Annotated in this window: 45 protein-coding genes (1 of these 45 only partly in view); 28 read left to right on the top strand and 17 right to left on the bottom strand. The window is 46.9% G+C overall.

What is annotated here, in order from left to right:
• Positions 1-968, top strand: partial view of a PhoX family protein gene (locus GZ78_RS14995; RefSeq protein ID WP_152558754.1) — the 3' end only. The gene continues 1,033 nt to the left of window position 1, outside the view; only the last 968 of its 2,001 coding nucleotides appear in the window; its start codon lies beyond the left edge, outside the window; its stop codon occupies positions 966-968.
• Positions 969-1,023: 55 nt separating this feature from the next.
• Here GZ78_RS14995 and GZ78_RS31005 read toward each other — a convergent pair whose 3' ends face one another.
• Positions 1,024-1,359, bottom strand: a complete 336-nt coding sequence (locus GZ78_RS31005) for a pepsin-like aspartyl protease (protein WP_407919788.1) — start codon at positions 1,357-1,359, stop codon at positions 1,024-1,026.
• A 380-nt stretch (positions 1,360-1,739) separates the two neighbouring features.
• On the opposite strand from GZ78_RS31005, the gene GZ78_RS14990 reads away from it, so the two are divergent.
• Genes GZ78_RS14990 through GZ78_RS14980 form a run of 3 tightly spaced genes read left to right on the top strand, consistent with a single transcriptional unit; the run spans position 1,740 to position 4,266 of the window.
• Positions 1,740-2,549 (top strand): transporter substrate-binding domain-containing protein, encoded by an 810-nt coding sequence (locus GZ78_RS14990; protein WP_034837574.1) that lies wholly within the window; start codon positions 1,740-1,742, stop codon positions 2,547-2,549.
• The gene (locus GZ78_RS14985; RefSeq protein ID WP_236631582.1) at positions 2,550-3,539 is read left to right on the top strand and encodes an amino acid ABC transporter permease; all 990 of its coding nucleotides are present in this window, start codon (positions 2,550-2,552) and stop codon (positions 3,537-3,539) included.
• On the top strand, positions 3,523-4,266 hold the full coding sequence (locus GZ78_RS14980) for an amino acid ABC transporter ATP-binding protein (RefSeq protein ID WP_034837572.1): 744 nt from the start codon (positions 3,523-3,525) through the stop codon (positions 4,264-4,266). The genes GZ78_RS14985 and GZ78_RS14980 overlap by 17 nt, the downstream gene beginning before the upstream one ends.
• Positions 4,267-4,716: 450 nt before the next feature.
• Here the strand turns inward: GZ78_RS14980 and GZ78_RS29855 are convergent, their stop codons facing one another.
• A complete protein-coding gene (locus GZ78_RS29855) occupies positions 4,717-4,878 on the bottom strand; it encodes a hypothetical protein (RefSeq protein WP_169741421.1) in 162 nt (53 codons plus the stop codon).
• A 171-nt stretch (positions 4,879-5,049) separates the two neighbouring features.
• Between GZ78_RS29855 and GZ78_RS14970 the strand changes: the two genes are divergently transcribed.
• Positions 5,050-9,603, top strand: coding sequence for a PEP/pyruvate-binding domain-containing protein (locus GZ78_RS14970; RefSeq protein ID WP_034837569.1), 4,554 nt, complete (start codon positions 5,050-5,052; stop codon positions 9,601-9,603).
• Positions 9,604-9,933: 330 nt separating this feature from the next.
• On the opposite strand, the gene GZ78_RS14965 is transcribed toward GZ78_RS14970, so the two are convergent.
• Both GZ78_RS14965 and GZ78_RS14955 read right to left on the bottom strand, forming a co-directional pair.
• Positions 9,934-11,283 (bottom strand): hypothetical protein, encoded by a 1,350-nt coding sequence (locus GZ78_RS14965; protein WP_152558753.1) that lies wholly within the window; start codon positions 11,281-11,283, stop codon positions 9,934-9,936.
• Between the two features lie 430 nt (positions 11,284-11,713).
• A complete protein-coding gene (locus tag GZ78_RS14955; RefSeq protein ID WP_034837561.1) occupies positions 11,714-12,847 on the bottom strand; it encodes a M14 family metallopeptidase in 1,134 nt (377 codons plus the stop codon).
• Between the two features lie 202 nt (positions 12,848-13,049).
• On the opposite strand from GZ78_RS14955, the gene GZ78_RS14950 reads away from it, so the two are divergent.
• Both GZ78_RS14950 and GZ78_RS14945 read left to right on the top strand, forming a co-directional pair.
• Positions 13,050-13,301, top strand: coding sequence for a YkgJ family cysteine cluster protein (locus GZ78_RS14950; RefSeq protein ID WP_034837559.1), 252 nt, complete (start codon positions 13,050-13,052; stop codon positions 13,299-13,301).
• Positions 13,302-13,364: 63 nt separating this feature from the next.
• Positions 13,365-14,975, top strand: coding sequence for a hypothetical protein (locus GZ78_RS14945; RefSeq protein WP_152558752.1), 1,611 nt, complete (start codon positions 13,365-13,367; stop codon positions 14,973-14,975).
• A gap of 165 nt (positions 14,976-15,140) precedes the next feature.
• Here the strand turns inward: GZ78_RS14945 and GZ78_RS14940 are convergent, their stop codons facing one another.
• The 4 genes from GZ78_RS14940 to GZ78_RS14930 all read right to left on the bottom strand — a co-directional run bounded on the left by GZ78_RS14940 (position 15,141) and on the right by GZ78_RS14930 (position 18,683).
• The gene (locus GZ78_RS14940; protein ID WP_051786213.1) at positions 15,141-16,277 is read right to left on the bottom strand and encodes a serine hydrolase domain-containing protein; all 1,137 of its coding nucleotides are present in this window, start codon (positions 16,275-16,277) and stop codon (positions 15,141-15,143) included.
• A 24-nt stretch (positions 16,278-16,301) separates the two neighbouring features.
• Positions 16,302-16,460, bottom strand: coding sequence for a hypothetical protein (locus tag GZ78_RS29515; protein ID WP_161787399.1), 159 nt, complete (start codon positions 16,458-16,460; stop codon positions 16,302-16,304).
• A 594-nt stretch (positions 16,461-17,054) separates the two neighbouring features.
• A complete protein-coding gene (locus GZ78_RS14935; protein WP_034837554.1) occupies positions 17,055-17,537 on the bottom strand; it encodes a MaoC family dehydratase in 483 nt (160 codons plus the stop codon).
• A gap of 174 nt (positions 17,538-17,711) precedes the next feature.
• Positions 17,712-18,683 carry an alpha/beta hydrolase gene (locus GZ78_RS14930; protein ID WP_081869874.1) on the bottom strand — a complete coding sequence of 324 codons (972 nt, stop codon included), beginning with the start codon at positions 18,681-18,683 and terminating at the stop codon, positions 17,712-17,714.
• A gap of 403 nt (positions 18,684-19,086) precedes the next feature.
• Between GZ78_RS14930 and GZ78_RS14925 the strand changes: the two genes are divergently transcribed.
• Both GZ78_RS14925 and GZ78_RS14920 read left to right on the top strand, forming a co-directional pair.
• Complete coding sequence (locus GZ78_RS14925) at positions 19,087-20,772, top strand: AMP-binding protein (RefSeq protein WP_330217613.1); 1,686 nt, start codon at positions 19,087-19,089, stop codon at positions 20,770-20,772.
• 183 nt (positions 20,773-20,955) lie between these two features.
• Positions 20,956-21,837, top strand: a complete 882-nt coding sequence (locus GZ78_RS14920) for a hypothetical protein (protein WP_034837551.1) — start codon at positions 20,956-20,958, stop codon at positions 21,835-21,837.
• A 43-nt stretch (positions 21,838-21,880) separates the two neighbouring features.
• Here the strand turns inward: GZ78_RS14920 and GZ78_RS14915 are convergent, their stop codons facing one another.
• A complete protein-coding gene (locus GZ78_RS14915; protein WP_034837548.1) occupies positions 21,881-22,690 on the bottom strand; it encodes a hypothetical protein in 810 nt (269 codons plus the stop codon).
• A 638-nt stretch (positions 22,691-23,328) separates the two neighbouring features.
• Between GZ78_RS14915 and hrpA the strand changes: the two genes are divergently transcribed.
• From hrpA to GZ78_RS14900, 3 genes are all read left to right on the top strand, one after another.
• Positions 23,329-27,435: an ATP-dependent RNA helicase HrpA gene (gene hrpA / locus GZ78_RS14910; RefSeq protein ID WP_269078771.1), complete on the top strand. Its 4,107-nt coding sequence runs from the start codon at positions 23,329-23,331 to the stop codon at positions 27,433-27,435.
• Positions 27,436-27,559: 124 nt separating this feature from the next.
• The gene (locus GZ78_RS14905) at positions 27,560-27,817 is read left to right on the top strand and encodes a hypothetical protein (protein ID WP_152558751.1); all 258 of its coding nucleotides are present in this window, start codon (positions 27,560-27,562) and stop codon (positions 27,815-27,817) included.
• Positions 27,818-28,056: 239 nt separating this feature from the next.
• Positions 28,057-29,283, top strand: coding sequence for an OprO/OprP family phosphate-selective porin (locus GZ78_RS14900; protein ID WP_034837543.1), 1,227 nt, complete (start codon positions 28,057-28,059; stop codon positions 29,281-29,283).
• A 685-nt stretch (positions 29,284-29,968) separates the two neighbouring features.
• On the opposite strand, the gene GZ78_RS14895 is transcribed toward GZ78_RS14900, so the two are convergent.
• From GZ78_RS14895 to GZ78_RS29510, 3 genes are all read right to left on the bottom strand, one after another.
• Positions 29,969-31,171 (bottom strand): DNA-processing protein DprA, encoded by a 1,203-nt coding sequence (locus tag GZ78_RS14895; RefSeq protein WP_201772719.1) that lies wholly within the window; start codon positions 31,169-31,171, stop codon positions 29,969-29,971.
• Positions 31,172-31,251: 80 nt separating this feature from the next.
• Complete coding sequence (locus GZ78_RS14890) at positions 31,252-33,345, bottom strand: RecQ family ATP-dependent DNA helicase (RefSeq protein WP_034837539.1); 2,094 nt, start codon at positions 33,343-33,345, stop codon at positions 31,252-31,254.
• A 196-nt stretch (positions 33,346-33,541) separates the two neighbouring features.
• Positions 33,542-33,682, bottom strand: a complete 141-nt coding sequence (locus GZ78_RS29510; protein WP_161787398.1) for a hypothetical protein — start codon at positions 33,680-33,682, stop codon at positions 33,542-33,544.
• An 846-nt stretch (positions 33,683-34,528) separates the two neighbouring features.
• Between GZ78_RS29510 and GZ78_RS14875 the strand changes: the two genes are divergently transcribed.
• The 4 genes from GZ78_RS14875 to GZ78_RS14860 all read left to right on the top strand — a co-directional run bounded on the left by GZ78_RS14875 (position 34,529) and on the right by GZ78_RS14860 (position 39,292).
• Positions 34,529-35,986, top strand: coding sequence for a sigma-54 dependent transcriptional regulator (locus tag GZ78_RS14875; protein WP_034837532.1), 1,458 nt, complete (start codon positions 34,529-34,531; stop codon positions 35,984-35,986).
• A gap of 936 nt (positions 35,987-36,922) precedes the next feature.
• Positions 36,923-37,732, top strand: a complete 810-nt coding sequence (locus GZ78_RS14870; protein ID WP_034837529.1) for a MinD/ParA family ATP-binding protein — start codon at positions 36,923-36,925, stop codon at positions 37,730-37,732.
• 2 nt (positions 37,733-37,734) lie between these two features.
• On the top strand, positions 37,735-38,481 hold the full coding sequence (locus GZ78_RS14865; RefSeq protein ID WP_081869873.1) for an RNA polymerase sigma factor FliA: 747 nt from the start codon (positions 37,735-37,737) through the stop codon (positions 38,479-38,481).
• Between the two features lie 295 nt (positions 38,482-38,776).
• The gene (locus tag GZ78_RS14860; protein ID WP_051786210.1) at positions 38,777-39,292 is read left to right on the top strand and encodes a rhodanese-like domain-containing protein; all 516 of its coding nucleotides are present in this window, start codon (positions 38,777-38,779) and stop codon (positions 39,290-39,292) included.
• A gap of 57 nt (positions 39,293-39,349) precedes the next feature.
• Here GZ78_RS14860 and GZ78_RS14855 read toward each other — a convergent pair whose 3' ends face one another.
• The 5 genes from GZ78_RS14855 to napF all read right to left on the bottom strand — a co-directional run bounded on the left by GZ78_RS14855 (position 39,350) and on the right by napF (position 43,953).
• Entirely contained in the window at positions 39,350-39,937 is a 588-nt protein-coding gene (locus GZ78_RS14855) for a NapC/NirT family cytochrome c (protein WP_034837527.1), read from the bottom strand.
• Between the two features lie 19 nt (positions 39,938-39,956).
• Positions 39,957-40,409, bottom strand: a complete 453-nt coding sequence (locus tag GZ78_RS14850) for a nitrate reductase cytochrome c-type subunit (RefSeq protein WP_034837524.1) — start codon at positions 40,407-40,409, stop codon at positions 39,957-39,959.
• A gap of 145 nt (positions 40,410-40,554) precedes the next feature.
• Positions 40,555-43,059, bottom strand: coding sequence for a nitrate reductase catalytic subunit NapA (gene napA, locus GZ78_RS14845; RefSeq protein WP_034837522.1), 2,505 nt, complete (start codon positions 43,057-43,059; stop codon positions 40,555-40,557).
• 65 nt (positions 43,060-43,124) lie between these two features.
• Positions 43,125-43,394: a chaperone NapD gene (locus tag GZ78_RS14840; protein ID WP_081869872.1), complete on the bottom strand. Its 270-nt coding sequence runs from the start codon at positions 43,392-43,394 to the stop codon at positions 43,125-43,127.
• Entirely contained in the window at positions 43,366-43,953 is a 588-nt protein-coding gene (gene napF, locus GZ78_RS14835) for a ferredoxin-type protein NapF (RefSeq protein WP_081869871.1), read from the bottom strand. Before napF ends, GZ78_RS14840 begins: the two co-directional genes overlap by 29 nt.
• Before the next feature lie 331 nt (positions 43,954-44,284).
• Between napF and GZ78_RS14830 the strand changes: the two genes are divergently transcribed.
• The 12 genes from GZ78_RS14830 to GZ78_RS14775 all read left to right on the top strand — a co-directional run bounded on the left by GZ78_RS14830 (position 44,285) and on the right by GZ78_RS14775 (position 57,488).
• Positions 44,285-46,051, top strand: a complete 1,767-nt coding sequence (locus GZ78_RS14830) for a histidine kinase (protein WP_034837520.1) — start codon at positions 44,285-44,287, stop codon at positions 46,049-46,051.
• A gap of 8 nt (positions 46,052-46,059) precedes the next feature.
• Positions 46,060-46,701 carry a two-component system response regulator NarL gene (narL, locus tag GZ78_RS14825; protein WP_034838376.1) on the top strand — a complete coding sequence of 214 codons (642 nt, stop codon included), beginning with the start codon at positions 46,060-46,062 and terminating at the stop codon, positions 46,699-46,701.
• A 336-nt stretch (positions 46,702-47,037) separates the two neighbouring features.
• Positions 47,038-47,706, top strand: a complete 669-nt coding sequence (gene ccmA, locus GZ78_RS14820) for a cytochrome c biogenesis heme-transporting ATPase CcmA (RefSeq protein WP_051786209.1) — start codon at positions 47,038-47,040, stop codon at positions 47,704-47,706.
• Positions 47,703-48,395, top strand: coding sequence for a heme exporter protein CcmB (gene ccmB / locus GZ78_RS14815; protein ID WP_051786208.1), 693 nt, complete (start codon positions 47,703-47,705; stop codon positions 48,393-48,395). The genes ccmA and ccmB overlap by 4 nt, the downstream gene beginning before the upstream one ends.
• Positions 48,396-48,469: 74 nt before the next feature.
• Positions 48,470-49,219 (top strand): heme ABC transporter permease, encoded by a 750-nt coding sequence (locus tag GZ78_RS14810; RefSeq protein ID WP_034837518.1) that lies wholly within the window; start codon positions 48,470-48,472, stop codon positions 49,217-49,219.
• 5 nt (positions 49,220-49,224) lie between these two features.
• Entirely contained in the window at positions 49,225-49,530 is a 306-nt protein-coding gene (gene ccmD / locus GZ78_RS14805) for a heme exporter protein CcmD (RefSeq protein ID WP_034837516.1), read from the top strand.
• Positions 49,527-50,072, top strand: coding sequence for a cytochrome c maturation protein CcmE (gene ccmE / locus GZ78_RS14800; RefSeq protein WP_051786207.1), 546 nt, complete (start codon positions 49,527-49,529; stop codon positions 50,070-50,072). Before ccmD ends, ccmE begins: the two co-directional genes overlap by 4 nt.
• Positions 50,072-52,108: a heme lyase CcmF/NrfE family subunit gene (locus GZ78_RS14795; protein WP_051786206.1), complete on the top strand. Its 2,037-nt coding sequence runs from the start codon at positions 50,072-50,074 to the stop codon at positions 52,106-52,108. The genes ccmE and GZ78_RS14795 overlap by 1 nt, the downstream gene beginning before the upstream one ends.
• Positions 52,105-52,647 (top strand): DsbE family thiol:disulfide interchange protein, encoded by a 543-nt coding sequence (locus GZ78_RS14790; protein WP_034837514.1) that lies wholly within the window; start codon positions 52,105-52,107, stop codon positions 52,645-52,647. Before GZ78_RS14795 ends, GZ78_RS14790 begins: the two co-directional genes overlap by 4 nt.
• A complete protein-coding gene (locus tag GZ78_RS14785) occupies positions 52,644-53,219 on the top strand; it encodes a cytochrome c-type biogenesis protein (protein ID WP_236631581.1) in 576 nt (191 codons plus the stop codon). Before GZ78_RS14790 ends, GZ78_RS14785 begins: the two co-directional genes overlap by 4 nt.
• A complete protein-coding gene (gene ccmI / locus GZ78_RS14780; RefSeq protein ID WP_034837512.1) occupies positions 53,216-54,388 on the top strand; it encodes a c-type cytochrome biogenesis protein CcmI in 1,173 nt (390 codons plus the stop codon). Before GZ78_RS14785 ends, ccmI begins: the two co-directional genes overlap by 4 nt.
• A 574-nt stretch (positions 54,389-54,962) precedes the next feature.
• The gene (locus GZ78_RS14775; RefSeq protein ID WP_034837509.1) at positions 54,963-57,488 is read left to right on the top strand and encodes an autotransporter outer membrane beta-barrel domain-containing protein; all 2,526 of its coding nucleotides are present in this window, start codon (positions 54,963-54,965) and stop codon (positions 57,486-57,488) included.
• The last annotated feature ends 183 nt before the right edge of the window (positions 57,489-57,671 follow it).

The raw sequence follows: 57,671 nt of genomic DNA, 5'->3' as shown, positions 1-57,671 counted from the left end.
CAAAAAGTACCCCTAAAAAGCGGACAGCCATGGGGCGTCTGGTCAGGGAATGTTCGACGTTGTCTCTGGGTGACAGCGGTCAGATGGCTTTCTATTTTGGTGATGATACCCGGGGTGAATACGTTTATAAGTTTGTGCCTGACAAGGTTTATGATCCCAAGCGTCTCACATCTAATACCGACATTCTGGACAGCGGTACCCTCTATGCGGCGATCTTCCATGACGACGGTAAAGGTGAGTGGAAACCTCTGGTCTTTGGTCAGGGTGGACTGACTCGTCGTAATGGCTTTTTCAGTCAGGCAGATGTGCTGATCAATGCCCGCCGTGCTGCGGATATTGTGGGAGCCACGACCATGGACAGACCCGAATGGGTGGCCGTACATCCAACGACCAGAGAAGTGTATGTGACTCTGACCAATAACAAGCACCGGGGAAAAAAGGACGATCAGTCTACCAACGCTGCAAACCCAAGAGAAGATAATCGACACGGGCAGATTGTACGATTTACTGAAGCTCAGTCTGACCCAACGGCTATAACATTTGACTGGGAAGTTTTTCTGCTGGCAGGTGATCGCCCCGGCGCGACTTTAGCTGATAACAGTAAAGTGCCTGAGAACCTTATTGGTAACATCAAGGGTGATATCTTCTCATCTCCCGACGGTATCTGGTTTGATTTCCAGGGGCGCCTGTGGATTCAGACAGATTACGGTGATGACAGCGAGCGGAACTACAACATGGGTACAAACCAGATGTTGTGCTGTGACCCTGTCACGGCAGAAGTGAAGCGGTTCATGGTGGGGCCCAGAGGGTGTGAAATTACAGGGGTAACGACGACGCCTGATGGTAAAACCATGTGGGTGAACATCCAGCATCCCGAAATCAGCTTCCCGGCCAGTGATGGTAAAACCCGACCTCGTTCTACTACAGTCATGATCACCAAAGATGATGGTGGTGTGATCGGGAGTTGATAGGCTCGGATAGGGCAGCCGAGAGGTTGCCCTGTATTCTCAACCTTAAAAAGTACTATTCCTGGATGTATTCATACTCTTTCAAGGTCAATTTTTGAGTCAGTCTGGCAAACCCGCCCCGTGTTCCCTTGAGGTCATAAATGGATAGCTGGGAGCGTAAAAAGGTATCGCCCAAGATCCAGCTAATGTCGTCTATTGCATCAATGCCGAGTTGGCAGTGAAGTTGGTTTTGTTCATCGGGAACCTTGATAACGTAAAAAGCGGGTATCAGATTATCGCTGAATTGAGATAGCTGGATCTTGATAGTGGGTAGTTTGTCCGGGTCTGAGCCGTTTTCCTTCGCATGTATGCTTTGTTGAAATTGTGCCAGGACTGCCTTGGGAACAATCAGCTGTGAAGTGTCTCGGTTCCATATTGCAACTGAAATGCCTTGTCAGTCGTCCCAAACGTCTGACTGCTGGTGGGGGCGTATTGATGTTTACGAATTGTACTAAAGTGCTTTTCAAATCCCGCTGTATAGGTAAAATACGCAAGTCTTGTCTGCATGAAACCTTCGAAGAAAGGGTGGATAAAAAACGACAAAAAGAGAGATATTGTGCTGCTTCCCAACGAACAGCCGTGTTTCAAAAAGCTTGAGTGAAAGTAACAATCTTTCATTGAGATGGGCGCGGTCTTATCCCGATCAGCCTCCAGACACTGGCAGATTTTTCACATTATAAAAACTGGAAGTAACTGAGTTCCGGCTGAACCGGAACCGTGGAGTGGAACATAATGAAAAAAATAGTGGCATTTCTGACGTTTATGCTGGCTTTTAGCAGCAGCCTTTTTGCTTCTGACAATACACTTTGGCAGAAGTCTACCCTGAACGAAATTATTGAGCGTGGCACTCTACGTGTGGGTATGGAAGCGGGTTACATGCCCTTCGAAATGACCAATAAGCGTGGTGATATTGTAGGTTTTGACGTGGATATTGCCCGTCAGATGGCTAAAGCGATGGGTGTTAAGCTGGAGCTGGTGAACACCGCCTGGGATGGAATTATTCCTGCGCTGCTGACCGGTAAATTCGATATTATCATGTCAGGTATGACCCTGACGCCACAGCGTAATCTGCAAATTAATTTTGCCCAGCCTTACATTGTCGTAGGCCAGACTATTTTGCTGCGCAAAGGATTGGAAGGTGAAATCAAGAGTTACAAGGATCTCAACAATAAGAAGTACACCGTAGCGACCAAACTGGGTACTACCGGTGAACAGGCTACCAAGCGTTACCTGAGCAAATCCGACATCCGCCTGTTTGAAACAGAAGCCGACGGTGCTCTGGAAGTAGCCAATGGCAAGGCAGATGCTTTCGTATATGACCTGCCTTTCAATGCGATCTATTCCAGCCAGAACCCTGGCAAGCTGACTCACCTGGATACTGCTTTCACTCATGAGCCTCTGGCCTGGGGTATCCGCAAGGGTGATCCGGATTTTGAAAACTGGCTGAACAACTTCATGCGCCAGATCCGGGGTGATGGCACCTATGACAAGATCTATGGCAAGTGGTTCGAAAGCTCCGACTGGCAGAAGACTCTGAACTAAGTGCTGGGCAGTAAACCCATAGGCGTCCGTCCGTTGCAAATGGAGAAACAACCAAACCAGGTTTTATGGAATCTGGTTTTTGGTGTGTTATTGCTGCTGATGGGCGTGGGTATCTACAAATCCAGTCAGTCGATCGACTACATCTGGCGCTGGGAGCGCATTCCACAGTACGTTTTTTACAAGGCAGAAAATCCACTCAGGGCTGAATACGACGGTACGGTTTCAGCGAACGACAGTGGGCAGCTGGTTCTGGTTAATGATTTTGATGACTCAGAACAGACCGTTATCGAGGGCTTTACCGACGTTCAGGTTTATGAAAATGACCTGGTTTTTGAAGGGGATTTGCTAGCCGTCAGTTATGAATGGAAAGCCGGACCCATTGCCAATGGTTTGGTCATGACGATCAAACTGTCTCTGGTATCTATTGTTTTTGCCATTTTACTCGGTGTTATTTCAGGGCTGGCAAGAATATCGCCTAATCCGGCATTGCGAAATCTTTCGATTCTCTATATCGAATTGATTCGAGGCACACCATTGCTGGTGCAGATTTTTATTGTCTATTTCTTTATTGGCACGGTTTTTCATTTAGATCGATTTACTGCCGGTGTTGCTGCACTGTCGATTTTTACCGGTGCCTATATTGCTGAGATTATTCGAGCAGGCATTGAGTCTGTTAATAAAGGCCAAATGGAAGCTGGGCGCAGTCTGGGAATGAGCCGGGGGGCAACCATGCGCTATATCATTCTGCCCCAGGCCTTTAAGCAGGTACTGCCGCCACTGGCCGGACAGTTTATCAACTTGATTAAAGACTCTTCACTGGTGTCGGTTATCTCCCTGACAGACCTGACTAAAGCTGGCAGGGAAACGGTCAGCAGTACTTTCAGTCCGTTTGAAGTTTGGTTTACTGTTGCTCTGCTTTACCTGGTGTTGACCGGTATTCTGTCGTTTGTTGTCAGAAGAATGGAGGTGAAGTATGCCGCAAGAAGCTGATGCCATTATTACCGTGACAGACATTCACAAGGTATACCCTAACGGTGTTCATGCCCTGAAGAATGTCAGTCAAACCATCAAGGAAGGCGAAGTGGTGGTGGTTGTCGGGCCCAGTGGTTCCGGTAAGTCCACTTTTTTGCGAACGCTGAATCAGTTGGAGACCATTAACACCGGTGAAATTGTTGTTGATGGCATTTCTCTCACTACACCGGGTGATGTCAATAAGCTGAGGGAAGAGGTCGGTATGGTCTTTCAGTCCTTCAACCTGTTTCCTCATCTGAGTGTTCTGGACAACATCTGTCTGGCACCGATGAAGGTTCGAGGCATTTCCCGAAGTGACGCTGAAGACAGAGGTGTTGAGTTGCTCGTGAAAGTTGGCCTTTCAGACAAAGCCGGGAGTTTTCCTCCCCAGTTGTCGGGTGGTCAGCAACAGCGTGTTGCTATTGCCAGGGCTCTGGCCATGCAACCGAAAATTATGCTGTTTGACGAGCCAACTTCGGCACTGGATCCTGAAATGGTCGGTGAGGTGCTGGAGGTTATGAAACAGCTGGCCCGTTCAGGTATGACTATGGTGGTAGTGACTCATGAAATGGGTTTTGCTCGTGAGGTGGCTGACCGAGTGATATTCATGGAGTCTGGTGAGTTGCTGGAAGACAGTGATCCAGAGCACTTCTTTGATGAGCCGGAAAGCGAACGCTTACAGACTTTTCTCAGTCAGGTGATCTAGGAGCCTGACCGAGAATAGACAGCCCGCCCTAAAATCCAGAAAGAACGGCCATCTTTTTCACTGAATTTGCTTAAATAGGTCAACTATTCGCACAAATTCAGTGAAAAAGCTGACTCGTTCTACTGAATTTTATGCTCGGACGCTATTCTCGGTCAGCCACCTAGATTATTTTGAGTCTGCGAGCGGGTATTTCGCAGACTCAAAATTCCAGCAATTCCCTGTCTGGCTCATGCTGCAAATCATGGGAAGCATATTGGCTCCCTGATCTGAATGATGAGGCAATTCCGGGGCCGGTTTACGACACCAATGAGCTATTGTCAGTGCATTGGGTGGTAGATCGATTGTCATAGGTTTTTTACTGCTCATATAAGCCATTGCGGCTGACCTTCATGATCAAACACAGTCTGGACGCAGGGTAGACCTCCTTCTCTTGCCGGATAAACTCGTATCTTACAGAGTTTCTATTGCGAAGAAGGCCGCTGCTTTTTTTAATATTTTCTTATCCATTTTTAGCCATTTTATCTGGGCCTTGAGCTCCTCAATCTCTTGTTGTTCAGAGCTTAAAGCTTGTTTACCGTTACCTTGAAATGCCCAGGTCTTGCTGCCACTCATAATAAATAACCCCTAAATCACGCGAAAGTGATTTTGTTATCTGGCTGGATAGCCCGGTATCACAGGGGTTTTATGAAGAAAGGGAATGACTGGCATAGGCCTTAAATAAACTTGGGGGTAAACCCGCCGAATGTATTTGGGATAATCCTGAAATCCAAACCGTGAGCCATCATGTTGAATGACCGCCTTAATGGAATGTCAGTAGAAACCCTGGCGCAAACCATCAGAGAGCTTCCCTCCTGCTTCTCTATAAATGAACAATCCGTGAAATTTATGGGGCGAGAGGTGGCTCTGGCTGAGGGTAAAATATTGATTCCGGGCGAAGGCAAGCTTGAGGGCCGTTCAGGTAAAACCCTTCGAAACCGAGTGGTTGATGCAAGCCCAAATATTGAAAGCAGCTTACCTTCGGAGCAGCATCAGGCACTGGAAAAAGAGATTGAACGCTTTAGTCAGAAAAAAGGCGTTGACATTACATTGTCAAAGAAACACTCAAGCGAGGTGAAACAGGTCGCTTTATCTCTGGCAGGCAGCAACCCTCCCGCCCTGCTGGCCTGCATAGGGCAGCTCGATTTTTTAGACGCCGAAGATAAGTACGAAATATTAAGCGCCCTGCAAAAAAACACGGGGCGTAACATAAACCAGATATCGGTAGATCAGATCGACCTCCGGGACCTCAACCTTAAGTTTCGTCTGGTCTCTGAAGGCATGTTACTTGAGAAAAGCTCTGTTCCTGTAACCTTTGATTCGATGACAGAGCTTTGTAAAAACCGTGTGCGCAGGTATTCGAATAAATTCTGCACGATCGTTGATCCAGGGGGAGAGATCAGTAACAATTTTTTTGATGAACTCTATAACATTGCTTATAAAATCCAAACAGACTTGATAGCCAGAGGGGAAGAAACATTTTCAAAAGAGTGCAAACAAAAAGCGGATGCAGCTGGTGCAACGCTTTTACGCTTTGCTGCTGCCGCTATACATACCTCCAACTCTGGCTCCGGAGCAAAGACTGCAAGACTAGTGAATGCCGCCCAACGAATAGCGTATTACCCTGAAGATGACTACCAGGAAGAAATAGACGAGATTCTCACTGACAAGCACTCAATCGACGAAAGTGAACTGCCTGCTCCCAGCTACCCAAGCGCAATCTACTCATTATCGCCATTTTTGCCATTAGCAAAAGAATTGCAGTCTCTAGCCATTCCGAAAGAGGGTTCCCGAATAGAGGATCATGGTTCTATAAAAGGTTGCCTTCAGGCTGCCCGGAAAATAATTTTAGCTCAGGTGCCTGCCCATTCCAGCCCATTAATAGAGGAAATCGATAAACTTGAGCTCAAATACAGCCACATTCTTGAAGACAGCCAATTACCAGAGGAAGAGAAAGAGAGTTTTGAATGGGCGGTTCATCGTCTTATGCTGGTGACCACAGCCCTGATGCTGGGCAAAATGACAGTGGATGATGCCACCTTGGCACCTGCAATCAAAGGCGCACTCTCTGATAGCAGCAGTAAGAAAGATGTGATGCGCTCTATCAGTGACCTGGCCTGCCTGGTTAAAAGCCCGGCAGACGTTCAGTCAAAAGTGTGCCACTTGATAAACAGCAGTGAACAGGTATACCGGACAGCACTGGCTATTCCAAGAGTGCTCCAGTGTCACCGGTTAAATGGAGAGGCAGCCGTGCAGGCGTGTGACAGACTGGTTACCCTGTCTCCTAATAAGCAGGATTTAGAAGAAGGTAGGTTTTTCCATGACTACCTGAGAGAATTCCAGTTTTTTAATGAAGAAGACAAGTTCAGGTTGCTAACACATTATCAGGAACGCCTTGGCATTCCTGTAGGTCAACAGTTACCGGGCGCCATTGGGCTAAACGATGTTTTACTCAGAAAGGTTCTGGCGCGTCAGAGGCTGAATTTGAAAGCCTCTCCAAACCCTGTGGAAGCTCACCCGGATACTGTCAGGCCAGATTTACCAGACGCAACATCAGTAATAAATACTGATAACCCTGATGTTCAAAGCAGAAAGCGTACGACAAATAACAAAATTCGACATCGCATCGGAGGCAAAGGTTTTTTTCTCACAACCATGCAACAGGCAGGCATTCCCGTACCAGCCTTTCAATGCGTGGATACTGATATTGGCAGGAATATTGAAAAACAGGTAATTGCGCCGGAGCTGGTTCGAGCATACTTCCCTGAATCACAGGCGACCTGTATTGAAGACATTAAGCAGGCGCTTTCTGAACAGGAACCTGAAACCCGGCAGAAAGGGTTTGAGCAATTAGCCCGCTTGCTGACCAGCGACGGATTTTATCAAACCATTGCTGCAACAGGAGAAGCCAGTGCCATCCGGTCGTTTTACCAACAACTGCAAAAAGAAAACAAAGGCATCGACACACCTGTGATTGCCCGCAGCTCAGGCGTGGCCGAAGACAGTTACGGCGATGCACAGGCGGGAAAATATGATTCAAAAGTCAAAGGGCAGGAAGATATAGTACAAACCTATCTTCAGGTTATTGCATCGGGCTATCGTAATGCCTCGGTTAACGAGCCCGTTCCGCCCATCATGCCGGTCATATTGCAGCAGTGTATTGCGTGTCAAACGGGTGGTGTTGCCATGAGCTACTCGACTCTGGGCGATAATACCATCCAAATTAATTCTGCCCCCGGCCAGCCTCGCACCGCCGTGGGTGGCGACAATGGTATTACGCCTGACCTGCATTCGGTGAACCGGAGCGCACCTGAACCTGTTATCACCGCTACGCCCGGCAGCATTGACTCAACCTACGCTCTGGTTAAAACAAAAGAAGGTGGTTATGAAGAGCAAAAGGTCAGCACTGAATCCATGGGTGCCAAAAAGTTAACAACACAACAGATTAATGAACTGACATCACATATAAAAACTCTTGAAAAACGCTTGTTATGCCCGGTAGATGTGGAGTTTGGCATTGATAAAGCAGGTCAGTTTTTTATTCTCCAGGTCAGGCCAATCACTCGCCTGCCCGGCGCCATGCGCTTCAATGCCCGGCCTGAGGCACCTGAAGCCCTGACAGGAACAGTGGTCAGCGAAGGATTTTGTCGTGGGGTACTGTATCATGCCGATGGGCCAAGCAGTGCGCTGGAGGAAGGAAATATTGTAGTGGCAGAACATTTTCATCCGGGCATGCTGGAGCCTGAATTTCTCGCTAAGGCCAGTGGCTTTATTTTCAGACATGGCGGACTGAATGATCATGTGGCGATTACCTTAAGGCAGGCAGGAAAACCCTACTTTATTGCCGGTGAGTCTGCGACCTTTCCGGAAAGGGAGCATGACAGCCCTCAAAAAACGTATACCATGGCCTGCGGGCACTTTGGCGAACATCAGGAAGGAGTGTTATGGCAGGGAGACCATGTTGATTTCTTGCAGAAGAAAATGACCTCTGTCGTAAATAGCATCCCCCCCAGAGCTTCGGGTAAGCGACGAGAGCCACCTTCTCATTTTGATGACCCCGGTAAAGCCTTCACCTGGCTCAACAAGCAAAATACTCACCTGTTACAATATTTCTCCCCTAATGGCGTATTTCCCCAGTGTCTGGAACCCAAGGCGGTGGTCTCCTTGGCTATGTCTACCGATAGGCAACAGTTTATTACTGCACTGGAACAGGAAACAAATAACTTCTTAAAGGATACACAGGCTTTTATTGATGGCTATGACAAACTGCTTGCATTAAGTACAGAAGAAAACAGCGCTGAACTGACCAAAAGAAAAGATGCAATTGCAACCCTTAAATATCGGTATGCCAATTTAAACAAAAATATACAGGCACACCTTCAGGCCATTAAACAACCCTTTAAGGATAATGGTGAACTGCCTGAGGCCTCAGAAGAATTTTCGACCTGGCAGCAGCACTTTACTGAACTCCAGAAAGCCTTGCAGCAGCTCACGCCACCAAAAGAGCCGAAAGCGGTTCAAAGCTGTCATGATATTATTTTTATGCTGCACAAGGAGTTTATAGATGCATTACCTCATGTCTGCCAGTCTTCCGGCAAAGGCGAAGTAACAAACCTTTTCGGGCAGCGGGAAAAATCCGTGATCGATTTTACAACACCGCAGTGCCAGGTTGGCCTCAGTGGATTAGTACTTATGGCGCTCGGGGACGCCATTTGCAATGACACACGGGTTGTAAACACTGATGATGCATTGGTGATCACCGCGGATCTCGGCCTCCATAAATGCGTCATTGAAAGCCTGGCTCAGGGAGATGGAGGGAAAGGGCGGATGTTAAGAGTCAGATTTTCTGACGATATATCCATATCCGGTGATGGGCAAGTTAGCGTTTACGGAAAGCGTCCGAGAATGCTGTTGGTTGCCCTTCTCTTTGAGGCTATGAATCAAAAAACTATCGTTAAACATTTTGACCCGGATAATAGTGAGTTAATTATTGAGCAGACACACTTGCAAAAACCCAGAGAACAAGAAGAGAGCCTGTTAAAGGCCATTTCTATTTTATTCTCATTGTCAGATATCGATTTAGATTACTGTAGGAAAAAATCATCTCAATCGAAATTAGAACTGCAAGTTCTGTCTGATAGAATCGCGGAAGGCCTCAAGCAACCTGAAAATGACGCCATGTTAAAATCTTTCTTGGTGGAACAAAATAAGTCTTCCAGTAATCTCAACAAGGGCAATAAAGAGTGGTGTAACTATTTGACGGACACCTATGCTCCTTTTATGGTCTCAGGGAAAAACTGATGCATTTAATTTAACGTCAGCTCGATCGAAAAAATGACATGAGAACCAACTGGTAGCTGTATTGTGTTTGCCAAGACAACGTCCAGTACCCGTCGAGTCTCTCATGTCCTTGGGGAGTTTATTCTGTGAAGTCGATGATTTCTGCTTAAACTCCGGGGTCGCATCTTGAATCGTGAATTTATTATGATTAAGCCAATTGAAATTTAAGATGTGACCCCGAAATGTTTAAGATATGACCCTGAAACCTTCTCGAGCGTTCGTGTCTTTAGAGCTCTAAACCTGAGTTCCTTATGGCTTTTTATATTCTATGATTAGCTTCTTTCCGAACGTCTAAAACTTCGGGTCTTTAATGGTCACAACCATTATTTTTCCGCGATCTCCTAACCTGATTGTCAAGTCACCATTTTCATCCGTTATATCAATAATTTCCGCCTTAAATATCGCTGACGGAATATTGTTCGCCAGAGCAAAATCGAACTGATTGATAAACCCTTTACCGTCGCCAAACATAATCGCTACCGGGTTGCTAATGCTGCTATAAGCAGGTTCATTATATACGGCAATTACACTATTATAAAAGGTTTCGCCCAGCTGGAAATATTCTAATCCTACATGCGATGCTCTGTTAAAAATGCTTAAGTGAAGTTCATTATTACTCGCCTGCAGATCTCTATTATCAATCGGATAATCCTGATCAATACTCACTGCCAGAATCTCTTGCGTATCTTCATTCGCCAAATAAATTTTATTACCATCGACCCCTAAAGCAAGACCGGTATAAGGATAATAGCTTTCCAGAAACGTCGAATTATTTTCTTTTCGAGAGAGAATGATAACCCGATAATCAAATTCCCGAGTCCCTTGGTCAGGAGAATCTGCATCAAAAGCGGAACGCTTTGGTACTAGATTGAAGACCACCTGACTTAAATCATCATTCGAGTAAACAGGCTGATAGCCTAAATCCTGAGTCTCTATTTGTTCTTCAATTTGGGAGAACTGATCTATATTCTTCTGAACATAATCCCCTTTCGAATCGGCACTCCAGTTGACCAGTTTATTAGCGTAGAAACCAACAATTCGACTGCCATCATCAGTCGCTACAATAGGGGTCGAATGCCATCCTTCAGTGTGATTAGCATATTGATCTGTTAACCTTTCCCATTGAGTTGAGCTTGCATTCCTAAACAGCGGGTTGATTGCATCAGCCTGAGGATCTTTATCTTCAGATCCGCCTCCATACCCAACTATAACACCTTTTTTCCCTACGTTAGTTACTCTGTAGTTCTGGAAATTCAGATGAATCTGATGCGTTTTTGATATTTGATTGATGATATCTTCTTTCGCATCAAACCACTTACCATTAACATCTGGCTCATCCATTAGAAATTGATATTTTTTATTTTTCACATCATAAAGAATGGGAAATACATTCATTGGATTACCCGCCTCAAAAGACACATGCGAAACATAATAATCGGTTCCATTGGCATTATAGGCGCCAATATGAGCCTTATATCTTTGTTTCGGGAGAACTTCCACTGGAGCAAAATAGGTACCATTGGGAGCCTGATACTCCACAGAGGATACCTCCATAGCCAAAGCACTTTCAGGAATAGGTGCTACAAGCATAAATGGTACGAGCATAAATGGTACGAGCGGATAATAGCGTAAGGATTTCATTGTTCAACCTGTTCTTTCTATAACTGACTTCATTAAAGGTAGATTGAAACTTTTTTTTCTCAACAAGATTCGGGGCTTTCGCAGGTTCGCTGATGAAAAGTGAGGGGTTGCGACAGAAATAGCCTACAGGGGAAGATTGATTTGAAAGGGTCAAAACTTCTGAAGGGTCAGATATTAGCCTTTCAAGATGCTACGTTGTTGCCAGCGTTCGCTCACCCTGATCACCTACTACTTGTAGGCGCACAGGGCTTCGCTCACTTGTCGCCTAGGAGGCTGACCGAGAATAGCGTCCGAGCATAAAATTCAGTGGAAAAGATGGCCGTTCTTTCTGGATTTTAGGCCGGGCTGTCTATTCTCGGTCAGCCTCCTAGTAGCATCTTGAAATCCAATGGGTACTTATGCCCCTGTCTTCCTGTGTAGTGTTTAATAATCAGCGAAGCTGATCAATGACTGAGTAAATGGCATTCAGGTTTGCAGCGCCCAAAGCCTGACTTCTTTCCGGGCTCCAGCCCTGATACTCATCCGGTGAATCCACCGTGTCCTTGAAAGGCATTTCCAGGGTCATGGACAGACAGTCAAAGCGTTCTGCCAGTGCGGCGGTGCAAACCGTCATGTTGGCTTTACCGGGCTCGTCTTTTGGATAGCCAAACTCTGTCTGGAAATCAGGGCTGGCCTGTACCAGAGCTTGTAGATAGTTTTCGGTCAGAGTATTCAGTCTGTCGGTCCAGGATGGGATACCTTCAGCTGCTGCAATAAAGTTATAAGGCAGTGCTTCATCACCATGGACATCCAGCGCGAAATCGACGCCGGTTTCATCCATTTTATTTCTGACCAGAAGGACTTCCGGGCTTCTTTCAGAAGAAGGCTCAGCCCATTCACGGTTCAGGTTGGCACCACAGGCATTGCTGCGCAGATGACCACGACGACTGCCGTCTGGATTCATGTTGGGTACCACGTAGAAAACAGCTTTTTTAAGCAGTTCACGAGCTACCGGGCAGGCAGGGTCCAGAAGGCGCTGGAGGAAACCTTCCATCCACCATTCTGCCATGGTTTCACCCGGGTGCTGACGGGCGATAACCCAGCATTTGTGTTTGCCTTCCCCACCACCAATCTTAAGCAGATCCATGGGTTGCCCATCCAGAGTGTCACCCAGCGTTTCTGTCTGAACTATGGCTGATTGTTGAGCCCAGGCCACCAGGTCGTGGTGACGCTCCATAGAATAGGGCGCAAAATAGGCGTAATAAACTGTGTTGCACTCGGGGGTGTGCTGGATAATCAGCTTTTCACCGTCGTAGTCGCTGTCAACACGGAACCAGTGTTCTCTGTCGTAAGAGGCGACGGCCCGGTAGTCGATCCAGCCTTCAGCATAGGAGGAGCCCGATGCATTATTCAGGTGCATGGTCAGCGGCTGCCCCTCTGAGCCACTGACACGATAGTAAAACCACTGATAAAAGCCGGACTCAACGTCTTTGTTGATGTCCAGCTGAATATGCTCCGGGTTGTCCTTGTTGATGACTTTGATATTGCCACCATCAAACTGGCTGGAGATATGGAGTGATGTCATGAACTCTGTTCACTTCTTTCAATGATTCGTCGCTAAGCTATCGTATCGGAGATGAAAAATACACTTTCTGAGATCCGTATTTATACAGTACGACAATTCCCGATTTCTATCTGATCATCGAATCAATAAAATGCCTGCGTTTTTGGCCTTGGTGACTTATCCGGCGCCAATGCTGGTTTATTTAGGTAGCAGGGTTTGTTTTATGGAATGTCGTTTGGGTTGTGGTGCCTGTTGTATTGCACCTTCAATATCTTCTCCTATACCGGGAATGCCAGAAGGCAAACCTGCCGGAGTTCGATGTATACAACTCAATGACAATAACCTCTGTAATCTCTTTGGCCAGTCTGATCGTCCTGATGTTTGCTCTGGTTTCAAGGCAGACAGTGTTGTGTGTGGACAGGAAAATGCTATTGCGTTAACGAATCTGATAGAACTGGAAATGCTGACGGGCTGAGGGAACTCTCCAGCCGTATTGGAGTCAAAATCTTATGGTCAGGGAATACCAGGATGATGCAGTATGGATGCGACTACCGCCCGTTTAACCTTTCCCGGGTACCAAGACCCGGTAACGCCATTTCAACCAGCACCACTCTATGAGTGTGGGTGCGCCAGCAAGTCTATCGACAGGACGCCTTCAGCCGTCACTCAAAAGCCTATTACAGGGCGGAATGTCTGTTTGTATGACAGGGAAACACAGAAAGCTTTAGTCAATGGCTATAACCTGCCTTTGGCCGAACTGATTGTGCCGTCTACTCACACACCTAAATTGCCAGAAGACCCTGATGTTATTCTGGAAAAAATTGTCGATGAAAGGATGGTTGAAACAGAAGCATCGATAAAAGACAAACCTCTGTCTTCCTATTTTTACGCGAATAGGAATCGAATCAGGAAACTCTACACTTCTCTTCTGGATTATAAACAGTATTTGAAAGCCTTCACTGTCATTGGCCAACAGCTGTTCAATGAATGTCCCGAGTTTAGCTTGTCAGAAAAGGGTGAGCGAGTGGTCAGAAAGATTCCTTTTGAGCGATTAAGAAGCAGTATCGGAAGACAGGCTGTTAAGGGGGGGAATGAAGGGTTTGATGAGTTACTTTATGAGTGCGCGGAACAGACGGATTATGAATATCTGACTTCTAATCGATCAGGTTCTAGTGAATCTTCCGGAGCCAGCTCTGTGCTACGAAAGATAGTCAGTGCTCAGCTTAACAGAGCGGCTCATGGGGATAACCTTCTTGGCACACAGTCAGACTCCTGTGTAAAAGCTAAGCTTCGCCATTTTCTGCTATGGGGAACGGGAGGTTATGCAAGAAATGTTGAGTTTGTTGGTTTCATGCCTTATCTGACAGGTGATTATCTCGCTTCCAGGTTGCCCTATTATGAAGATCCCACCAATCTTGATTTTCTTTTGACTCATGGTGTTCACTCTCATGTTCTTTCAGAGTATGTAGCCGCCCATGCTGGAATACTTGACGCAGATTTATTGTCTTTTTTGATAGTGGGTGATGAGTGGGATAGTACATTGGATCGTTATTCAATCGAAGACCCTTTTTGTCATAAATTAAGTGATGACTTGCTCCTGGCTAACTGGCCTGTACCGGTATCACCCACCTATTTGAATCGCTTTCTATTACTGGGACAGTTCTCTGAAGTGATTAATGACGTATTGTCAGAAGGTTGTGAGGAACGAATTCGAAAGCTGGCAGAGATTCTGGGTTGTAAAGGTGATCATGAAGCACAGGTGGCCTGCCTGAAAAACTCAAAAGACGCTTTAAGATGCCTTGAGATAACTATTTTTGAACAACAACAGAAGCACCTGAGCAGACAGGCAAAACAATACGGTATCGATGTTGATCAGGCTCATCAGGTAACGGCCACTGAACCTGACAGAACCTATTCCAGCTTGTCGGGTGGTTGTTACGATCAGAAGTCAGTTCGTTTGGATCGGGTAGAGAAAGCTCTGGCGAAAGGGTATCAGGTTATTGGAGTAAAAATAGACAATGACAATGTCCGTGGGCCTTGTAATCTATTCAGTATCAAACCCGATGCCCCCCCTGAAACGCTGGCTGACTTCAAAGCTTTTGCTATTGTGAGAGGCTCCGCTATAGAATTTCCGGATTACATTTATTGATTCTGGAGCGTCGACTTTCATGACAACGCTCACAGTTCTTACTCAGAGAGCAGCCAAACGTTAATTACCATACAGACCAAGTTCATCCTGAGCCTGTCGAAGGATACTGGTAATGCACTTCGACAGGCTCAGTGCGTACGGTAAGGGGTATAACGGCTGTTTGCGCTAGTTCGTCATCGCTGCAGCGACTTCACGATACACTTCGTTAATGATTTCCGGCCCATCCACTTTGGTATGACCCTGTCGTACAATGATCAGGTTTTCAGACGGTGACACAATCACTACCTGACCGTTATTGCCTGAAGCGGCATAAAGGTCAGCAGGCGCATCCGGAAAAATTACGCCCGTTTTTGCAGCGTGATTATTAATGGCAGGGTGGCGCCAGGTGTCATTGGGGCCGGTGTTCAACCACCACAGGTAGCCGTATGCCGCATTCAGTGATGAACCCGGTGAGGTGGCAGCAGTTACGTAGCTTTGTGGCACAATCTGCTGGCCATTCCAGTGTCCACCATTGAGGAACAGATAGCCCAGTCGGGCCATATCTCTGGCAGTGGTTCTGAGGTGAGAGGGCATAATCATTTGGCCACTGTTGTCAGTAAATGCAGTGGTGTTCAGCATGCCCAGAGGGTTAATCAGTTCGCTGGTAGCGTATGAGGCAGTATCTATTCCGGTTGCGACGCTCAAAACCCGGTCCAGTGTCTGTATGGCCAGGTTGTTGTATCTCCAGACCGATCCGGGTGTGTTCTGTTGTGATCGACCTATGGCGTAACCGGTCATATCACTTTTGCCTACAGAGCCCTCTTTCCTGAAATGCCAGTTGTCCCAGAAAATACTGTGGTGTCGACCGGAGGTATTGGCGAGAAGTTGTCGAACCGTTACGGAGTCACTGGAACCTCCCTGCCATTGGGATATATAGTTCGATGCCTTGTCATTAAGGCTCAGATGCCCCTGATCCTGGGCAATTCCAACCAGTATTGCTGTGAAAGACTTAGTAACAGACCAGACATTCTTTTGTGGCGAATTTTGTCCCAGACCGTTCCAGTATTCCTCCCAGATAACGTGACCGTTTCTGATGATCAGGAGGCTGTCTGAATTGATGGATTGTGCATAGGCAGAGGTGTTTTGTAGCAGTGTGGAATCAAATCCATGGTGTTCAGGTGAGTCTGTAGGCCAGTTGGGTACTGGAAAGGCAGGGGTTTGTGAGAAGGATAAGGTACTAAAGGTACAAGCGATAGAAACAGCAATAACAGGCTTTATTATACGGCCGCTTTTTTTGAACAACAGCTCTTTTAGTGATGACATAGCTATTTTAGCTCCAGTCATTATTCACCATTCACAGGACTTTTTGGCTTTCTCGAAGAAAGCGCCCGGTTTCTGGACTTCAGGTGATTTATTTTTATTATTTGCGGTCTCATCTTTTTCTTTTGCCTGTTTACTGGTGCCATAAACAGACTGAAGATGAAACTGCTCTGTTGTGCTATTCACATCTTTGAATGCATTCTATTTTTTGGAGGAAACGACAGTAGACATATACATTCAGATCAATAAGCACTCACTTTCAAATGAGACTTGCACTGATGTAGTGCAATTTTGAAAGTGTCATATAAATGAAACAAAACAGTTAAATTCATTCAATCGTTTGACTTAATTTTTGTAAAGAAGATGATACCTGATTAAAAAAGTGTGCGCTGGTTCAACAAAAGTGAGGACTTTTCAAGACAGGAGAGGGGTCACAATGGTAATCCGCTATTTATGGATTTGGAGTTTTCTGTAGTTAGCTTCCCTGTTCAAGCCTTCTCAAGGCCCGTTCGGGCTGAGCCTGTCGAAGCCTAATAGCACAACCTTTCGACAAGCTTCAGGGTGAACGGCATCTCATCGAGAAGTTTATTCAGGAGTATTCCATAGAGGTTTTTGTTCAAACAATATTAAGCAGATTTAAGTGAGTGACGCCCAATTTTGGTGAGATGATTCACCATTGTCGTGCGCTAAATTGTCCAAAAGGGTGCAACTGATAAGAGGCTGTTTTGATGGGGCCGGGCAGGAAAAAAAGCCGGATTTTTCCGGCTTTTCAGAAGGTAGTCAGGCTCTGCTGATCAGCTCGACATCAGGTAAGGGGTACTCATCTACCACCACTTTTTCAACGGCTGGCATCACTTCAGCCTTGCCTTTTACGACGGTCTTGCCATTTTGGTTGATGACATTGGTAGAGACGGTTGCGCGCTTTCGACGCTCATTGATTTCTACTACTTCCAGTTCAACTGTTACGGTGTCACCAATTTTTACAGGGCGCATGAACTTCACTTCCTGTGACAGGTAAATACCGCCCGGTCCTGGCAATTTTGTTGCCAGAGCACATGAGATCAGAGAGGAAGTCCACATTCCGTGGGCAATGCGTCCTTCAAACTGGGTGGTAGACGCAAAATCCTTGTCCAGGTGAACCGGGTTGGTATCGCCAGACACCTTGGCGAACAGCAGAAGGTCCTGTTCGTTAAGCGTGCGGGTCAGTGTTTCTTTATCCCCGATTTTAAGCTCGTTGAAAGGGGTGTTTTCCAGTTTACGCATTATCATTGGCCCTTGAAGGCAAAACAACAAAGAAAGGGCGACGGTAATCACCGCCGGCTGACAATTCCACAAAATGCCCATAGCGAAAGAAAAACATTCTACCCACTCTCGATCATGAAAAGTGATAAGAAAATTGTTTTCCGTGGTAAACAGTGAGTATGAAAATGCTGCTGTTCAGGATTCTGTGACCACCGGTGTGGTATATTCCGCTGGGCAGCACTCCCGGCTCATAGCTGTTTGATTAATCCATTGTAACAGGCGATTTATCACTTGCTGAGAATTCATTTCGTTCAGCATTTCGTGACGGCCCTCAGGATATAAGCTCAGTGTGACATTTTTTAAGCCGGCTTTCCGTAATGCTTTGGTAAGTTTCTGTTGTCCGTTCGGAGCGCTGACGGGGTCTTTTTCCCCTCCCATGACCAAAACAGGCAGTTCTGGCTCTATTCTCTTCAGGTTGCTGATAGTACCGATATGAAGTAAACCCTTGAAGAGGTCATGCCACAGTTGATTACTGCAGGGGAAGCCACAAAGTGTATCGGAGATATAATCATCAACGGCCTGAGGGTTTCTGCTCAGCCAGTCAAATTCAGTGCGGTTTGGCTTGAACTGGCGATTATAACTGGAGAAGGTTAATTGCTTGATCAGGGGACTTATGCCTTTCTTGCCTTGTCTGAGGCATTCCGCTTTGGCTACCAGCAGGCCGGCTTCCAGTAAGAATCTGGGGGCATAGTTTGAGCCAGAAAGTACCGTACCCGCCAGTCGGGGAGAGTGGTGGATCAGGTAACTCTGAAGAATATAGCTACCCATACTGTGACCCATGAGTATCAGAGGGCAGCTGGGAAATTTTTTCTGGATAAACTCAACCACAACCGCCAGGTCATCGACGACTTTATGCCAGCCGCGTTGCCCGGAGAAATAACCTTCACCATTTTGCTCAATACAGGCGCCATGGCCTCTATGATCATGAGTAAAGGCAATATAACCTGCCTGGTTCAGTTCTGTGGCAAAAGAACTGTAACGCTGTCCATATTCCGCCATACCGTGACTGATGTGAACAATCCCTTTGCGCTCCACACCTTCTGGAAGGTCATTCCAGCAATAGAGAGGAATGGTATGGTCGTCGCTTTTCAGTGTATAGGTTTTCATGCCGTGGAGCTGCTCTCTTTATTGTTGATCTTCTGCTCTCTAGGAGCCTGTTGGGCTTAAGCTTTCGAGCGTCCGACAGACTTCTGGCCATGGGCATTGGATAAGTCCCTTTTTTGATATGCGGGCGAGGGGTACTCAAAGATTGCATATTCAATGAACTCTTTATGGCAAAACTAAAACAGTTAGTAAACGATTTCCGGATTTTTTCTAAAGACTCTCTATCCGGAAAACCTTAAAACTGGTAATCTCCGACACCCCCGATTCGGGTGTTAAAATGCCTTGCTCAAAGAGAGGAGGCAGGCTGATTTAGTTGTGACAGATTAGTGGTAACTGACTTAGTGATGTTTTTGGCGACTTTAGGGCAAAATAAACCGGGCTCTCTCGTGCAGTGGAGGTGGTCTCTGTGATTCGCAGTGATTTCTGGAAAGACAAGTACCCTGAAGGCGTGCCATCAGAAATTGATACAGGGCAGTACCGTTCTATTTTGGATGTGCTGGATTACTCTGCCCGCAGATACGCGGACAAGCCAGTATTCAGTAATCTGGGTAAAAGTATCACTTACTCTGAGCTGCATGAGCTCAGTGGTCACTTTTGCAGCTATTTGCAGAATGAAACGGATCTTAGACCCGGTGACCGTATAGCCATCATGCTGCCAAATCTGCTGCAGTTTCCCATTGCCGTCTACGGTGCACTCAGAGCCGGCCTGGTGGTCGTGAACACCAACCCGCTTTATACCGAACGGGAAATGGAACACCAATTCTGTGACTCTGGCGCCAAGGCTCTGGTTGTTCTGGCCAATATGGCGCATATGGCAGAAAAGGTCGTTTCAAAAACATCGATTGAAACGGTAGTGATCACTGAAGTGGGGGACATGCTGCCGCCACTGAAGAAAACAGTGGTCAACCTGGCGGTAAAGTATGTTAAGAAAATGGTACCTGACTACCATGTCAAAGGTTCAGTCCGCTTTAGTAAAGCTATGAAGCTGGGCACCCGCCATACGCCCCATGATGCCCGTAAGGAGGAAGACGAAGTAGCGGTTCTTCAATACACGGGTGGTACGACCGGTGTTGCCAAGGGGGCAATGCTGACTCATCGCAATATTCTCAGCAACATGTTTCAGGTGAAGGCTATGGTGGCCCGTAATCTGGAAGATGGTAAAGAACTTCTGATTGCACCTCTGCCGCTTTATCACATTTTTGCTTTCACGGTTCACTGCATGGTAGGCATGCTGGTGGGCGCTCATAATATGCTGATCACTAATCCCCGTGATATGAAAACCTTTATGAAGGATATCAAGGGACAGCCATTCAGCATGTTTGTAGGCTTGAATACTCTGTTTGTAGGCCTGATGAATAATCCTGAATTTCGCAAGATGGATTTTAGTCATCTGAAAAATACGGTCTCGGGTGGGATGGCGTTGCAGATGGATACGGCGGAACGTTGGGAGAACCTGACCGGCTGCAAGATCTGTGAAGGTTATGGCATGACAGAAACTTCACCTGTCGTGACTATTAATCCTCTGGACCGAATCAAACTCGGCTCTATAGGTATTCCGGTGCCTTCTTGTGAGTTGAAAGTGATTGACGACGATGGCAATGATCTGGGGCTCAACGCAGTGGGTGAACTGTGTGTTAAAGGTCCACAGGTGATGAAAGGCTATTGGGATAATGTTGACGCAACTGATGAAACTATTGATGAAAAAGGTTGGCTGAAAACCGGTGACATTGCCCGCATCGATGATGAAGGTTATGTCACGATTGTCGATCGTAAAAAGGACATGATTTGTATTTCTGGCTTCAATGTTTACCCGAATGAGCTGGAAGAAGTCATGGCGATGCATCCGGATGTCGATCAATGTGCCGCTATAGGTGTGCCACACGAAAAAACCGGTGAAGCCATCAAAATGTTTTTGGTGAGTTCTAATCCGACCATGAACGAAGAGCATGTGACCAAACACCTGCGCAAACATGTGACTGGCTATAAAGTCCCCAAACAGATCGAGTTCCGCGACGAACTGCCTACTACTAATGTCGGTAAGATTCTTCGTCGTGAATTACGGGATGAAGAGCTGAAAAAGCGGGGTCTATAGTTCCTCCTGTTCTGGCAGCGCTGATTGACCGTTGGCTGCCAGATTGTCTCTTGATAGCCAGCCTTTCCCTATTCTCTAATACCTTGGTCGAACACGTCAGTATGGCTGACCGTCCTGTCATAACTATCTCGGCCAGTCCTCTTCATAATGTCAGTCTGGAATCAATAGCAAGAGGACGCTGACATGGACTTATCGATCAATTCACCAAGTATGCTTAACTTTCATGCATCGCCCAATGGGCAGGTGCCTGTTGATGAAAGCAGTGCAACACTGGGGCAGTTCTCTGTGGGGTCTCATGGATCGGAGAAGTCGCTTACTTCTAAGAAGGACGGTCTTGAAAGTGAATTAACGGCTAAACGCTCTCTCTGTGCCCGTATTGCTCATCCACTGACTTCTACTGTTCGTGGTATCTACAACAAGACTGTAACTACGGCTTTGCATGCAGAGACTACAGGTTACGAGAAGGGCGGCTTCCTGTTGGGTAAGCCTATGAAGATCATTGGTGGTCTCTGTGGTTTGGGCTATGGCGTTTTGACCAGCCTTCCCATGTTTGCACAGGGTATTGCCAGAGCTTATCAGGGCAATTTTGAAAAGTATGAGGGTTCACTTAAAGACACGGGGAAAAGGCAGAACTTTTATCGCAAGGAGACAGCTATCAGTCAGCTGAATGCGACCAAACCTTTGTGGTTCAAGGGTTCCATTGGTAACGCCATCGAGAAAATGAGCGTTCTGAAGGATAATGATGGATTGCGTGTGGTGGATGGTATTACCAAATTAGACTTCATGCTTAACTTCTATCTGCTCTGCTCTAGGGGAGGTTTGGATCTGAATGATATTGTTGGGGAGCACCCTGAGTTAAGAGAGCCTTTAATGGTACTTTTGAAAGCTGTTGAAGATGAGTCCCAGGTATATCAGCTAATTAATGACTGCTATCTGACGGGAGAGCCCGATGTACAGAATCGGAACGATCATAGGCAGTATGTGGCAGATGTTTACGCAGGACGAATTAATCTCGATAGTGAAAGTAAGATTCGTGAGCTAAGGCAAAGTTTGAAACAAAATTAAAACTCTTTTGAATGGTTAAAATAGAGCCGGGCTAATGACCCGGCTATTCTATGCCAGTCATGGGATATCTATTATCCTGGGGCGTGATATGTGTGAGCTCAATTCTGTTGAGAAAGAACTCAATAGAAGACGATGAGTGTGGATCCAGTAGCAGGAAATCTGGAAACTCAGTCTCATGCAAAGAGCTGACGACGCGTGAGTACCTGTCCAGATCTGCTTCACTTCTTCCTTCATTAATCATGAGTATCAGGTGGCAGAAAGCTTTTGAGTAAGCACGATTGGCTTCAAGTCTGGAAGACTGATCCTTAACTAATGCACGAGCCAATCGTTGAAAGTAGGGCAACTGTTCTTTTCTGATCTTCAGGCTATGGACTGATTCACTCAGCGTGTCCATGTGTCCGAGAAGGTTGGTGGCGAGATGTGGATCGGTGAGAGCCATTTCTGCAAAGTCATTGGCGGACAGCTGTTTTCTTTCAATCGCAAGGCTTAGTGAGTTCCTTTCATAAATCATTACAGGAATCATGGCCCGGCTTAAGCTATTGAAGGGGAGTGAAGTTAACTGGCAGAGTTCCGGGTAACCTTCGAGCAGCATAGAGAATTCTACTTTGGCAATGAGGGTTTTGTCCAAGGCCTCTTGCCAGAAAATATTAGGTATGGTGCCATTGATTATTTGTGGGGGCGCTTTGTGCTTTGCCAATGTATCAGATAGGTAAATCTCGAAGGTTCGGATCCAGTATCGTTCAAAGTCACTGATGGAACATGAGGTTTTGGCCAGAGCATTAAGAGCAGTGGCACTGATCAGAAAACCAGCCAAGAGCACTCTTAGTCGGTGGCAGGTTCTGGCAGTATTCATATTATGCCTGCGTCATGATGGGTTAGGGCAGTAACTATAGGTCAGGCGAACCTTTCTGCAATAGAAAGAGTGGAAATAGAGGCAGTTCTTAATGCTGATTGATCAAATCAGTCGTCATTGTGTTCTTGTCCATCAAGTATTCTGACGGCCTATCGATCCTCTGCCGGAGATAGCGTAAAGGTATTAATAAGGCCTGTTTTACAAGGCCTGTTTTACAAGGCCTGTTTTACAAGGCCTGTTTTACAAGGCCTGTGCAATGCCTTCATACCCCCAGGGGCCTTCACCCAGCCAGGATGGTTCAGGGGCAGCCTCTAATCGGTTGATATGGGCGCTGCCCACATTTCTTTAGGCTTCACGCTGTTTGGCGCACCATTCCTGCGGTCTTTCTTTTGAAGACAGTTCCTGTACGGGCAGGCTTCTCAGCATAGTCATAAAGTCATCAATGGTGGGTTCTGGCAGGTCAGTGCCGTCTTCCCAGGCTAATAACAGTGTCAGGCCGGAATTCCATTCTTTTTGGTATGAATATCCCTGACATAAAGCCTGAGCAGGCCTCCGAATAGAAAAGAAAAACGCATATAAGAGTTCAGACCGAGTATAATTGCGCGTTTTGATTGCAACGCATTTTCCGGGAGATTTGAGTGTCCGGCCACAGCCCTGAGCCAAACAGCCCTGAGCCAAACAGCCCTGAGCCAAACAGCCCTGAGCCAAACAGCCCTGAGCCAAACAGCCCTGAGCCAAATAGTAGCCCTGACTCCATCCAGCGGCATAAGAGGTCTTCGCCCAGCAAACATTCTTCGGGAAACGACCGTGAAAAGGGCCGTCATCTTCAGAAGAAAGCGCTGTACGAAGCTCTGGATCAATGCATGATCAGGGATCGTTTTCCTTTACGCAGGCAGATACAACGACTGCAGGCCAGCGATAATGTCGCTGTGGAAAAGCTGCAGAGCAGGATAGACCGGTCCTCTGTCAGGGTTCAGAAAAGGCAGCAGGCTATTCCTGGTATTGATTATGATGAGGCTTTGCCTGTTGTTGCTCGTCGTGATGAGATCAGACAAGCCATAGAACAGCATCAGGTTGTGGTGATTGCGGGAGAAACCGGGTCGGGTAAAACCACCCAGATTCCGAAAATCTGCCTGGAAGCAGGTCGCGGAATTTATGGTCAGATTGGCCACACTCAACCAAGAAGGCTGGCGGCTCGATCCGTAGCCAACCGAATTGCCGAAGAGCTGAAAGTGCCCATGGGGGAGCAGGTAGGCTATCAGGTTCGATTCACCGATCATGGTAATGAGAATACCCTGGTCAAGCTGATGACCGACGGTATTCTGCTGGCTGAAGTTCAGAATGATCGCTTTTTGAATCGTTACGATACCCTTATTATTGATGAAGCCCATGAGCGCAGCCTTAATATTGATTTTCTGTTGGGCTATCTCAAGATTCTTCTGCCTAAACGACCTGATCTGAAGTTAATCATCACCTCCGCAACGATTGATGTAGAACGTTTTTCAAAGCATTTTGACAATGCCCCTGTTATTGAGGTTTCTGGCCGTACCTATCCCGTGGATGTCAATTATCGTCCCATGGAAGATCTGGAGTTGGAAGGCCGGGATGCCGACCAGAGAGTCCAGCAAAGTATATTGTCCTGTCTGAGAGAAATAGAAGGTCAGGAGCGCTCCGGCAAAGGTGGGCGTTTGGGCGATGTACTGGTTTTTCTAAGCGGTGAGCGGGAAATCCGGGAAACCAATAAATTTCTCAAAGATGCACGCTTGGCTCATACAGAGATTCTTCCTCTTTATGCCCGGCTTTCTGCAGCTGAGCAGAACCGCATCTTCCAACCCTATTCATTGGCTACTGGCAGTCGCGGGCGAAGGATTATTCTGTCGACTAACGTGGCAGAAACGTCACTGACGGTTCCGGGTATTCGCTATGTTATTGATCCTGGAACAGCAAGAATCAGCCGGTACAGTGTTCGTTCAAAAGTGCAACGATTGCCCATTGAACCGGTATCTCAGGCATCTGCTAATCAGCGTAAAGGTCGATGTGGCCGAGTCGCTGAGGGTGTTTGCTACCGACTTTATTCTGAAGAAGATTTTCTGGGGCGCCCTGAGTTTACCGATGCTGAAATCTTAAGAACCAATCTGGCTGCGGTTATTTTGCAGATGCTCAGACTGGGGTTAGGGGATATCGCTGCCTTTCCTTTTGTTGATGCTCCTGACTCAAAAGCGATCAATGATGGTTTCAAACTCTTGCAGGAGTTGGGTGCGGTCAGTGATCAGCGTCGTATGACCCGCATGGGTCAGCAGATTTGCAGATTGCCGGTTGATCCCCGAATGGCGAGGATGCTGGTAGAAGCGGATAAAAACCGCTCACTCAGTGAATTGCTGGTTATTACCAGTGCTCTGGCTATCCAGGATCCAAGAGAGCGTCCGGCAGAGAAGAAACAGGCTGCAGATCAGCGACACCGTGAGCATTATCACGATGACTCGGACTTTATGAGTCTGGTTCAACTCTGGAATGCTTATGAAGAACAGCGTCAGGAACTTTCCCAGAATCAGTTGCGTAAATACTGCAAACAGCAGTTTCTGTCGTTTATGAGAATGCGTGAGTGGCGGGATTTGCATCGTCAGCTATCTCTGGCTTGTAAAGATGTGGGCCTGAAAGCCAATGAAGACGAGGCGAACTACGCAGATATCCATAAATCTCTGCTGGCCGGTTTGCTTTCTCACCTGGGTAACAAGGATGACGACGCTGATTATATGGGAGCACGCAACCGTCGTTTTTATATCTTCCCGTCATCAACACTGTATAAGCGCAAACCCAAGTGGGTGATGACAGCTGAACTGGTTGAGACATCAAGACTGTTTGCCCGCACTAATGCCAAAGTGGAACCTCAGTGGATTGAGCCGCTGGCGGGGCATCTGGTCAAAAGAAATTATTTTGAACCCCACTGGGAAAAGAAGCGAGCCCAGGTAGTGGCCTATGAGCAGGTCACTTTGTACGGTCTGATTATTGTTGGCCGACGCCGGATAGGTTATGGCTCGATTGATCCGGTCGTATCCCGCGAAATATTCATCAGGGAAGCGTTGGTAGAGGGCCATTATCATTCACAGGGTAAGTTCCAGTCACATAACCTGGCGCTGATTCAGGAAGTGGATGAATTGGAATCCAAGTCCCGGCGCAGGGACATTCTGGTCGATCCGGAAACCCTCTATCAGTTCTACGATGAAAAGCTGCCAGCCGATATTCACAACGGTGCCGGTTTTGAGAAGTGGCGTAAAGTTTCCGAAAAAGAAGACGCCCGACTTCTGTATCTCACCAAAGAATACTTGATGAGGCATGATGCCGGTGAGGTGACCGAAAATAAATACCCTGACCGGTTCCGTTGGGAAGGGTTAGAACTTCCGCTGACGTATCATTTCGAACCGGGTGCTCAGGATGATGGGGTGACACTGACACTGCCGGTACAGGCTTTGAGGTTGTTGCCTAAACATCGTCTGGAATGGCTGGTACCGGGCATGCTTTACGACAAGTGTGTTGCATTGGTCAGGGCCCTGCCTAAAGCGACGCGCAAAAATTTTGTGCCTGTGCCGGATTACGTTCGTGGCGCCATGGACTCCATGTCTACCTGCGATGAGCCACTGACGGATATTTTGGGGCACCATCTGCATCGCATGTCCGGTGTTCGCATCCTTGAAGAGCAATGGGATACGAGTGACCTGTCGGATCACCTGAAGATGAACTTCCGGCTGATTGACGAGAATGGCAAAGTGTTGGGGCAGGGCCGGAATCTGATCAAACTGAAAGAAAAGTTTGGTCGTGAATCGGAAGACAGTATGCGCAGGCTGACGGACAGCTCACTGGAGCAGGAAGGTCTGAAAGACTGGAGTTGTGGTGAGCTTCCAGAAGAAATTACCCGTAATGTGGGCGGTCTGGTTCTGAAAACCTACCCGGCTCTGGTCGATCAGAGCAGCTCTGTGGCTGTTAAGCTGTTTGAAGATAAAGCCATGGCGGAAGCTACTCACCGCATGGGTTTGACTCGTCTGCTTCAGTTCAAGCTGTCCAATCAGCTGAAGTTTGCTCTGTCAAAGATGAAGCATCTCAAGCAGGTGAAACTGCTGACTACTGGCATTATGCAGGCCAGGGCTCTGGAAGAAGATCTTCAGGCATTTTTGATCTCAGAAGTCTTTGTTCGTGATTCTGCCCTGTTGTCAGGCAATAAGGGACCAAGAAACGAGGCTTCATTTAAAGCGCTGGTTGAGGAGAGGAAGGGGCATTTGGTGCCTTTTGCTGAAGAGATTGATGGCCTGCTGTTCGAGATATTCCAGAAGGCTCACAACGTCAGCAAGCAGCTAAAGGGCAAAATATCCTTTGATCGGGCTTTTTCACTTTCAGATATCAAACAGCATCTGGTTCAGCTGATCTATCCAGGCTTTCTCTGTGATGCGGGTATTGAGTGGCTGAGGCACTACCCAAGGTTCCTGGAAGGCATTGAGGTCAGACAGGAGAAGCTGGCTGCCCAGGTCAATAAAGACAGAGCCTGGACAGAGGAGTTATCCAACCTTTATAAGTCCTGGGAAAAGCGTAAGGAAGTTCATGAAAAGCACAAAATTGTGGACGAAAACCTGATGCTTTACCGTTGGATGCTGGAAGAGTATCGAGTTTCACTCTTTGCCCAGAAACTGGGGACTCGTTTTCCGGTTTCTGAAAAACGACTCAGGAAGCTCTGGCAAGAGGTTCAGGAAGTCTGAAAAAAGTCGTTAAGGATTAGAGGCTGCCTGGAAAGTAATGGATCGGTTGAAAATCCAGAAAGAACGGCTAAATTATCCAGGCAGCCTCTTAAAGAATGACACGGTTTGGCAGGGAGGCCATATCATGAAAAAGCTATTAACAGGTTTCGTTTTTATCTTGGCTGTACTGGGCTTAGGCCTTACCGTTGCCAATGAAATGGATCTTTTTGACGAGCAGGATGAGCCTGAATCCAGGCAGTATGATTCTGACGATCTCTACCAGAATGAAACGGCTTCTTATCCGGGGCAGTACTCTGAATCTGATGAGTATGAAGAGGATGAGGACGACGATTATGATGACGACGAATACGATGATGATTCTGATCAGGATGACCTTCAATAAAAGGGCATGGTTTTGATTTATTCAGTGCCCGTTTTTACTGGGTATTTTCGATAAAATGCCCAATAAAACCAATACTCATACTCCCTCTTCAAAGTGTGATCCAGATTTAAATATTCTGACCATTTAGTAAGTAATGTAATAAAACTTTCTCTCTCTCGTCACTTCCAAGAAATATTTCCGTTTCAATATACCCATCCGAAGTTAATAAAAAAAAACACAAATCACAAGGAGTGTTTTTAATGAAACTCAAGCCTGTTTCCCTGGCTGTAGCCGCTGTTGCTGCGGGTCTGACCCTGTCTTCTGCTCATGCAGGTGTTGTGAAGACTGAAGGTGAAGATATTATCGTCAGCACCAAAAATGGTGGTCTTCAGCTGAAAACAGAAGACGGCGCTTTTTCTTTCAAGGTCAGCGGTAAGCTTCAGTGGGATTACGCTAACCTGGACGAGTTTATTGCCGGTGGTAAAGATCAGGACTTTGGTTATCTCCGTCGTGGCAAGCTGGGCATCAGTGGTAAGGCCTACTCTGACTGGAAATATAAACTGGTTCTGGAATCTGACGACAATGACATCGTTCTGGATGAAGCCAATATCACTTATGCTGGATTCAAGCCTGCCAACATCAAAATCGGTCGTTGGGGCAATGAGTTTGGTCTGGAAGACTCTGTAAGCTCTTCCTGGATCATGGCGATTGAGCGCCCACACATTTACGAAGCGCTCCGTGCTGATGGCAACAATGATTATGGTGTTCAGGTGTTTGCTGCAGACACAAACTATCTGCTCCGTGCGGGTGTTGAATACATCGGTCTGGACAAGACAACTGACAGCGAACAAAAGCAACAGTTTGCTTACCAGATGCGTGCTGCTTATGCCCCCATCATGGAAGATGAAATGCTGTTGCACGTTGGCTTCTCTTACTACAATGCCAACCCTGACAGAGAAACCGATGCGGCCAAGAGCTCCATCAGATTTGCGAAGAAAGGCACCAAAGTCAAGCTGTTCAATGGTACTGGCATGAACGTCAAGGACGATGCCGAGTATGCGTTTGAACTGGCCGGTCAGTTCCAGTCACTGCAGCTGCAGGGCGAATACTTTATTCGTGACATCAAGTCTGACAATGCTAACAGCGACGTAAAAGTAACCGGCTACTATGGTCAGGTTTCTTACATGCTGGACGGTGGCAAGCGCACCTACAAGAAAGGTGAATTCAGCAAGCCTAAAGGTGGTAAGTGGGAAGCTTTCGCCCGTTACACTGCAACCACTACCGATGCCGACAGCGCTGTTACCCTGGGTACCAGTGGGGATGATGTAGAAACCGCTTCCTACACTCTGGGTCTGAACTACTACCCCACCAAGAATATTCGCGGCATGTTGAATTATGTTCACGGTGAAGTGAAAAACCATACTTCTTACGTGAATGAGAAAGACGATGGCAACGCTATCGTAGCTAGAGTGCAGTACGTGTTCTGATTCCCTTCAGTTCCTTTGTGTGTGAGTTTGGCCCTGCTATGCAGGGCCTTTTTGATGGAAAGTATGCTTGATCGGTTCTTACCCCGTCTTTTCTGATGGCGAAGGACTAGGAGGCTGACCGAGAATAGACAGCCCGGCCTAAAATCCAGAAAGAACGGCCATCTTTTCCACTGAATTTGCTTAAATAGGTCAACTATTCGCACAAATTCAGTGAAAAAGCTGACTCGTTCTACTGAATTTTATGCTCGAACGCTATTCTCGGTCAGCCTCCTAGGCAAAGGTTTCGCCAGTGCCGGTATCCAGTTAGCCAGTTTTTTCCCAGAGTGACCCGGAAAATAAATTCCAGATTCAGCCACCGGGACTGTGGGTAGCTGAAATCAGATAACTCTCTGAGTGCGTGAGCATTGGACTTAGCTTCTATTCGAGAATTTATTGAAGAAGAGCAGCGAGAAAGTGTGCAGTATCAGGGCAATTTTGATAGTTCTGGTACTAAAGATGTCGCACTTTTACACTCTAAGACTGGAACCACGGGGTTTTCTGGAGATGTCTCTGATGAATTAAAAAGAACCTAAAAAAGCTTCGTGAGCTCATGACTGCGAATTTGCAGAATGATCACTCACCAGTGGTAGCAAGAACTGACGCTTACAGGCCGTTTGTATCGCCAAGTCAGAGTTTTCGGAGCAGCCTACCCCGGGTTATTCCATTGATAACGAACAGGTTGTGTTTTCTTGACTAAAACGCCATCCTCTACTGCACGAATCAGCCATTCTTTGACCTGGCTCTTATGCAGTCCCAGAGACTGGGATATGTCATCAGATGCGATAGGGGTTTTGCACAAAGGTTGCAAGTGTTTTAGAAAAAAAGCATAAAGAGACTCTAAATGTTGTTCTTTATGTTCTGCCTTCTGTTCGAGCAGGCTCGGCTGGCTTCCCCTGATTTCACTGCTTACAGTAGCGACAGAAGAATATGACTCTGACCCTTTGTCTTGTGACGCAGACGGTTCTTCAGCTCCCCACAAGTCCAGAGTTGGTACCTGAGACGGCTGTTTGATAAACAGGTCAGCTACCACCATCTTATCAATACTGTTGTGACACCAGTGAGCGCCCTGATTAACGATGTCTTCATTCCCTGCAGCTCGGTCTTCAGTCGGCTTGACCCATAATGGCACCCAGTCTTTTTTCAGATTCTCCAGCGCGCCATTCCATGTACCACCTTTAGTACCGGAATGCACGATCAATGCCCCATCAGCCATGCAATAGACATACTTATTGCGAGCCATGGCATTACCGGCGTTAAAGCCGGCTTCAGGATAAAATGGAGAGATCAGAACAAGGTTGTTACTGGCAAGATGGCTGCGCCATTTTTTAGCCATTGCAGCTTTCAGCAAGCTGTCTGCCATAACACCGATTGAAGTTCCCTCTGCGTTCACTGCTCCCAGCATTGAGGTTTCATCAACACCCCGAGCCCCACCGGAAACAATACAGATTCCATTGGAAGCGCTCTTCGCTCCAATAGCATCGGTAAACACCAAATCAACGGGAGAAGCATTTCTGGAACCCACTACAGCCAGCCCGCCCTGATTGAGAAGGTCTTTATTGCCCACACCAAAAAATACGGGAGGAGCCAAAGTGCCCAGCCGTGCTTTTAACCGCTTCGGATAGCATTCGTCTGAGCGAGTGATCACCCAGACCCCCGCTCTCTGCCATTTCTCCAAAGCCAGAGCCATGGCATTACCACGTTCAAGCAATGCTTTGATGCGGTCAAAGGTAATGTTTTTGTCCTGCCAGCCTGCCAGCAGTTCAGAGAAGTTCTTTTGTAAGAGTTGGGCAGGTGAGAGTTTCTGATCTTTCAGCCATAACGCAAAGCGCCCCCACTCCGTGGGGGTCAAAGGTTTTGCTGCTCCTCTCTCAGGCTTTGAGAAGTATGTGTTGAGCAACAAAATTGCTTGTGTATTTCCTGAAAAACTCATTAGTCACCTGTTGAGGTGGAAGCCAGTGCGACTGGATATACTTTTCCACTGCCTGCCTGTTGTAACAAGGCTGCTGCAACAGTGGAAGTCCAGCCAGAGTCCACAATATCATCAACCAGCAAAACAGGACCTGAATAGCATTCAGTGACTGTAAAAGCGCCGTCCAGATTACGACAGCGCTGATATCGGTTTTGCTGCAGCTTTTGGAGACTATTGTCTCTGTTTTTTGTGATGGCGTCGACAAAGGGGAGTTTCAGTGCATCGGCCAGTCGCTGTGCAAAGCTTGGAACCAGCTCCGGATGGTTACGTGAAGGAATACAGCAAACCCATGTCGGGAGCTCTTCTGGGTTCCAGCGTTCACGAATCATTTCAGCTGTAGCGGTTACCAACTCATCCCTGAAGTGACCATTGTGCTTATCTTCAGCCACCATATAGCCCCAGCCTGCATCGCCCCAGCGAGACAGTACCCTGCCAACTTGCGCTTGCAGTGCGAGTGGAATATTCGTTCTGAAGTCGTACTGCACAAAGGCATCTTTCGCGGCTTGCTTGTTGGGTTTAATTGGGGCTTCAGCCTGCCTCAGAAATACAGCCGCCTGATGAGCAATATCAGATTCGATTTCTGTAGCAATGATATTCTGCTCCAGGCAATTAGCGCAGCAATCACAGGACTCACGATTACCATCATCTAATGCCTTTCTGAGAAAGGTCATCAAACATACGTCCGTAGACATATAGTCCTGAACCTCCTGCCATTCACTTTCTCTTTGCTGAGTAAGATGAGCAATACGATCATGATCCATTGAGAACGGGTTTGCTGTACGCTTCCAGACTCGACCATCCTTGAAGATCGGCGCAGGGTTTTCAATGCTCAGCATTTTCAAAACTTTTTCGATCTGTCCATTGCTGACATTGGAATGCTCTTCCAGCTGTCTGGCCGTTAAGCCATCAGAATTATCCAGCGCATTCAGAATCTGATTCACTTCATCTTCCGTGGGAAATACGGAGCCACGGAAGTACTCGTGAATATCCCGATCTTCCCGGCCACTGAGCAGCACACCAGTAGATGAAGCAATACCACGACCAGCCCGGCCAACCTGCTGGTAATAGGCAACAATAGAGCCCGGAGCCTGGTAATGAATAACAAAAGCCAGATCAGGCTTGTCGTAGCCCATGCCTAAAGCAGTGGTAGCGACCAATACATCAAGACGATTGTTCAACAGCTGGTCTTCAAGATGCTGACGATAACCATCACTGGTTTCAAAAGCCGGGTCAGTGACGCCACTGTAATAGGCTTTGGCATCAATACCCTGCTCAACCAGCCAGTCAGCTACCTGATCAGCATCCCGCTTGGTCAGCACGTAAACAATACCAGTGCCGTTCAGTTGTGGAATCGTCTGAGCAAGCCAGGCCAGCCGTGAAGCCTGATCGGGTAGTTCCAGTGTTTGCAGGCTCAAGCCGTCTCGAATCAATGGACCACGCTGAACCACAATATCACCGAGCTGACTCTTAATATCATCGACCACACGGTTGTTTGCAGTGGCTGTAGTGCCTAATACCGGTGTGTTGGCAGGAAGACGCTGAAGAATGTTAATAATACGGCGGTAGTCTGGACGGAAGTCATGCCCCCAGTCAGAAATACAGTGCGCTTCATCAACCACCATCAAGCTTATGTTTTCAGAGACGGGCATCAGGACATGGTTGATAAAGTCATCATTAGCCAGTCGTTCAGGGGAGATCAGCAGGCAGTCAACCTGATTGGCCAGAATACGGTTTTTAATGGTTTCCCATTCATCCTGATTGGTTGAGTTCAGGGTGACGGCTTCTACTCCCAGCCTTGCTGCGGAGTCAATCTGGTTACGCATCAGAGCCAGCAGCGGTGAGATAATAATGGTGACACCTCGCCCACGGTCACGGAAGATTTTGGTGCTGATAAAGTAGACTGAGCTTTTACCCCAGCCAGTACGCTGAACAACCAGCAGTTTCTGCCGCTGGTTGACCAGAGCGTCTATTGCTTCCCACTGTCCATCTCTGAACTCAGCCTCCGGATTGTCGAGTGATGTTCTGAGCAGCTCCTGAGCCTGATCGTATTCCATACTGCCTCCAATAAGGGAGATTGGTTTCTATACATGTGAGGGTTTTTAATCCTGCCATTTAAGGTTCTGGCAAAACTGAAAATATTTTTGATCCGATGATAAAGGGTTTTCAATTTTTCCGACTGAACTTATGCCGCAAATAAAACTGCAGGATAGTTAACTCCGTATCAATTGGCATTCAGGTTAATCCATGTCTTTAAGCCCATGTTTCAATCATTTCCAGAACCAAGCTTTCCAGAGACGTCGACATTTCTTTCTTACATACCAAGCTCAGGAATGTTGTTGCACGGGTAGCTCCTACATAAAGGAACTTTTCAAAAAGATCTGTTTTTTTCATCAGTCAGTGTATCCACTCTCAGGAAAAACATAGTTTCAAACTCCAACCCCTTGGTGTGCTGGATGTCTAAAACACGGACAGAGCTGCCTTCTCCAATGCTTTTACCATTTAAGCAAGTCTCAGACTGAAGGTTTATGTCTAACAGATGCTGGTTGATCTGCTCATTAAAACTGGCCGTCTCTGAAGGTGATATGGGGTGAATATAGCTATTTGTAAATGGTGTATACCCATCGCCTTTCAAGGTGCTACGTTGTTGTCAGCGTTCACTCATCGGAACGCCAGACCACCCGTTCACCTACTACCCATAAGCTCACGGTGCTTCGCTCACTTGACATTTGGTAATATCTGGAAATTCAATGGGTCTATGTCAAAGGTTAGAGCGAGCAGAGGAGCTAAGAGTGGGCTTTTTCGCATGATAAATCCTATCAAGTGGGCCTGTCTGGTGACCCTCAGCTTTGTGCACTCATAATGTGATTAAGGCTTGGGGGTTACCTGATCGGAGAGATCTTGGAAGGATTTCCTGGAGTAGGTTCGTGGGCTGATGAGAAATATATGAAAGGAGTTTTGCCCAGATGGGTTATCAAGTTGTCACAGAAGGTACGGTAAAACCCGAGGCCCCTGTCAGAATGGGTTTAAAACTTCTGGGTTTTCCAGTAAATGAAGAGAGGAGGTGGTTATTTCACGTCATATTTTATAAAAAAAACCAAAAAAGAATTAAAGTGACGGAGAAATTTGACGAAATAGGATTTTAGACCTTAACTGAATTAATAAGAGCTAGCTTATTGCAGTTCATATTATTTCAGGCTGTCTATTTTCATTGCTTTGATGACAAGGAAAGTCGTTACAATGGATGCAGCAGATCAGGTATTGATCATTGAAGACTCTCAACAGCGCCGACATGATCTAAGTACCATTATTGAATTCATGGGGTATCGTACCAGAGCCGTTAGTTCAGCTTACTGGGAAGATGCCATCAAGGAATCCGACAAAGGCGGTTTCTGTGCACTTTTTCTTGGGGATTTTCTCCAGGCAGAAAGCTCAATGCAGGGCATGATTGCTCGCATACAGAACTGGAGTGGCGGGGTTCCCGTCATCCGCATAGCCGATCCTCTTCCGGAAAACCTTCAATCCTCACTCCGCAGACAAATTATTGCCCGCATTGACTGGCCATGTAATCGCTCGCAGCTGTTATCTTGCTTGCATTATGGTCAGGTATATCGTGAGCAGTGGCGTCAGCTGCACCAGACTGGTATGAATCAGCAGGTGGAACTGTTCCGGGGGCTGGTGGGTAAGAGTGACAAAGTCCGCAAAGTTCGAGCTTCTATGGCTCAAGTAGCTAACCGGGATGTCAATGTCATGGTGACCGGCGAGTCTGGAACAGGTAAAGAGCTGGTGGCCAGAAATCTGCATGACCACTCTCATCGTCGGGATTTGCCTTTTGTGCCAGTCAATTGTGGCGCCATTCCCAATGATTTGCTGGAAAGCGAACTGTTTGGGCATGAAAAAGGTGCTTTTACCGGAGCCGTTAATTCCAGAAAAGGACGATTTGAACTGGCTCATGGTGGGACGCTGTTTCTGGACGAAATTGGTGACATGCCACTGCATATGCAGGTTAAGTTGCTGAGGGTCTTGCAGGAGCGCACCATTGAGAGAGTAGGAGGCTCTGAACAGATTGCTGTTGATGTCAGAATCATTGCAGCCACTCACAAAAATCTGTCAGAAATGATTGAATCGGGTGAGTTCAGGGAAGATCTGTACTACCGGTTGAATGTATTCCCCATTGAAATGCCTGCCCTGAGAGATCGTCCGGAAGATATTCCGCTGATTCTCAATGAACTGGTCAGTGCCATGGAAAAACAGAGCAGAGGCTCAATTCGATTGAGTTCTGCTGCCATTATGTCTCTATGCCGTCATGACTGGCCTGGTAATGTCAGGGAAATGTCGAATCTGTTGGAAAGATTAGCCATTATGTACCCTTACGGTGTTGTCGGTGTTCAGGATTTGCCACAGAATTTCCGTCATATGGAAGCGATGGCTGATGATGACGGTGTCGCTGAGTTATTCCCTGACAGCATCCTGCCAGCAGGATCAGGAAAAGTCGACGATTTGGCCATTCTTCCTGTAGGTGGACTGAATCTTAAGGAATTTTTGACCCGGTTGGAAAAAAGTCTGATCCAGCAAGCCTTGAGTGACTGTAATAGTGTTGTCGCCAGAGCTGCAGACAAATTACAGATTCGTCGTACTACCCTGGTTGAGAAAATGAGAAAGTATGGCCTTCATCGTTATGAAGAAACCATGCGCTGAGAGATAGGTGGATTTTTTGGTCGCCAGTGGCGACCAAAAAATCACAATAAAAAAAATGGCTATCAGTGATAACTGATAGCCATTTTTTTTGTCTGATGATTCTCTTTTTCTGAGTTAATCCTGGCTAGGAGCCTGCCGGATTTAAGCTTTCGAGTATGAAATTCAGTAGAGCGAGTCAGCTTTTTCGTTGGATTTGTGCGAAGAGTTGACCTATTTAAGCAAACTCAACGAAAAAGATGGCCGCTCTTTCTGGATTTTAGGCCGGGCTGTCTATTCTCGGTCAGCCTCCTAAATAAGGCCCTTCGTTTTTTTAAAAAAAGTAAACGATGGTTTGTTTGTATTCATATAAAGCTCAAATCAATTTTTAAACGTTTCTTCATCCCTTATAAAATCTAAAGTCATTTTCTCGTCGTCCATTCTTTAAAAGACTTTAATTTATCTGACGGTTTTTTATCGTCAAATAAAGTGTATTTTTGGGTTTTATAAAACTGCCTTTATTTTGTCGTTTGTCTTATTGACTGAATTTTTTATTTATTGGGTCAATAATTTAGCGCTTTTATTCTTCTTGAAAATTTTCATACGACAGCAATTCGTCACTTTAAAATGACAGTGTCAAATAATTATCTTTGTACTTTTCAATGAAACGACAATTGATGTCTTATTACTGACAGTGATTCTGACTCTGTCAAAAAAGTATCATGACGGGAATTCGGCTTGCTTTGAAAAATATTAATAAAAACAATGATTTATAATTCTTTTGGGGAGTTGGGTCAAAATGATGTCACGTCAATAGAGTGGCTATGCCTGAAAAACAGGTATTTTTAAAAATTGGCACGGCTCTTGTTACTAATAAGGTATGGCGAAGTAAAAAGATAAACATGATGTTCTTATATTCCTAATCACTTTTTTATAACCACTGGATAGAAACTGAAAACCATGAACTCAACAACCAAACAAATTATTGCAGTTGCGGGGTGTAAAGGTGGAGTAGGTAAAACACTGGTGGCAGTAAATCTCGCACTGGCACTTTCAAACAACAGAAGACGTGTAGTACTCATGGATGGCAATCTCGCTGTACCAGATGTAGGTATCAGTCTTGGATTGGAGAAGAAGCTGGATGTAGCTGATTTCAATTCTGACGAAGAGAACTCAAGTTTCATGCAGGATGGTCCTTCAGGTCTCAAGGTTCTGACCCCCAGAGGAGAACCTATCTGGAGAGAAACAGTAGAAACCGGTCAAGCTGTCAGAATGATCGAGAGTCTTGAGTCTCTCGCACCCACACTGGATACACTGGTGATAGATACGGCTCCTGGATTAGCTCCGGATAATGTCGCACTTATTCAGGCTGCAGGAGAAATTCTTGTAGTGATTAACCAGGAGATCGTGTCATTACTTGATGCCGTAAGAATGATTCGTGTGCTCTATAGAATATATGGTGTACGTCGTTTTGGTGTGATTGTGAATGCGGTGAATAATCGCCGGTATGGTTCTAACCAGTTCGAAAGATTGCAATCTCATCTCAGTGATGAAGTAGAAATTATTCTCCGCTACATGGGGGCGATTCCATTCGACAAGGCTGTCGCAGAATCGTTAACCCGCCAACAAGCGCTGCTCGAAGCCAGCCCGGATTGTCGGGCATCAAAAGCTATTTCGCGTATTGCTCATCAGGTGATGGCGATACCCGTGACACCACCAAGAGGCCGTATTGAATTCTTTTTACCAACAAGAATAAAAGAGAGGGTATAAGCATGGATGCTACAGCACAGGGACTGCAGGCAACTAACGCCAGTCAGGAAAAGAGTAAGAAACTGTTTCAGACAGAGATGGTTGAAACCCATAAAGGGTTGGTAAAAAGAATTGCAAATCACCTGGCGGCAAGAATGCCGGCCAGTGTTCAGATTGATGATCTGGTTCAATCAGGAATGATTGGTCTGCTGGAAGCCGCTTCGAAGTACGATGCCACTAAAGGCGCCAGTTTTGAAACATTTGCCGGTATTCGTATACGTGGTGCCATGCTGGATGAGATCCGTAAGGGTGACTGGGGGCCAAGATCAGTTTATCGCAACAGTCGTAAAGTCACTGAAGCGATTCAGAAGGTTGAAGCCCGTTTGGGAAGGGATGCCCGTGATTTTGAAGTCGCTGAGGAACTGGAAGTCAATCTGGATGAGTTTTATACCATTCTGAGTGACCTTCGCGGATGCAGACTGTTCAGTTTTGAAGAACTGTTCGACAGTGAAGAGTCCAGAATGCAGGCACGTTCTGGAGATCGTGGACCATCAGCCGATATTCAGGAAGAGAAGTTCAAGTTTGCCCTGGTAGAAGCTATTGAGAAGTTGCCCGAGCGGGAAAAACTGGTCCTGATGCTCTATTACGATGAGGAAATGAATCTCAAGGAAATTGGCAAGGTTCTGGGTGTCAGTGAGTCCAGAGTCAGCCAGATTCACTCTCAGGCAGCCGTCAGATTAAGGGCCAAGCTCCATAACTGGTTGGGGTAGGTGCCGGTCGAGCAATCTCTTCTCGGTCAGGCTCCAGTCATCAGTGTATCCACAGGGACCCTCGATTATAGGGTCCCCGGGCTTTCAAATAAGTACTTTTGTTTCTATCCAGGGTCATTGTTTCTCCAAATCCTGTGGCTGGAATGAACGATTTGTAGAGTAAGCGGCAATTTTTCATTCATTATGCTCTGTTGCTGTGAGCAGAATGCTTTTTTGCTTCCTATTGTTCCAAGTACGCAGGTCCATACTCCATATACTTTTTTATTAAGTAGTTTTATAACGGACCTGTATTAATATGAAATGGAATTCTTACCTTGCAGGGTGCTTTCTGGCCCTGGCCTCCTGTTTCCTGTCTGCTCAGGAAGCCCCCGTCAATATCAAAAACGTCGTAACGATTAATACTCATCAAGCCAAGCGTCTCCATGAGCTGGGTGCACTGTTTATTGATGTAAGGCCTTATCAACAGTGGGGCTGGGGACGTATTGACCGGTCTCACAGCCTGGATCTCAGGTCTGGCTTCAGACAGTTGTTTATGCCGGGTACCCTGGATAAGAAGACTCCGATCGTCATCTATGGCAACAGTACTTATCATATGAGGGGCGCTATAGCGAGTTACCTTGCGGCACTCTGGGGTTATAAACGAGTTTTCTTTTTCAGGGATGGATACTTTTCCTGGCTTGCATTGGATTACCCCGTGACCTTGCATTCGGATCAGGGGCCAGAGGAAGAGGTTATCAGCTGGAAGCCTGAGCAAGAAAAAATTGAAGAGTTGCATGACATGCAGATATTTTCAGCTATGCAAAAGCCGTGATTGTTTTTACCCCATAAAAAAGGCGTCGATTGACGCCTTTTTTATGGGGGGGAATGACTACCAGCCTGGTACACCAGTCATGTCGGGTAGCTTATGAGCAATCCCCTTGTGACACTGGATGCAGGTTTCACCATTTTTCTCTGCAGCCGTATGATTTTTAACGGCTAACAACGACTGTTCAGACAGTTCCATGGATTCCTGGGTATGACAGTTCCGGCACTCCTGAGAGTCATTGGCTTCCATTCTGGCCCATTCACGTTCAGCCATTTCCCTTCGATGAGCATTAAACTTCTCCGGGGTATCCACCTTACCGGTAAAGTGTGCAAAAACTTCCCTGCTGGCCTGAATCTTACGAGTCATCTTTGGTACAAATTCCTTGGGTAGATGACAGCTGGCACAGTCTGCCTGAACGCCAGATGCGTTGCTGAAGTGGACACTTTCCTGATATTCCGGAACAACATCATTGGTATGGCAGCTGGAGCAGAATTCAAGGGTACTGGTGTATTCCATGGTAGCGCTATAGGTGCCATGTAAAACCAGAGCGGCGATGAAGCCCACAATCAGTAACAGACCTGCAGACAGCTTGGCACTTGGGTGGCATAGAAACTGCCAACTCTTTTTAACAAGTAAAAGCACCTTGTTCATAATCGCTATTTTCCTTAAATCAGTGCTTCTTCAGAGACTCAACAGGTTCGAAGGTATTTTCCTTCAGAGGTTTGGCATCTTTTTGGGGGACGTGGCAGATCAGACAGAAATATCGGTTGGGGGCCACATCAGCCAGCTGCTGACCATCGCGATTTTTGTAATGGGAAACAGCAATCTTGGTTGCACCCCATTTATCTGCATTTTTCATGCTGTGGCAGCGAAGACAGCTGTTGGCATTTTTATCCACCTGATAGCGATCAACGGAATGAGGAATCAGTGGCGGCATATCCACAAAGTCACGTCCCATTGCCGGGCCTTCCTGATCCTGTTTCATATATTCCGCCTGAGGTTCAGTGCTGACTTCTTCTTTTCTCAGAGAATCCAGTCCACCGGTCTCATTGGTGTTCACCATTTCCGCGAAGGCAGGCAAGCTGATGGCTAATGCCAGTAAAACATTTATTATTTTGTTCATGAGGGGTATTCCATTTTTTGATCAATGCAGCCGCCATCATGCGTACTGGGGCTGCATTTCTGATTCATGGCTAGTTATCAGCTCAAGGCTGTTGGGTTCCAGAGGGAGTGTCCGGCATAGGCCGGACACTCCCTGCATTCCGGTCTCAGACTTTGGAAACCTTGACAGCGGTTTTCTTGTAATCAGTCTCTTTGGAGAGAGGGTCGGTAGCATCCAGTACCAGTTTGTTGGTCAATTGGCTGGCATCAAAGAACGGCATGAATGTCAGTCCCTTAGGTGGACGGTTACGACCTTTGGTTTCAACCCGGGTGCGTACTTCGCCGTAGCGGGAAGTGACCCTGATTTCATCGCCCCGGCGTAATCCCCGTTCTGAAGCATCATCAGGATGCATGAATAACTGGGCATCAGGGTAAGAGCGGTAAAGTTCAGGAACCCGTCGGGTCATTGAGCCAGAGTGCCAGTGTTCGAGAACACGGCCTGTGGACAGCCACAGGTCAAACTCTTCGTCAGGGGCATCATGGGGAGGCTCATAAGGCAGGGCGAAGATCCAGGCTTTGCCATCTGGTTTGCCGTAGAAGTCAAAGTCACTGCCTGCTTTGGCATAGGGGTCTGAGCCTTCTTTGAAGCGCCAGCGAGTTTCCTGTCCATCGACCACAGGCCAGCGGAGGCCGCGCTCCTGGTGATAGCGTTCGAAATCTGCCAGATCGTGTGCTTTTCCGCGACCAAAAGAGGCGTATTCTTCAAACAGGCCCTTTTGTGCATAAAAACCAAATGCGCGGGCATCGTCGTTCAGTCGGTCTTCCGGAATTTCATCCAGTTTGAACTGATCCACCTGACCGTTGGCATAGAGCACATCAAACACAGTCTTCCCACGATATTCTGGGTTTTTAGCCAGCAAGGCATCAGACCAAACTTCTTCAACCTTGAATCGCTTGGAGAATTCCATTAACTGCCATAGATCTGATTTGGCTTCGGCCGGGGCTTTCACCTGTTGATACCAGAACTGGGTACGACGCTCTGCATTTCCGTAAGCCCCTTCTTTTTCTACCCACATGGCAGTAGGGAGAATCAGATCGCCAATCTGGCCGGTCAGGGTTGGGTACGGATCAGATACCACGATGAAGTTATCCGGGTTTCTGTAACCTGGCAGGGTTTCATTGTTGAGGTTAGGAGCGGTCTGGGCATTGTTGTTGCACATCACCCAATAGGCATTCAGTTTGCCGTCTTTGAGCATTCTGTTCTGCAAAACAGCATGGTAACCAACCTTCGCAGGGATAGTGCCTGCAGGGAGCTTCCAGGCTTTTTCGGCATAGTCACGATGATCTTTGTTGGCTACGACCATATCAGCAGGGAGGCGGTGAGCAAAGGTGCCCACTTCTCTTGCGGTTCCACAGGCTGACGGCTGTCCTGTCAGGGAGAAAGGGCTATTGCCTGGCTGTGAAATCTTACCGGTCAGCAGGTGCAGGTTGTAGATAATGTTGTTCATCCACACGCCACGGGTATGTTGGTTCACCCCCATGGTCCAGAGAGACATAACTTTGGTATTCGGGTCAGCATAGAGCTTGGCCAGTTCTTCCAGCTGTTCTTCAGGAACACCAGACAGCTTGGAGACCTTTTCTGCAGTATATTCGCTGACGAACTGAGCAAACCCGTCAAAATCGAGAGGGGTGGCACCACCATTACCGGGGTTTTTAGCTTTCTTTTCCAGCTCGTGTTTAGGACGAAGGCCGTAACCAATATCCGTGACACCTTTGCGGAAAACAGTGTGCTTCTTGACGAAGTCCTGATTTACCTTGCCATTCTGGATGATGTAATTGGCGATATAGTTACCGATCGCCAGATCAGACTGCGGGTTGAAGATGATGGGCTGGTCAGCCAGCTCAAAGGAGCGATGCTTGTAGGTAGACATCACCGCCACTTTTACATGGGCATGAGATAAACGACGATCTGCCAGTCTTGACCAGAGCACTGGGTGCATCTCAGCCATGTTGGAGCCCCAGAGAACAAAGGCGTCAGCATGTTCAAAGTCATCATAGCAGCCCATAGGTTCATCGATACCGAAGGTACGCATGAAGCCGACTACCGCAGAAGCCATGCAGTGTCGTGCATTAGGGTCGATGTGATTTGAGCGGAAGCCGGCCTTCATCAGTTTGGAAGCGGCATAACCTTCCCATACTGTCCATTGGCCAGAGCCGAACATACCCACAGGAGGCATCTCATCAGAGTTACGGGTCTTGGCCATCGCCGCTTTCCACTTTTCGGCCATGATGTCGAAAGCCTGGTCCCAGGTGATGGGGGTGAAATCACCATTTTTGTCGAACTTGCCGTCTTTCATCCTCAATAAAGGTGTTTCCAGACGATCCTTGCCGTACATGATTTTTGACAGGAAGTAGCCTTTGATGCAATTAAGGCCTTTATTCACCGGAGCTTCCGGGTCAGCCTGAGTTGCGACTACGCGACCGTGTTGTGTACCCACAAGAACAGAGCAACCGGTACCACAGAAACGGCAGGGTGCTTTGTCCCATTTGATTTCGGTCTCTTTACTGCTGGTGATCAGATTGGTTGCAGCAGCATTCATACTGACGCCCGCTGCTGCAGCAGTAGCGGCTACGGCACTGCTCTTGATAAAGTCACGGCGACTTTGTTTCATGGTTTTAATCCTGGTCTTAATAGCTTCTATTCCGGTCTGTAAGGCAAACCTGGAAGATTTATCTTTTATTCCTGGTGGGTGTACACCAGAGCGGTGGAGATTACGCCTGCCACTTGGCTGATTTGGGTCATGGTGTCGACCATGGTGCGCTCACCGGGTTGCTCTTCAACCGTCACCACCATTTTTCCTGAAGGGTCGGCAATATGGACTTCAACCCCGGACAGCTTGTGAAGGTTGTGTTTGACTTCTATCATCCGGTCAGGATTGGTCTGGACGGACAGTCCGGAAATGCTGTAGTGCATCGTTTTATGATCGTGTGGTGTCTGTAGGGACATAGGAGCTTTCTCGGGCTGTCATGGTGATCGCATCCACTGGGCAGGAGGACACGCATTCACCACAGGCGTTACAAAGATCTAAATCAATGGCGGGCTCTGCTACACCGCTGGTTTGAAACCGGAACTGTATAGCTGCGGCTTCACACATCTCTGAGCAGGTACGGCAGTGAACCTTATTCAGGGCCAGACATTGATCGGAAATCACGGGTTTTAGTTTCCATGGGGTGTCGTTATGCTTGCCAATTGCGCCTGAGGAGCAAACCTCTTTGCAGGCGTTACAGAAAGAACACCCCGATTTTCTGAAATCTGCTTCAGGAAACCCCCCGGATCCTTGAACCAGTAACCCTGTTTCGCAAACGGCAATGCACTCACTGCAGCGTGTGCAAAGGTCTGTGAATGACTGTTCCTGTAAACTCCTGGGTGGGCGTACAGGTGGCACAGCGTTTCTGCCAGACTGAGTCAGTTCTGAGCCGTTGGAATAGCTTTTCGTCACTTTGGGTGAAGAAAAAAGAGTTCCGGTAAATAACCGACGGCGGTCAAGATCTACCTTTTGGCTCATGACAATGTGACCCTTTTAAACATGGGATCTGAGTGAAATTGTTCAGACTCTTTCAAGCTTTGTTCAGGGTTATCTTAATGAGGATGAACGTACAAAAAAGCCCCTTAAAAGCACTTTTTGGTACGGGGTGATGTTGGTGTACCTCTTAGGGAGTAGTGGTTATGCGAAGGTATGCTAAAGCATTGGAATAGTGGTGCGGTTTGGATACTGGTCGCATCAGTTTTACCAGAGATTCGGGTTTTTAGAGGTAGGAATAATTTAAGCGTTTTTCTAGTGTAAAAAATGCTTCCAGTTGTTCAAAGTTGTTTGGTTTTTTTGTTTATGAAGGTGCATGTTGTTGAAGCCGATCCGATATAAAGCCCTTGCCGCCATTATCGCTACCTGTTTTTTAGGGCTGCTGAGTGTCAGTGGCTCTTTGTGGTTTGCGGCTACGACAGAAAGTGATGCAGCGGCTATTAATGTGGCGGGTTCCCTGAGAATGCAGGCATGGCGCCTGGTGGATCAGATCCGCACTGAAGATACAGATAAGGCTCAGTTATGGCAGTTGATCAAGGTCTATGACAGAAGCCTCACCAGCCCTTCCCTTAAACATCTCGGTGGCAGAACGGATATTATCGGAAATCGTTATCTGGCTATGGTGGGGGAGTGGCGCAGCGAAATGCGGCCTCTGTTAAACGACGAAGCCGGTTGGCATGAGTTTACCGAGAAAGTGCCTGGGTTTGTCGACCGCCTGAATGATCTGGTTAATTCATTGCAGCTGAATACCGAACGGAAGCTGCACTGGTTGGTCATACTGGCCATCTTTTCTCTCTGTTCAATACTCGCCATTGGTGCCATGACCATTCGCTACATCCGGTTGAATCTCATCAAGCCTGTTGAGCAATTGAGTGAAGCTGCAAAAAAAGTACGTCGTGGTGAGTTTGATCAGCTTCGCCTTGAATATTGTCACGCCAACGAAATGGGGCAGCTGACAGAAACATTCTCAGCCATGGCCGATAGTCTGTCGCTTCTTTATGGTGATCTGGAGTCACAGGTTTCAAGTCAGACCCGATCTCTGGAGCAGGCGAACACGGCTTTACAGTTGTTGTATGAATCTTCCCAGACTCTCGGAATGAACCCCTATGATGAAGAGCAGTTGATGTTGATACTGGAAAGATGGAAAGTATTGCTGGGGCTCAGAAGTGCTTATGTCTGCCTGACGGGGAGTGCCGGCAGCATCAGGCTGCAGAGGATTTTTCCTCAAAGTGATACCTATAATGATGTTTGCAATATTGGCCAGTGTGAGGGATGTGTCCGGACACCCTCATCCGATGTCCAGTTCCCATTGAGTCAGAATGACCAGGGTTATGGTTATCTTCACATCTCACTGCAGGGTGGACAGTCATTAACTGAAGAAAGCCGTCAGTGGTTGAGGACTTTCAGTGATATTGTCTCATCTTCTCTTTACCGCAGTGGTTATCAAACACAGGAAAGGCGACTTCTGTTAATGGAAGAGCGGGCGGTCATTGCCAGAGAACTGCACGATTCATTGGCTCAGGCACTGTCCTATCAGAAAATACAGGTCACCCGTTTGAAGAAGGTCCTGACCCGAATGGATGCTGATGAGTCAGTACACTCCATTGTCGAAGAGATTCGCGAGGGGGTGAATAATGCTTACCGGCAACTCAGGGAGCTATTGAATACTTTCCGACTCAGTATGACTTCCGGCACGCTTGAAGAAGCCTTGCAACAGACCATGGAAGAGTACGGTAAACGGGATGGCAGCGTGATATTTAATCTGGATTATCGATTACGGTTCTGTCATCTCGATGCTCACCATCAAATTCATGTTTTGCAGATTGTCCGGGAAGGGCTGGTTAATGTGATCCAGCATTCAGAAGCGACAAAAGCGACGGTCGTCTGTGAACAGGTTGCCCCCGGAAAAGTTCAGGTTCTGGTTGATGATGATGGCAGCGGTTTCAATGAAGATATCACGACGTCAGGACACTATGGGACCACCATCATGCAGGAAAGGGCAGAGAGTCTTGGTGGTCAGCTCTATTTTGAAACTTCTGGTTATGGTGGCGCACGGGTGCGTCTTGAGTTTTCATCAGTATGAGAGGAATGATGAACGACACAAGTATTTTATTGATTGATGATCATCCATTACTGCGTAAAGGGTTGGCTCAGCTAATCGATGAAGAAGAAGGGTTGAAAGTGGTCGCCGAGGCGGGTGACGGTGCTACTGGATTGAAGCTGGCTGTTGAGCTGGAGCCGGATCTGATATTGCTGGATCTGAATATGAAAGGTATGGATGGGCTGGAAACGCTCAAAGCCATGCGTGCTGAAGGTGTAGCTTCGCGAGTGGTTGCACTGACTGTTTCGGAGCACAAGGACGATGTTGCTGCCATGTTTCGGGCAGGTGCTGATGGCTATCTTTTGAAAGATATGGAGCCTGAAGATCTGCTTAGCCAGATTTCGCAGGCGGCTGTGGGTAAGCTGGCTGTAGATGATCGACTGGCAGAGGTACTGGCTTCGGTGCTGAGACCTGACGCCAGTCAGACCAGCAAGGTGGATTTGCTGACACCTAAAGAAAGAGAGGTTTTGCAATTTATTGCAGAAGGTGATGCCAATAAGGTCATCGCACGGAAAATGAATATCAGTGAAGGCACGGTCAAAGTTCACGTCAAGCGCATGCTGAGAAAGTTGGACTTTCGTTCTCGTTTAGAAGCTGCTGTCTGGTGGGTGAATAACCGGGATCGTAAATGATCTATTTGCAGTGAATGTGTGAGCATGGTCAGGTTTTCAGCACGTTTGAATAGGCTTGGAACGCTTTTTACATCAGAGTGAAAAATATCATTGTCGGGTTTGATTCAGGTCAATGTCAGTGGATTTACCTGATCCTGATAGTTTATTACTTCGGAATAAACGTTTTTTTAGATATAATCCTGCCCGTCTTCATGGCTTTTAGATTGTTTTTTGAACAGAGTGTTTAGCATTAGATCATTAATTGTTTTCGCTATGAAGAGACCTTCAGGCGGCCAATAGGCGGCCAAGTGCCTTTGGGTTAAGCATCTGACTGATCGATTTTTAAGGGAAAATGACTTGCTCGAAGTGGCGAAGCTGAGGTGTGAACGAGACGATCGAGTTCTTTTTTCAAACCTTTCCATTCAACTGTCACCCGGTGAACTGTTACAGATAGAAGGCTGTAACGGAGCTGGGAAAACCACGCTTTTAAGAGTGCTGGCAGGGCTTTCTGGTGATTACCGGGGGCAAGTGATATGGCGGGGACAGAAGCTTTCCAGAGTCTATGCTGACTTTCGGTTATCGACCTTTTACTTTGGCCACAAACCCGCAGTTAAAACCGAACTGACACCTGTAGAAAATATTCTGTGGCGCTCCAGTCTTCGCAATGAGAGTTACTCTGAACAATCTGTGTTTTCTGCACTGGAACATGTAAATCTGGCAGGGTACGAAGATATTCCCTGTGGACAACTGTCTGCAGGTCAGCACAGAAGAGTGGCTCTGGCTGATCTTTCGCTTTCAACCACACCACTCTGGATCCTGGATGAGCCTTTTACCGCTATCGATGTTGATGGAGTAGCCTGGCTGGAGCAGCGATTGGCCCAGCATATTTCAGAGGGCGGTGCGGTAGTGATGACCAGCCATCAGAGCTTGTCAAAGTTATCAGACCGTGTCAGAAAGCTTCGTCTGGAAGCTTTTTCTGCTGTAGATGAAGAGACAGGTCACGAAGAGTCGGAGGCCTGGCTATGAGCGTGGCTTCGTTAAATGGCGGCAGAGCATTTCTGGATTTGGTCAAAAGAGACCTGGTTCTGGCCTTTCGGACCCCCGGGCAAACCTTGAACCCTGTGGCTTTTTATCTGATGGTAGCCAGTCTGTTTCCTTTAGGTATTGCCCCTGAAAAAGCACTTTTGTCTCAATTGGCAGGAGGAATTGTCTGGATAGGCGCGTTGCTTGCAGTGCTGCTTTCCCTGGATTCTCTCTTCAGAAGTGATCAGGAAGACGGTTCTCTGGACCAGTTACTGTTATCGCCGCACCCATTACCTCTGCTGGTACTGGCTAAAATATCTGCACATTGGCTGACCACCGGTGTAGCTCTGATTGTCATGGCACCGTTGTTGGCCTTGATGCTGCATCTGCCAACGCAGGCGTTTCCTGCCTTGCTGTTAAGCCTGCTGTTAGGGACACCTTTAATGAGCCTTGCCGGAGGTATTGGTGCAGCCCTGACAGTGCGTGTACAGAGGGGGGGAATACTACTGACATTGCTGTCTTTACCTCTGTATATTCCTGTTCTGATTTTTGGAACAGGTGCTGTTCAGACTGCAGTAGAAGGTCTGTCCTACTCAGGACACCTGCTGTGGATGGCAGCATTGCTGATGTTAGGATTGTGTCTGGCACCTCTGGCAATAGCTGCATCATTGAGAATAGTTGCAGATGGGTAATGCCCGGATATTGCATAAAGCCGCTAAGAGCTGTCAGCCCTGAGCGACAGGTACGAGTCACGGTAGAGAAAAGAATGAACTGGACTTTTTTTCACAAACTGGGTTCGCCCAAATGGTTTTACGAGATCAGTGGCAAGTGGTTGCCCTGGTTGGCCATTCTGGCTGCCTTGCTGATGGCCGTCGGTTTGACCTGGGGGTTGATGTTTACGCCTCCGGACTATCTCCAGGGCAATAGTTACCGGATTATTTTTCTGCATGTGCCGACTGCCTTTCTGGCCTCTGCCATCTACGTCATGATGGCCTGTGCCGGTGTTGTCACTTTGGTTTGGAAAATGAAGCTGGCTGACATGGCACTTAAGTGCTGTGCACCCATTGGCGCTTCATTCTGTCTTATGGCTCTGATAACCGGTGCTATATGGGGCAAGCCAACCTGGGGAACCTGGTGGGTGTGGGATGCGAGACTGACGTCTATGTTGATTCTGCTGTTCCTTTATATGGGTGTGATAGCTCTTCGTGGCGCGATCAGAACGACCAATACTGCAGCAAGAGCCTGTGCCATCCTGACCCTTGTAGGGGTGATCAACATCCCCATTATCAAATTTTCAGTTCAGTGGTGGAATACCTTGCACCAGGGCGCCACACTTAAGCTCACTGAAAAACCGTCCATGGCTCCTGAAATGCTCTGGCCTTTGCTGATCAGCATTGCGGCTTTTTATCTGTTTTTTACTGTGGTCCTGTTTCTTCGTTTGAGAACCGAAATACTGGATCGTGAACGCCGAACCAAATGGGTTCATAACATCGTAACGGCCGGGGCAGGGAACTGAGAAATATGTATTTTGATAGTCTCGCCAGTTTGATACATATGGACGGTCACGGAATTTACGTGTGGTCGACTTATGGTATTGGTTTACTGATTATTGCCTATAACATTGTTTCTCCCTTGCGAGCTAGAAAGCGGATCGTAGCTCAGATTCAGCGTCAGGTGCGCAGCAATCAGTCAAGAAATCGTAGTTCCAGCAATGCTCATAACCACAGCCCGAGGGCTGATAGTGAAAAGAAAAAAAAGAAAGTCGTTCAGCGGGAAGATAGAGTCAGTCATAAAGATCAGGGTGTCCGAGAGGGAAAGATGGAATGAATCCAGTTCGTAAGCAACGTTTATTATTAGTCCTTTTGCTGGTAGCCGGTGTCGGTATTGCCGTGGCTCTGGCTCTGTTCGCCCTGAAGGAAAACATCAATCATTACTTTTCCCCTGCCCAGATGGCCAGTGGTGAAGCACCCATCGGTCAGAAGATTCGCGGGGGTGGCGTGGTGGTACCCGGTACCGTCAAGCGAGACCCTGAGAGCTTGAAAGTCATCTTCCGCGTCAGTGATGGCGATGGTGACGTGGAAGTAGAGTACACCGGCATTCTGCCCGATCTTTTTAAAGAAGGTCAGGGGATCGTCGGAACGGGTAAATTAGACGAAAGTCGTCGTTTTGTAGCCGAGGAATTACTGGCCAAGCATGATGAAAACTATATGCCTCCAGAAGTACAGAAAGCCATCGACAAGGCTCATGGTTCGAAGTCAGGCGATAAGTCGGATAAATCTTATGGCACCCCGTCATACCAACAGGAGAGCCGTCAGTCCGTTGAGAGTCTTCAGCCTGAGAGCCAGCCTCAATCACCGGAGAGCAAGTGATGAATCCTGAGCTGGGGCTATTTGCCCTGATACTGGCTACCTGCCTGGCGCTGCTGCAAAGTATTATACCGCTGGTAGGTAGCTACAATGGTCGACTGAACTGGATGGCCACCGGTAAAACGCTGGCAACAGGTCAGTTTGCGTTTGTCCTGTTATCGTTTCTCTGTCTGGTTTTTGCTTTTGTCTCGGATGATTTTTCGGTTCAGTATGTCGCCAGTAATTCAAACTCTCTCTTGCCTGTCTACTACAAGGTCACTGCTGTCTGGGGAGGTCATGAAGGTTCTCTGCTGCTCTGGATCCTGACCCTGACCGGTTGGGGGCAGGTCGTTGCATTGCGCAGTGACAAGCTGCCACCGGAACTTTCTGCACGAGTCCTGGCCGTTTTGGGGATGATCAGCGTAGGTTTTATGCTGTTTATTCTCCTGACGTCCAACCCGTTTACCCGAATTCTGCCTTTCCCTCCTGTTGACGGTTCTGATCTGAATCCACTACTGCAGGATTTGGGGATGATTGTTCACCCTCCGATGCTTTATATGGGGTATGTGGGTTTTGCGGTTGCTTTTGCTTTTGCTATCGCAGCTTTGCTGGGTGGTCAGCTCGACAGTGCCTGGGCTCGCTGGGCTCGTCCCTGGACAACCGTAGCCTGGTGTTTCCTGACAGCAGGTATTTCACTGGGCAGCTGGTGGGCTTATTACGAGCTTGGCTGGGGTGGCTGGTGGTTCTGGGATCCTGTGGAAAATGCTTCCCTGATGCCCTGGTTGACCGGTACGGCTTTGATCCACTCTCTGGCAACGACTGAAAAGCGTGGCTTGTTCAAGAGCTGGACTTTACTGCTGGCCATTACCACGTTCTCCCTGAGTCTGTTTGGTACCTTCCTGGTTCGTTCCGGTGTACTGACCTCTGTGCATGCCTTTGCCAGCGATCCTCAGCGTGGTCTGTTCATTCTGGGTTACCTTCTGGTGGTTGTCGGTGCTTCCCTGACTCTGTTCGCATTCAGGGCACCGGAAGTGAGAAGTAAAATCAGCTTCTCTCTGTTGTCGCGTGAAACCTTATTGCTGTTGAATAACATCATTCTGGTAACCAGTTGCGCCACTGTTCTGCTAGGTACAATGTTCCCATTGCTGTTGGATGCTCTGGATCTGGGCATGATTTCTGTGGGCCCTCCCTACTTTAATCTATTGTTTATCCCGCTCTCCATGCTGCTGGCTGCATGCCTGGGTATTGGTATTCTGCTGAACTGGAAAAAAGGTTCTGTCAGCTGGTTGAAACAACAGGTGCGTTGGATCTTCGTTGTGTCTGTTATCGGTGGCGTTGTATTCAGCTTCCTTTATGGTGACCGTTTTATGGTCAGCGAAGCCCTGGCGATTGGGCTCGTATTCTGGATGGTGTTAACGATTGCCAAAGATGTTCGCAATAAAACCCGCAATGCTGGTCTGTTCCAGGGGTTGAAAAAGCTCAAGCCTGCTTATTACGGTATGCAGCTGGCTCATTTGGGTTTGGCGGTCACCTTTATTGGTGTCGCTCTGACGTCTGGGTACAGTGTGCAGAAAGATCTGCGAATGAAGCCGGGTGATTCTGCTGAAGTCGGCGAGTATGTATTCCGCTTTGATGGTGTCAGTCAGCGTCAGGGGCCTAACTTTGTGGCAGATTACGGCACGGTCAGCATCTTCAAGGATCAGAAGCCGGTTGTTGTTCTCAAGCCTGAGAAGCGCGTTTATACCGTACAAAACATGCCTATGACCGAAGCGGCCATTGATGCGGGATTAACCCGTGATCTTTACGTTGCTCTGGGTGAACCTTTGGGTGGAGACAGTTGGGCTGTTCGTCTCTATGTTAAGCCCTATGTTCGCTTGATCTGGCTGGGATCTATCTTCATGACACTGGGTGGTCTGCTGGCAATTTCCGATAAGCGCTACCGTGTTCGTCTCAAGAAAAAAACAGCCCTGAGTCGGAAAAAAGATGCACTGATGGGGAATAAAACCCGATCTCCAGAGGCTGGAGAAGGTAATTCAGTGTCGACAGGAGGTCAGGCGTGAAGCGCTGGAAACTTTTTTTACCATTAGCTTTTTTCCTGACTTTTTGTGTGCTGCTCTATATCGGCCTGTTCATGGAAGATAAAAGTGAACTGCCTTCTATGTTGCTGGATAAACCCTTGCCGGAATTCAGTTTGAAAAAACTGAAAAACCCAAGCGAGACGGTGACGGAAGAAGATCTGAAAGGCAAGGTATTGATGCTGAATGTCTGGGGTTCCTGGTGTCCGGCCTGTAAGGTTGAGCATCCTTATCTGATGAAGCTCTCCCGTGAAGGCATCAATATTGTCGGAGTTAACTACAAGGATGAACGTGAAGGGGCTCTGCAGTGGCTGGACCGTCTGGAAGATCCATACCTGTTCAACATAGTGGATGAAGATGGCAGGCTGGGTCTGGATCTGGGTGTCTATGGTGCACCGGAAACCTTCCTCGTCGACAAAAAAGGTGTCATTCGATACAAGCACATCGGGATCATCGATGCTCGTGTCTGGAAGGAAGATCTCAAGCCCCGTTACGATGCTCTGCAGAAGGAGTTAGTGCAATGACTCTAGACTTTTTTTTCATGCGCTCAACTTTCATGCGCTCAACTTTCATGCGCTCAAAGCTGCTGAAATCTGCAAGTGTTGCTCTTTCTGTTTGGAAAAGAATGGCGGTGGTTGCTGCGATGGTTGCTGCGATGGTGCTGGTGAGTCTGGTTGCTAATGCCGGAGTCATAGAAAACTATCAGTTTGAATCGCCAGAGCAGCAAGAGCAGTTTTTTCGTTTGAATGAAGAACTGCGTTGCCCTCAATGCCAGAATCAGTCGATTGCTGATTCTAATGCGCCTATTGCTCAGGATCTGCGTCGGGAAGTGCATCGCATGATTGTTGAAGAACAGGCGGATGATGACACCGTTATCCAGTTTATGCTGGATCGATACGGTGACTTTGTACTCTATAAACCCAGGATGGATGCCCGCACTTTAGCGCTCTGGTTTGGCCCTCTGATTTTATTATTACTGGGTCTGTTAATACTGTTCAGAATTCTGAAGCAGCATCGTCCTGATACTAAAGATCAGGAGCTGGATCAGCAGGACAAAGCCGAGCTGGACAAGATACTGGGTGGTAAAGATAAATGACGCAGTTCTGGATAATCGCCACAATTTTAACCCTCAGTGGTATGGCTCTGGTGCTTTTGCCGCTGTGGTTTCGCAGCCGGCGTACCACGGATCAGGATGTTTCTGACAAAGCTTCCAACATCGCCTATTTCAAGGAGCAGGAAGTAGAGCTGAAAAAGCAACTGGAACAAGGCCTGATCACACCGGATGATGCCGAGTTGATCCGCACTGAGTTGGAAAAGAAACTCCTGGAAGATGTTGCTGACAAGGAAGAGAAGTTTAGTTACACAAGCAGTAGTAACAAAGGTTTGGCTCTCTTTCTGGCATTGATGATTCCTGCCATGGCCGTGCCGGTGTATCTGTATCTTGGTGCGCAGACTGAGTTGTCTGTGACTGAAATGATGATGAATCCGGATGTTTCCCATGAGGAAATGATCTCTACTCTGGAAGCCTGGAGTGATAAACGACCCGATAGTGCTCAAGCCTGGTATATGCTGGCTGGCCGTTATATGGCAAAGGGTGAGGTTAATAAGGCGATTGACGCCTATAAGAAACTTTACACGGTCACCGAGGGCAGCCCTCAGGCAGCAGCTCAATTGGCCCAGGTGTTATTTCTGGCCAACCGTAATCAGATAAACGGAGAAGTCCGGGGACTGTATCAGGATGCCTTGAGCAAAGACGAAAGCAACACTACTGCTTTAGGACTCAAGGGTATTGATGCTTTTGAGCAGGAAGACTACCCGAATGCGGTTCAAGCCTGGACCAAAGCTCTCTCTTTTGAGAATGATATGGCTGCACGACAATCGTTGTCTGCCGGTATCGCCAAAGCTCGAAAACTGATGGGAGAAACGGTTGCAGAGCTGAGAATCAATGTTGAACTGGCTCCTGAGCTTAAAGATCTTCCTGCTAATGCCAGAGTGATTGTATTTGCCCGTGAGAGTGGTGCCAGAAAGCCTCCTATAGCCGCGATTCCTCTTCAGGTTGGAGACCTTCCTAAAGAAGTTATTTTGGACGACAATGCTGCAATGATGATGGGCTCAGGCAGTCTGTCTGATGCAGAAAGTCTTGATGTAGTGGCGCGTATCACTCTTTCCGGTGATGCCGCCAAAGCCGACTATCAGGCTGAAGTCCGTGACGTGAAAATCAAGGATAATGGTGTTATCCAGTTAAGGATTGCTCCCGCCAGTTGATAGTCATTTACCTGTCTCGAGTTGAGCCGTATTTCCCGCTCCTGGCTGTTTAAGCTGCTTTATAGATCCACCGCTCAGCATTTTGGCTGAGCGGTTTCTTCTCAGAACATTTCCTCAGATTACTTTCATAAACTGTTTTTGAATGACTGCTCATTCGAGCTGTAAGCGATGATTTCCGCACACCTTGATTCGGGCTTACCTTTGTTCAAAGTCAACAACTGCTCGATGTCAGCCACTGTTTCTGCTCTTGGCAGATAGGTAAAGTTCGACTTATCCGCAGACTCCCTTAAGAGCAAGACTTGTTCACGCCTTCGGCTAAGGAATAGTCCCAAAATAACTTCCTTATTCAAATCTGCTCAAAATCCGTTCGGGCTGAGCTTGTCGAAGCCCAATGCTATAACCCTTCGACAAGCTCAGGGCGAACGGAGTCCGGGTGAAAATCGGGAAGTTATTTTGGGGCAAACTAAGTGACTATTACTAATTAATGATAACGTAGCCGACAGTCGATATAAGGAAGATGCTTCCAATAATTGGCTGAGAATGAATTTTCCTCTTTTTAGAAAAGGATTCAAGGATGAACAACTTTAAAAGGCTTTCCGCTTCAGGTGTGTTGCTGCTTCAGGCATATGGGGGGTATGCGGCTGAGGTGATCATACCCTCTGAAACTGATCTGGAGGTTAGTATCACTGGAGATTATGGTGATGATATTTTATATCAACCTGGAGATACTCTGATCCTGCCGGAAGGTAATACGGTTTCCGGGAGTGGTAGTATCAATGATGTGTTCAAAATGGATATTAATAATCAAGAGGATGATGAAGATACCACTTATGTTGAGGCAGATATCATTATCAATGGTGATATTCTCGGTGGCTCCAGGAATGGCTTTGAGATAAGGGACTCTTCAGTTCATGTCGATAGTGAAGATGTGACCCATGAAGATATCCTGAAAGGGAACATAATCATAAACGGTCGCATTCAAGGTGATGAAAGTATGGCTTTTGATATGGATGTTGCTCAGGAAGGTAATATCATCATCAATGGTATTGTAGAAGGTTTGAATGGCGCTATTGATTTAGCAAATAAAACAGAGGATATGGTCGGTTCAATTACCAATAACGGTAAAATTCTCACTGCATCGGGGACAGGTATTGATTCATCTGGGGTGATAACTGGAGGAATTCATAATTATGGTTTAATTTATGCCGTAAGAGCTATCAGGTTTTACACTGAAAACCAGTCAAGCCAGATAATAAATTATGTACGCAATTATAACGAAATTAAAGGCAGCATAACTTCTGCTTACAATCATCATGCTTATATCATCAATAATGGAAAAATTACTGGTGATATATTATTTGATACAGATATTGATCTTTATGATGACTATAACAACAGTACTGGAAGTGATACTGGAGATGGCTTATTAGATGTTGGAAATATAAATGGAACTAATACCCTTGAAAACTATGGTAGTGTCAATAGTGCAGTCATAGAGGCTACCTTAAAAAACAATGGTCAAATAGATGTTGGACAACTCATATTACATGGCGACTCATACAACAATAATACCCTGAATGTCACACAGCTATTAAACGTAGGAACACATACCTTTGATAATACCGGCAGACTTTCAGCTCTGCAGATTTCCGGGTCAGGCACAATCAATAACAAAGGACTGATTTACGTAAATAAAGGGTCAGAGCTGGTAAGTAATAATCTAAATAATATTGGCGGAACTATAGAAGTTAATTTTGGTGATAGCTTTTCTGGTACAGGTTTTATTGCAAAATCCATTTCATTTGATGATGACTCAAAAATAATTATCGATTTTGATGAAAGCCTGTTTGAAAATCCTCAAACAGGCTCCATAAATGTAATGACCTCAACGGATTATAACGGTGAAAATGTTGCTATCGAAAGAGGTGGTCTGTTTTTTGAGGTTTTAAATGTGGACTATGATGCTGCTGGTAATTCAATTTCTGCAAATATAGAGGTTCTGTCACCTCAAGCGGTTGTCGAAAAGCACGCAGATGGTGGCGCAAATGAAGCATTGTTTGCAACCAGCATGTTGTCAGAAGATGGTGGGTATAGCACTTTATCTTCTGAGTATGGATCTATTTACGATATTACCTCCGCTGAACAGCTGAATGCCTATATAAATAACTTAATGCCTGATGCCAGAGATATGCACAATCAGGTATTAGGCAACTTATCAAGCCTTGTTTTTGAACAGATTCATCAACGCTCTAATATCCTGGGTTCAGGCATCTCAACCGGTGATGCCCCACAAGCTTATCAATTCTGGATAAAAGGGCTGCATGGTGATGGTGATCATGAAGAGACCGCTAGCACAAGCGGGTTTGATTTTGAAATAGATGGGTTCACCCTCGGACTGGATAAAAGCTTTGATAAACACACCATCGGTGCTGTGCTGAATATAGGCAATAGCCAAATCGCTTCCGACAGAGAAGAAAGTGAACTAATTACTACCTACACCGCAGGTGTTTACGACATTTGGCAGCACGACGCGCTGTATTTAAATTCAGCCATGTCGTTTGGTGTTTCCAGTCATAAAGTTTCGAGACTTAGAGGCGCTGCTCAAATGAGTGGCTCTTATCGCTCATCTTATATTGATATCAATGTTCAAGGGGGATACAGATATACCTTATCTGATTTTCAGTTTGAGCCTTTGTTCAAACTATCTGCCAGATGGTTGAAATCAGGCAGCCTCAGTCTTGGTAATGCTGCAGACTCAGTGACAGAACATCATAATGCTAATCTTGTAAGGCAGTTCGAAGCAGGCTTGGGGGGGGCAATCAGCAAGCGCTGGGCAGTTAAAGGTTGGGTGATCGAACCAAAATTTTCTATTATGCATGTTTCAGATCTTGCTAGAGACGAAGGGAAGCAGGATATCACCTTCTCAGGCAATGATTATATTGGCCTGCAAATAGATAAAGAACACAGTCATCTGCTTACCAGTTTCGATATAAAGCTCAAACGAAATGAGAATCTGGATGTGATCCTGAATTACCACCATAGAAGCACTAAGGTGAGTTCTTACAGGGCTTTCTCTGTTCGGTTTGATTTCAGTTTTTGATGCGACGTGAAAACTCTGGGAGGCTGACCGAGAATAGTGTCCGAGCATAAAATTCAGTAGAACGAGTCAGCTTTTTCACTGAATTTGTGCGAATAGTTGACCTATTTAAGCAAATTCAGTGGAAAAGATGGCCGTTCTTTCTGGATTTTAGGCCGGGCTGTCTATTCTCGGTCAGCCTCCTAG

The sequence above is a fragment of the Endozoicomonas numazuensis genome (assembly GCF_000722635.1).
Classification (GTDB): Bacteria; Pseudomonadota; Gammaproteobacteria; order Pseudomonadales; family Endozoicomonadaceae; genus Endozoicomonas_A; species Endozoicomonas_A numazuensis.
Note: the sequence above shows the minus strand (reverse complement) of the source record. Positions and strands in the feature narration are given on the sequence as shown.

Coding starts and splice junctions, on each gene's coding strand:
- GZ78_RS14850 (WP_034837524.1), bottom strand. CDS start 40,409: ATGAACAAAATAATAAATGTTTTACTGGCATTAGCCATCAGCTTGCCT.
- ccmI (WP_034837512.1), top strand. CDS start 53,216: ATGACGCAGTTCTGGATAATCGCCACAATTTTAACCCTCAGTGGTATG.
- napA (WP_034837522.1), bottom strand. CDS start 43,059: ATGAAACAAAGTCGCCGTGACTTTATCAAGAGCAGTGCCGTAGCCGCT.
- GZ78_RS14890 (WP_034837539.1), bottom strand. CDS start 33,345: ATGGAATACGATCAGGCTCAGGAGCTGCTCAGAACATCACTCGACAAT.
- GZ78_RS14865 (WP_081869873.1), top strand. CDS start 37,735: ATGGATGCTACAGCACAGGGACTGCAGGCAACTAACGCCAGTCAGGAA.
- GZ78_RS14830 (WP_034837520.1), top strand. CDS start 44,285: ATGTTGTTGAAGCCGATCCGATATAAAGCCCTTGCCGCCATTATCGCT.
- GZ78_RS14905 (WP_152558751.1), top strand. CDS start 27,560: ATGAAAAAGCTATTAACAGGTTTCGTTTTTATCTTGGCTGTACTGGGC.
- GZ78_RS14915 (WP_034837548.1), bottom strand. CDS start 22,690: ATGAATACTGCCAGAACCTGCCACCGACTAAGAGTGCTCTTGGCTGGT.
- GZ78_RS14870 (WP_034837529.1), top strand. CDS start 36,923: ATGAACTCAACAACCAAACAAATTATTGCAGTTGCGGGGTGTAAAGGT.
- GZ78_RS14775 (WP_034837509.1), top strand. CDS start 54,963: ATGAACAACTTTAAAAGGCTTTCCGCTTCAGGTGTGTTGCTGCTTCAG.
- GZ78_RS14965 (WP_152558753.1), bottom strand. CDS start 11,283: ATGAAATCCTTACGCTATTATCCGCTCGTACCATTTATGCTCGTACCA.
- GZ78_RS14810 (WP_034837518.1), top strand. CDS start 48,470: ATGAACTGGACTTTTTTTCACAAACTGGGTTCGCCCAAATGGTTTTAC.
- ccmE (WP_051786207.1), top strand. CDS start 49,527: ATGAATCCAGTTCGTAAGCAACGTTTATTATTAGTCCTTTTGCTGGTA.
- GZ78_RS14855 (WP_034837527.1), bottom strand. CDS start 39,937: ATGAACAAGGTGCTTTTACTTGTTAAAAAGAGTTGGCAGTTTCTATGC.
- GZ78_RS14935 (WP_034837554.1), bottom strand. CDS start 17,537: ATGCGTAAACTGGAAAACACCCCTTTCAACGAGCTTAAAATCGGGGAT.
- ccmB (WP_051786208.1), top strand. CDS start 47,703: ATGAGCGTGGCTTCGTTAAATGGCGGCAGAGCATTTCTGGATTTGGTC.
- GZ78_RS14940 (WP_051786213.1), bottom strand. CDS start 16,277: ATGTCATCACTAAAAGAGCTGTTGTTCAAAAAAAGCGGCCGTATAATA.
- GZ78_RS14945 (WP_152558752.1), top strand. CDS start 13,365: ATGGATGCGACTACCGCCCGTTTAACCTTTCCCGGGTACCAAGACCCG.
- GZ78_RS14795 (WP_051786206.1), top strand. CDS start 50,072: ATGAATCCTGAGCTGGGGCTATTTGCCCTGATACTGGCTACCTGCCTG.
- GZ78_RS14950 (WP_034837559.1), top strand. CDS start 13,050: ATGGAATGTCGTTTGGGTTGTGGTGCCTGTTGTATTGCACCTTCAATA.
- GZ78_RS14900 (WP_034837543.1), top strand. CDS start 28,057: ATGAAACTCAAGCCTGTTTCCCTGGCTGTAGCCGCTGTTGCTGCGGGT.
- GZ78_RS14980 (WP_034837572.1), top strand. CDS start 3,523: ATGCCGCAAGAAGCTGATGCCATTATTACCGTGACAGACATTCACAAG.
- GZ78_RS14970 (WP_034837569.1), top strand. CDS start 5,050: ATGTTGAATGACCGCCTTAATGGAATGTCAGTAGAAACCCTGGCGCAA.
- GZ78_RS14875 (WP_034837532.1), top strand. CDS start 34,529: ATGGATGCAGCAGATCAGGTATTGATCATTGAAGACTCTCAACAGCGC.
- GZ78_RS14990 (WP_034837574.1), top strand. CDS start 1,740: ATGAAAAAAATAGTGGCATTTCTGACGTTTATGCTGGCTTTTAGCAGC.
- GZ78_RS29855 (WP_169741421.1), bottom strand. CDS start 4,878: ATGAGTGGCAGCAAGACCTGGGCATTTCAAGGTAACGGTAAACAAGCT.
- GZ78_RS14955 (WP_034837561.1), bottom strand. CDS start 12,847: ATGACATCACTCCATATCTCCAGCCAGTTTGATGGTGGCAATATCAAA.
- GZ78_RS29510 (WP_161787398.1), bottom strand. CDS start 33,682: ATGAAAAAAACAGATCTTTTTGAAAAGTTCCTTTATGTAGGAGCTACC.
- GZ78_RS14785 (WP_236631581.1), top strand. CDS start 52,644: ATGACTCTAGACTTTTTTTTCATGCGCTCAACTTTCATGCGCTCAACT.
- napF (WP_081869871.1), bottom strand. CDS start 43,953: ATGAGCCAAAAGGTAGATCTTGACCGCCGTCGGTTATTTACCGGAACT.
- GZ78_RS14860 (WP_051786210.1), top strand. CDS start 38,777: ATGAAATGGAATTCTTACCTTGCAGGGTGCTTTCTGGCCCTGGCCTCC.
- ccmD (WP_034837516.1), top strand. CDS start 49,225: ATGTATTTTGATAGTCTCGCCAGTTTGATACATATGGACGGTCACGGA.
- GZ78_RS14930 (WP_081869874.1), bottom strand. CDS start 18,683: ATGAAAACCTATACACTGAAAAGCGACGACCATACCATTCCTCTCTAT.
- narL (WP_034838376.1), top strand. CDS start 46,060: ATGAACGACACAAGTATTTTATTGATTGATGATCATCCATTACTGCGT.
- GZ78_RS14920 (WP_034837551.1), top strand. CDS start 20,956: ATGGACTTATCGATCAATTCACCAAGTATGCTTAACTTTCATGCATCG.
- GZ78_RS14840 (WP_081869872.1), bottom strand. CDS start 43,394: ATGTCCCTACAGACACCACACGATCATAAAACGATGCACTACAGCATT.